The organism is Pseudomonas sp. dw_358, from assembly GCF_018449655.1.
GTDB lineage: Bacteria > Pseudomonadota > Gammaproteobacteria > Pseudomonadales > Pseudomonadaceae > Aquipseudomonas.
The window spans coordinates 1-51,159 of sequence record NZ_JAAVUX010000019.1; the positions used below are offsets into that span (position 1 = coordinate 1).

Consider the following 51,159-nt stretch of genomic DNA (forward strand, 5'->3'; position numbering starts at 1 on the left):
ATGGTTTCGGGTAAGAGCTTCGTTGGCGCATGGAAATCCTTGCGATAAGGGCGATCGCGTCCGCTTAAAATACGCGGACACCATCGCCCTTAATGCTGGAGTTCGGTAGGTGACTTGGCCGGACGCTTACTATCCGAGATCTTGGATAGCGGTATGAACGGTTGTAGCAAAGAAAATCGGCACAAGCGACCGATCTGTGCCCTAAATCTCATGTGCCCTATATGTGCCCTAAATAGCAGGTCAAATCCAAGGCACAAAAAAGCCACTTTCAAGAAGTGGCTTAAGTGTCTGATATTACTCAGGAATAAATGGTCGGGACGGAGTGATTCGAACACTCGACCCCTTGCACCCCATGCGCGCAGGTCACTGTAAAACCTAGCAAAACATGCCTTTTCCATGGCGCTCGCTGCAACCGGATGTTCATGGATTATGATGAGTGCGTGAGAAAGTCACGCAAAAGTCACGCAGTCCCTCCCCCGGCGTCCTGCCGAAATTTTCTCACCCTTATATAATGAAGCAACACTCCTCACCGGACCGCCCTGTGAATCTCGACACCTACCCCATGCCGCCCAACGTCCGAAAGCAGGCCAAGCGGCTGCTCGACCAGATCCAGAACTCGGACAGCATGTTGCATTGCGTGAAGTGCGGCGCCCGGGCCGAAGGGTTCGTGCTGGGCATCCAGACCTTGGAAGCGATTTCGGCCGATACCTTGGAGAACATGGACATCCTGTTCAGCAAGGCAACCGATGCCAGGCTGGTGGAGCTGAGCCGATGACACTTCAAGATTGGGAAACCCGCTGGACACTCGACGCTGATCACCTGCACTGCCAAAGCTGCAAGGTGAGGCAGTGGCCGTTCAATGCCGGCCAGCCCTTCCCCCACGCAAGCGAATGCCTACGCAGCGGGGTGACTGAGTATCCGTGGGGTGAGTTGGCGGGGATATTGCGGGCTGAGCGTGTGCGGCAGTGATCAGGCGGCTTCGGCGTACGGGCGGTAGACGGGCTCGATATCTCGGGTGTAGCCAAGCTCCAGCGGATGGGTTCGATCCGTTCCCAGCGCATCAGCTTTGGGAACCTGCTGCCCGTTAACAAGCGTCGGATCGGCCCACGACGCTGACAGCCCTTTCACCACCGTGAATCCTTGCCGCATGATGGATACCGCCGTCAGCCCGGTAGAGGTGACCAATGCCGGCGTCGGGTCGTTGCCGAAAGAAGCAAGTTCGGTGATGAATGCCTGCCGCAGCGAATCGTTAGCTGCCGTGGTTGCCCCGGTACCCGAAGAACTGTCGTAAATAGCATTGGGCAATGGCTCCGAAATGAAGATGCTCGGCTGGCGAGGCAACGCCGCACAAACGCGCGACAAGGTTGCCAGCCCCCAATAATCCTCCTCCTTGATCGCCGCAGTGAGCCCCGGCGATGTGGCGCTCTTCGTGATGTTATTGATGGTGTACGGGGCGTACCACACCGACGTCGGATTCACCAAGGCGATGCTTTGGGCCATGTTGGCGGCGTAGACGTACGGAGTTTGCGCGTGCTGGGCCGAGTTGAACCATTCGATGGGGTTGTCTGGCGTCGATAGGTTGCAGGCGGCGCGCTGGACCCCGCCGAAGAACCGGGCATTGCCGCCCAGGCCTTCCATGATCGAATCACCGCAGATAAGGAACTGCTTACCCCATTTGGTCGACGTGTACTTGATGCCGACATAGAACGGGTTGGTGGCCCCGCCCTCTGCTGTCACAGCGGTGGTGGTGAAGTTGGCAGGGGTATCCACCCCGGCCACCGCCTGCGAGGCCGACTTCATCATCGGCCAAGACTGGTTGTCTTGGGCCCAGTAGTACGACCCGAGGTTCGGGACAGTGGGCTGCACGCCGGACGGCATCTGTACACGCCAGGCGACAAGCGAGCGAGCCTGTGTCGGGCTATCAGTGCGAACCAAGCTCTTTTTGACGAGGACTGTGCTCAGGGACCAGACGACAATCTCTGAGTTAAGGCCAGCCGAGGTCCCACCGGCGGAAACTGCCACGGCCTGGCCAGTAGCCCAGGCGCCACCGGCTGGCGTCACTGCGACAACGCTGTCGCTGCCCGCCGCGCTGCACACGGAATACGAGATCTGAGCAGTGAAGGCCGGCCCAAGGTTGGGGATCATGATCTGGAACGAGTAGTAGTCGCCCGCTTGCAGTGTGGTGATCCCGCTGAAAGTGGTCACCGCGGTCAGTGCTGCTGCGAGCATGTACCGGCCAGGTCGAACAGCGGTGAAGATGTTCGTCAACGACCGCGGGCGCAGCTTGAGGTCTGAAATGTCTTTCATAGAAGATCTACTCAGTTGTAAGTGACGGTCGAGCCGTTGGAGGTGATTGCTGCACCGTTGTAGGCGGCGGCGTTGGCCGGTGTTCCGACATGCGTCCAGTCGTGCGCCTGTACGATCGGAAGGACAGTGGTGTTGTCCGCGCCGCTGACCGGGCCGATGGATGTGATCGAGGTGAAGCCGTCGCCAGCCGCCCAATACGTGCCGTTGAAGCTGTACTGGTCCATCAGGCTCATCATCGAGTCGAAGTCGGTGCGGTAATTGACGGAACTGGTGCTGGTGTCACTTGGCACGCCGTACTCGCCGAGGAAGACCGTGACGCCCTTGGCTGCTGACCAGGTGCCGACAACCTGCATCTGGCCGGCCAGACGATCCCGGGTGGCTTGCGTCCACTGACCTGTGGTGGCGTCGTAGACACCGCTGTAGTTCGGGTCGAGGTAGTAATGGAGCGACATCTGCGTGCGGTTGAGCGGATCAACCCACGGCACATCAGGGAAATAGCCGTAGTTATCGCCAAACGAGGCCAGGCCGGTAGACCGGTCCCCTTCCCACAGCAGCCAGCCGGTGTAGCCCACGCTGCGCACCGCCGCGATGGCCGCGTTCTGCGCGGTGGTGTTGGTGGCCACCGTCCCGCCATCCGATCCCCAAGGCACGAAGGTCTGAAGCGTCGTCCCTTCGTTGAGGTTCCAGTCGTCGTAACTACCGGTGCCGATCACACCCTGGATGTTCATGTCCCAATAGATCAGGGTCTGGCTGGCCCCGGTGGTGAACTGCACGGATACCCGGGTTGCTGTTGCCTGGTCGGTAATGGACAAGGTCGCCAGTGCCACCGCTCCGCTATCGCCGCTGTTGCCACCGGCGTTGATCGTCAGGGTGTTGGTCCCTTGGGTCGTAGCCTGGGTGACGTAGAAGCTCATTACGTAGGTGGTGTTGGCCTTCACCGCGTACCCGGTGTCGTTGCCGTTGTTCCAATGGCGGATGACCTTGTACTGAGCGGTCGTGGCATTCAGCACCAGGTGCCCGCCGCCGGAGCGTCCGCCCGTGGTACTGATGCTGAACGGCGCCGTGACAAACCAGTTGGCCCCAGTGTCCGGGTTGCGGAACTGCGGATCGCGCATCAGCTGCTTGTAGGCGCGGCTGGTGTAGTTGAACTCGCTCGACTGCACCGCAAGGTTCTGCGGCTCGTTGAAGAAGTCGATCCCCCAGAACGCCGACTTGCCCTTGATGTACTTCGCCACCTGCTGCCAGTCGCTGGCCCAGGCCGCAATCGGGTAGGCCGAAGACCCCAAGGTCTGTGTAGCACCATTGATGTACCGGGATGCGTAGTCGTGGCCATCAAGGACGATGACCAGACCGGTGGCGTTTGCGTAGCCTTGGACCAGGTCCAGGTGAGCCTGTCCAGTGGCATTGAGGGGGCCGCCCGGCGTATCGAACCAGCGCGCCAGGTAGATCGGCAGCCGGACGATGTTCATGCCCTTCCCGGCCCAGTACTGGAAATTCGCCAGCGTCGGGAGGAAGTAGTTCGTGCCCGCAGCGCCAGGGAGCGTGGTCTCCGAGTACTCCATGCCGCTGAGGTTGATACCCCGGCGCGCGGTGGCGTCGGCGGCTGGGTACGGGTCGGTCGATACGACGGTTGCGGTTCCGAGCATCAGCCACTTTCCAAGGTAGCTGTACACCGGGGCCGGCGGCGTGCTGTCCACGCAGAACGCCATGCCGGGGTAATGGTTGCCTGCGAGATATGTCGATCCAAGTTCGGCCACTGACTTCGAGGGGAACGAGGAAAAGACGGTTGCGATGTCCTGTCCCGTGGACTGCGGGCCGACAGACTTCATTAGCCGTGGACCGTCACGCGGTACTGGCCGGTGCTCGGTGCGGTGCCGAAGGTGATCTGCACGGTGTTCACGCCGTTGGCCACGTTGTCGACCAGCACCTGTTCACCGGTAGAGACCAGGCGCACGACGACCAACACGTCTAGGGTGTTCAGGTTGTGGGTCACGGTCAGGGTGGTGGACGTACCGTCGCCGATGGTGGCAGCGGCCTTGCGTGCAACGACGGTCGTATCGACAGCGATGGAGCCGCCGGTCAGCGTGATACCGGTGCCGGCTGTGTACGAACCGGTGCTGCCTGAGGTCTGGGTATAAACCAGCGAGGTGGTGCCGAGAGTGATCGGCGCATCAGTGGTCATGGTCCAGCCGGTGTTGCCTAGGGTCGAGCCCTCGCTTACCAGGCAGGTGGCGAGCAATGCCTCGGAACTGGCGTCCATGTCCGTGGCGCGCGCCCAGGTGCCGGTGGCCACGACATAGATGCCGTTGGCCGATGCAGTCGTCTGGTTCTTCGCCAACACTCGGTCGCCGGCTACCAAACTCACCCCGTCGATGGTTTGGGCACCGGACAGAGTGATGTTGGCCGTGGTCGCGGCGCGCACCGGCTGCTTCCAGCTGTAGCCCTGCACAGCGGAATTCAGTTGGTTCAGCGTTACCGCGTCCTGCAGATTCACGGCGTCTTTTACGTTGGACAGGGCATAGCCGCTCGCATCGAGAGCAATTCCAAGCTTCATGGGTGGACCTCAGTTCAGGTAGGCGAAACCGGCGAATGCCGTGCCGAAGGTGATTTGGATGATGTTGCTGTCGACGTACTTCACGTCGGGCTCAACCTTGTTGCCCAGGGCGTTAACCACGGTCGCCGAGACGAACCGGCCGAGGTTGTGTGGGACCGTCCAGACCAGCAGGGGTATGGACTGGGTCCAGATGAAAGTGGATGGGCCGGTGCCGGGGATCAAAGCCACCTTTTCCAGCGTCATGCTGATCGGCGTGGCCAATGGGGAAATGGTCTGAGTCATAGCCGGGTTACGTCCTGCACGATGGTGAAGGGCACGGTGATGGTGCTCCGGGTGAACCCATCGACGTCGCGAGCGAACTGGATGTCGAAGAAGCCGGGGCCCGGCCGCCAGCGCGAGGTGTCAGCCACGTAGATCTGCATCTGCTGAGTGGTGTCGGGATCAACCCAAGTGCACACCACCTGGCTGTAGAGAGATCCGGACAGGGAGCGGACCTGGCTGGTGGGTGTGTACCCCACCAATTCACCGAGATCGACGCCGTTCAGCGTGACCAGGTACAGGAAGGTGTCGCCTATCTTGAATTGCATGGCGCGCCCTCACTTCAGGCAGACATTGGTCACATAGGCCTGGAGGGCCTTCAGTTTTGCTTGGTCGGAGATGGCGCCGGCTCGGATATCGAGAACGTGCTGTCCAGAAGCTGGATCGAGTTCGATGGAGCTTCCATCGCCCAGGCTGGCGGAGTCGGCGGTTTGGGGCACGTCGCTACCACTGGGATGACTTGTGCAGGTGCCCGCGATCCGCAGCCGGCGAGTGCCAGCAGCAACAGCGGCGCGTAGAGCGTCGTTTTGGGCAAGCGCATCGGCTTTCTCCTTGGATGATTTGGCGTCGAGGTCAGCCAGGGCCTGTTCGGCTTGCTGCTGGTGCTCAACGGCCGTGCGCGCCTGTTCGGCGGCGGCGGCGGCAATTTTTGTGAGATCGGCTTGGAAGTTGGACTTCTGGGTATCGAGCTGGGCGGTGTAGCTGTTGGCCTGCCACTTCCAGGCGATGCCAAAGCCGAGCGCCATGCACAGCAGCGCGGCGAAAGCGATGACTGCCCACTTGATCAGGGTCTCTTTCATGCCAGCACCCGTAGCGCGCGCTGATAGAGGGCAGTCCGGTCGGCGGCACCGACTGGGATGTTGCCGCGGCGCCCGGTATTGATCACGCTGCCGATGTCGCCAAAGTTGCCGGCATCAGCCAGCCCGTTCAGATTGTTGGCGGACCAGAATCGTGCGGCAGACAGCGCCGCGTACACTGGATTTTCCAGCAGTTCCGGGTGATTCAGAAGATCCAGAGTTAAGGCGATCCCCAGAGATCGATAGTTAGCCTTTCCGGTCACCTGAAGCGCGCCACGGCCCCGGTAGGTCCAGCCATCTCCCGAATCCGGCGCCCCGTTGCCCATGCGGTCGGCATAGACGTCGTTGGCTAGGCCCTGAGGGTTACGGGCCAGAGTCAGGGCAAGCGGGTTCGGCTGCGGCGGCGTAGCGTTGGCGTCGATGGCGTACCGGCTCGGCCAAGTCGCGGCAAGCCCCTGAGCGCTGTAGTTCAGGTTCTCGACCAGGCGTGTCAGGTTCGCTGACTCATGCGCCACTTGGGCGATGAAAGCTGCGATCCGCGCCGGGGTGTTGATCTGGTACCGCTCCATCGCCGCATTGAGGGCAGGCGTAAAAACGCCGGCAACTGGGCCGGCGTTCGGGATGATCTGCAGCAACTGCTGCGGCGTGATGGTCATGGCTAAATCGCCTTGTAGAGGTTGATCTTTGTGACGCAGCCTTGCGGGACCTCGTTCGTCCCAGCATCGGCCGGCTCGACCTTGAATCCCATGCGGATGACGAAGGCCCGCGTGGTGCTCCACTGGTGAACCAAGTAGAAGCAGTACCAGTGCCGACCGCCGTTCTCGACCGTGACGAACTGCCAGCCGGCCTCGCCGTCATGATCGCGAACGTGGGCAGCGCCTTTGTAGGTGATCGTGCTGCCTATGATCGGGGCAGCCCACAGGCTGACGAATCGCATATTGTTGGAGGGGTTGCGGATAGCGGCCCACCACCACATGGCGAAAAAGCTGTCGATCGACACGCCGAACGGGACCTCTGTGGCCCACTCCCCCAGTTTGTCGCCCAGCAATCCGTCGTAATCGTTACCCCAGAGCCATGCCCACTTGGGCAGGTTGACGATGGGCCGACCATCGCTTCCGCTCACCGCATTCACGCGAAACGGGATCGCAATGGCGACGATGAACAGGCCTAGGAAATCCATCACGAATCCCGAGACGAACAAAAACAGCCACTGAATAGCGACTTTGAATGGTGTGAGCATGTCTATCTCCGGACACAAAAAAGCCGCTCAAGGCGGCTGGGTTATGCGGGCTGGGTCGGCCAAGTCGGCGAAGCAACTGTGAGGTCGATTCGGTTCACGGCCACTCGATACTGCTTCCACAGCTTGAGCAGCGCTGTTTCGTCGGTGGTGGCGTCGTCGAGATCGACCGCATCCTGCAGCGGAGCGATGGCCAGCGTTGCAGTGCCCAGGAGCGAATCGCGCATATTGGTGTTGGTCGCCAGTATTTCCGCAGCAGTTGGCACGGGGTCAACAGGAGCAGAAAGCACGCCAGTGGTCGCGTCATACGTCCAGCGCTGTTGGACCACACCTATCTGGGCAGTCGTGAGGGCTACAAAGGTCGCAAAACCTGCCGCGAACATATCGGTGATATCGCCGTCCGCCTCGAAAATCTGGATAACGATGTCGTCGCTGATAATTGCGTAAGTAGTCATCAGCTGAACTCCTCAATAATTACGATTCCTGGACTGCCTGCGCCGCCGGTTCGGATGGCCGAGCTTGCCAGGGCCAGGGCTCCGCCGCCGCCCGCGCCATACGAACTGCCAGCGTTACCATTGCTTGATGTGTTGGTGGAGGCACCGCCCGCGCCAAGCGGGCTGTTAGCCCCCTGCCCCGCATAACCCACTGTCAGCGATGCAATAGAGACCATTGGCGGAGTGTTGCTGATGATGCCTACGATATTGGCCCCGATAATGGACGTGGCCGTAGGGTTGGTCAGTGCAGTGAGCGGCGCAGAGGTAGGGCCGAACTGGCCTCCGCCCGTACCCCCCGTAGCAGAGATGATGGTTCCCACCGAAGAAACCCCGCCATTGCCGCCAGCGTTTCCGGAGACTGGAACACCGCCGGCGCCTACGGTAACTGCATAACTGGCAGCCAAAGACGTAAAATACCCTTCGGCATAACTACCCGCACACCCGCCTGCACCTGCTGCGATCTGTGCAGAATTCGTAACGGCCGCACCTCCTCCTGCACCCCCGCCAGCAATCAGACGGATGCGGATCGACTTGGCGCCAGGAGTTGGCGTATAGGTGGCGCTGGCGGTGAATACGCGAAGTCCTATGAGCCTGCCTACCGCCTGGGAAAGCTGCATGGCCTGGCCCGGCAGTATTGCAGGCGCGACGACCAGTATCCCGCCTGCCCCATAGGCTGGAACCTGCCCCTGAGTGGTGCCTACCTGATAAGTTGCAGCGGTGCCCAAGCCAAGATTATCTCGCGCATCTTCGGGATCATTCGCACCGGTGCCACCTTTAGATATGGGCAATACACCTAAAATATTATCTGTGGTTGTTGGCCACTTTCCAGGCTGAATGAAGCTCCAAACCCCATCGTCATTTGCACCTTGGGGGGTGATGCCGGTATTCGTTGATATTGCCTGAAACAAATAGCCCGCATACGTGACGATGGCGGCTACTTGATAGGGAACATCAGACCTCCATGAGAGAAATCCCTGTCGCTCAATCTCTTGTAGGCCAAGGTCAACTCTGGTCTGCCAGTAGTTCTGCATCCTGGCGGTCGGCGGCTCGGCGGTAGCGCTGCCAACCCAACCCACCTCAATGACGTTCTGATCGGCCGTAGCGGTTTCCCCGCCCATCTGGTCGGAGGTAGCATCTTCGCCCCAGACGAGGCCATAACTTGCCGGACGTGTCATCAGCTTCCCCCATTGATAGATGAGATCTGAACGCCCGGTGGCTTGGGGATCAGGTCGTAATTGACTGCCAGGTAATACAGGACGCTGCTATATGTCGTGGTGTTCAGATTGATGCTCATCGTCATGTCCTTGTTATCGATGACCGTGCAAGAAATGCCGAAAATATCGTCTATAGCCTCTTTAACTGCGTCGATAGTGCACAGGACAGAGTTCTTGTAGATCTTGGCCTTGATCACCGACTTGAATGTGTAATCTGGAATCGGGATCGTCTGCGCGGCTGCCTCGGCATCGTAGTAAGGCGCCTGGTTGTAACCCTTGGCCGTCAGGTCGCCCAGGTAGCCGAAATACTCAAGCGCGCTCATCGAGATCCGTGGCCGCTCGGTGATCCCGACAATCCGGCCTACGATGTCCAGCATGGCGCCGGAGATGTTTTGGTAATCGAGGATGTAGTTCAGGATCTGTAGCGGGTTTTCGAGGTTGGCCGCGACGAGCGCCGGGATGGTGTCGATCCAGGATACGAGCTTGGGGCCCTTCTGGAACCAGCCATAGATGCGCGACTCGGCCTTCGACACATAATCGAAATTGGCGTCAGGCATCGGGTTTACTCGTATGTGATGGTGATGTTGTCGGCGTCGAACACAGCAAGCTGGTTATAAGCGAGCGGGATCGTCAGCAGGGTCACTGAGCTAGCAGATGTACCGATGTACAACGAGTTGATGAACCCTGACCCGGCCACCACATAGTTCGCGGGCGTGTACAGCCGGCCCGCCGTGACGCTCTCGCCGATCTGGAAGCCGCGCTTGATGAAGCCTGTGGTCAGCCCGAACCCATTCAGTGAATAGGAGACCGTCTGCGTCTGGATCGTCTGCTTGTCGGTATCGGACAGCGTGCTGCTGGTGATCGACAACGCCTCGTAGATGGTGACCAGTTGCGGTCGGAAGAACGTCAGCGTGACCGGGTTGCCCGCCGGCGTAGCCGTCAGGCCGGTGACCTTGTAAGCGTTCAGGTCTGTGCGGCCTGTGTTGTCGCCGCACCCTGGGGATTTTACCGACGCGTAGGCGGACAAAATGTCAGCATCCGCCCCGCCATCCACGATCAGCATCAGGGAGTTTGCCAGCACGCCGTTCGTGTCGGTTACCTTGGTGTCGTTCTCGTAGATCCTGACCTGCTTGACGCCGGTCACTCCGTAAATTGCTGAGTACAGGGCATCGATGATGTTGTTCGACCGGTTGGCCACCGCCACATTACGGCGGAACCGGTAATCCGGATCGCTCTCCTTATCATTACCTACCGAGGCTGCCGTGACGTTTGTCACGCCTGTCACGCCAGCCGGGATCGAGCCGTAGATCGCCGAGATCTCGCCGACGTTCGCCGTCTGCGCCCCAGCCGTCGTACATGTCGCGCTGACAGCTCCGGTACCGTCGCTACCTAGGGTGATCGCCGCATCGCTGGCCCACAGCGTATCTGTCAGGCTGTTGCGCGCTGTCGTGCCGGCGGGAACTGCAGCATTCGCGTTTCCGCTGAAGACCAGCGGTGCAGTGGAATAAGTCGCCAAAGCGCGGGGTATATTGTTGATCGCGCCGATACGATCGATCTGCAGGCCGACTGCGCTGTTCGGGTCCAGGGTGTTGTAAACCGCCGTGATCGCCTCATCGAGGTTGCCCATCGTCTCTGACCATACCTGCAAGGCCATACCGTCGGGTGTCGACGAATCAAGCTTCCACCCCGAGTCAATGTCCAGGTATGAAGCCTTCAGAGAAGCCAGGTATTCCTGAGTAGTGGTCAGCGTCACGCCGCTACTGGTTACTGCCGCCATGGGTTGCTCCTAGGCTGTGTAGGTGACGGTGGCAGTGGTGCCAGTCTGGTTGGTGATGGTCATGCTCACGGAGTACGTGCGCGTGGCCCGGTCCTGGGTGATATCGAAATCGGTGATGTCGGTGACGTCCGCGCACTGGAGGACGGCCTGTTTCAGCAGGATCTCGATAACCCCGGCATCAGTCTTGCCGAGGATGCCGTTGAACCACGGCGTGCCCTTGGACTGGTCGAGGAAGTCTTCGGTGAGCAGCTGCCGGAGGATGTAGACGACCTGCGCCCCCAGCTCTTCTTCGGCGCTCAGGAACACGTTCGCCCCGCTCGTTACCAGATCGGTGCCGTCGAAGTTTCTGATCATGGGTTATCTCAATGAGGTACGAGGGTGTCTGCCTCGGTGTTACCGCCCGAGTCTTTCGGTTGCGAGTGGACATGCGTCGATCCCACGTTGACACCGTTGTGGTGCAGGCCTGTTGCATCGAGCACCAGCACCTGGCCACCGGCGGTCAGCGTGATCGAATTTGACGTGGAAGCGATGGTGGTGCTGCCGATCTTCAGGTCGATCAAGCTGTCTGTGGCTGTGATAGAGACATTACCCGACTTATTCGTCAGGCCTGCCCCAACGCTGGGCATCGGTGCAAAGGCCGTCTTGGCCGACCGGGTGCCAGGCTTGAAGCAGGCGTCTGTCTTGTCGAACATCCGCAAGCTGCCGGGCTGCACCGAGCCGCCAGCGTTGAGCCACTCGTCGATGCAGCGCTGTGAGAAGTGCGCCCAACCCTCGTCGCCGTTGCTCAACTCATGGAAGAACGCCCAGTTTTTCGAGCCGGGGAAGTCCACCGGGACATCCGTCAGGACCGAAAGGTCACTCCACACCCCCTTCTGCCGGCGCTTGATGCCCAATTGGATTTGGGCGCGCTGGGTATTCGGGTTGTAGGTGATAAGGGTGGCCGGGAGGCTGGTGTAAATCTTGGCCATACCACTCTTGAACGACATGTCGAGCATGTTGCTCATGTCGAGGTGCCGATCACCCATAGTCATCCCCTTTTGTGATCGGGTTCCAATCTACCCCGCGCGAGTAGCCTTGAATCGACGTAGACCAGGTGTCCCCGTAGAAGTCGCCGACGTGGAAGATCGAACTGGCGAAGTACTTTCCGTCGCGGGTTTGGGTGAACTGCGTCTGATCGACGAAGTTGGCACCTTGCGCCGAGACGATGTTGTACCTGCTTCGCACCACGATCTCGTCGCCTGGCAGGATCTTGGTGTTCATCCGCATCACGACGTTGACCGTCGGACCGGAAGTGAAGACCGGAGAACCTTCCATGCCAGTATTGACCGACACTTCGTGGCTGGTTCCGCTTCCGACCTCTGAACCAGGAATGATCAGGATCTTGTCGACCAGGCGGTAAACGATGAAGTCGAACGACCGGCCCAGTTCATCCAGCGCGCCATAGGCGGTATCCGAAACCGAGAGCGTTCGGACACGGCCAAGGTCGGGCCAGAACGTATTGTCGGGTGTGTCGATGGCCGGCAGGAAGGTCACAGGGATACCGATGCTGCTCGCGATTTCCTTCACGATGTCGCACACCCGGGTGCCCTGACCCCACGTAGTGTTGATCCTGACAGCTGTTTCATCCTTACCCATGGTCGAGCAGAACAGGAGCAGGTATTGCTCTGCCCCGGCTTTGCCCTTGCTAGGGGTGAATACCGTACCGTCGAAGATGGTGTCGTAGCCGGTGAGATATCCTGCGATCAGCTTCACTCGGTCGTATTTGCTGATGATCTGGTCCAGCGAAGCCATGTTGAGGCCGTAGATGGTTATCTCGGCTGTACCCTTGATTGAGCCTCGGCCGGGGTAATACGCCACGCGAAACTGCACCTGGGTCGGTGATTTAATCGTGAGGTACTCACTGCTACTGGACGAATACAGGGTCAGTTCGTAGTAGCGCCCGTAGAGCACTGCCATATCAGTATTCCCAGGTCAGTGTGTTGTCGACGCCAAGGTTTGCGACCGTAGCTTGCGTGCCGTCCAGATACAGCTTGCCGATGCCCAGTTGCAGGCCATCCAGAAGATCCATGTTTGGGTGCAGGCCGCGCCCTTGGAACACTGCGGTTCCGGTGCCGTCGTACATGCTGACGGCGTAATAGGAAAATCGCGTCAGCCAGTTGAAGCTGAACAGATACGTGGTGTTGCTCAGCGAGGCCTGGAACGTGAAGTAGGCCAGGCCGCTGGGCATGGAAAGGGTTTTCGTTGTCATGACGGGACCACCGTACCGGCATTGACCGATGTCTGGCCTTGAGTGGACTCGGTGCCGCTGCCAAGGGTTGCACTCACCGTTCCGGTACCGGTGTTGGAGATGATCGTGGGCTGGACGAAGTCGAGCTGAAAGATCCCTCCAAGCTCAGATCCCTTGTCCACAACACTCCGAACCCCGACGAGCACCACGTTCTTGTACGTCTCCTTGGTTCCCACGAAATTCATGAGCGCGCCGGCGTACTTCAAATAGTGGAGCGTATTCTTCACGGTGGTGGACCGTGTGGCGAACGTGCTCGATAGGCTTGCACCCATGCCCAGTCCTAGCAGGGATAGGGCTGGCTGGCCGATCTTGGAGACCACAGCACCCGCCGCGGCGCCGATCAGGGCCGAGCCAGCCGCTCCAGCGATGCTGGAGGCGGACGCCAGAAGAACCTTGAACGGGTTGTCGCTCACCCCGACCGTAACCGTCAGCACAGTCGGCAGTTGAATGGCATGGTCGGAGGCGATCGCGCCGCTTTCCAGCGGGTACTGAGACAGTCTGGATGATGCGTACTGCATCTCGGACAACACCGCATCAAACAGTACAGGCGAGATGCCTTGTCCGGACAGCGTGGGCGTGCTGCTGAGGAAAAGGGCTGCAATGCTCATTGGTCAAGATCCGTGCTCAGATGGGACATCGTCACTGCCATGTGTCCTTGCAGCTGCTGGTTCAGCGCCCGCATGGCCTCATTGGTAACGTGATGCGGATCAGTCGAGCCGCGCGCATCAATGTGCACCGTGGTGCCCGCTGGAGTGTCCGAAGACATTCCCATGGCGTTTACCGTCGGAGGTGCCGGTGAGTTGGCCACCATATTGTAGGTAGATGGCGCAGCAGCCTGATTCGCGTACAGGATGCGGCGAGCTTCGATTTCCCTATCTGCATCCGTATTTGCTGAAGTGTCTTTAGCGGCCACCGCATTTGGTGCGACAGCGGCTTGATTGGCATAAAGGATGCGGCGCGCTTCATCTTCCTGGCTTTCGCCTGGGCGCTCGTACATGTTCCGGAACACCGAAGCCGCATCGGCGGCGGTGCTGGTCTTCAGCAGAGCGCTGTTGGCCGACTTCTCTTTATTCTGGAGCTCGTACAGGATGAAGTTCAGCTGATCGGTCTCGGAAGATCCCTTGAGGTCACCCCCGAAGAATTCCTTGAAGTCCTTCTGCCGAGATCCGCGCCACTGGGCGAGGCCGATCGCGCCGCCATCAGGGCTGACCGCACTGGCATTCAGCGAACTCTCGCTCATCAGGTTCCCGACGATGCCAGCGGCCTGGGTCTGGCTATACCCGTTGTCGGTGAAAAACTTGAGGTACTGGTCGCGCTTTGCCGTAAGGCGGGTGTCGTGAGCTCCGAGCCATCCTTGAGCCCCACTTGAGGCTGAATTAAAACCCTGCGATGCCATGTCTTTCACGCCACCCGGAAGCATGCCACCTATGGCGCCGAGTCCGCCGCCCAGCCCCCCGGTATACGCGCCGAGGATTCCGTTCTTGTGGTACCCGTCGACGGCACCATGGTAAAGACCTGACGCGATAGCAGGGATCGGGTTTTTGCCAATAGTGCCCCCGGCCGCATCGGTGATCGATTTGCTTTGCAAGGTCTGCAATGCGCCGCTGAAGTTACCGGCCTTCAACTGGCTGATGGTCTGGGTGACCTTATCTACCAGCCCATCCTGCGCAAACATGCTGTCCACGCGCTTCACGAAGCTGTCCAATGACGGCAGGAACTCTGAGCCCAGCTTGTTGCGCAGGCGGTCGAAGTCGGCGGTCAGGTCAACCAACGAATCCTCGAACGCCCGGGCATCAGCCACGTCCTTGTCCGTGAAAGTAGACCCGGGCTTGTTTGCCGCCTGAATGCCAGCCCGGAAATCGCCATTGACGGTCATGATCCCGGCCTGGCTCAGGCCCAAGGCGTTGCCGATGTTCTGACGGGATACATCGTCCCGCGCGTTGCGGATCTGCTTCTGGATCAGGTCGACCACTTCCATGGTCGGGCGCTTGTATGCGTCCGCGAAATCGGAAGGAGAACCGCCAAAGCGAGCGATATCCACCGGCACGATGCCGGCCGCCGACGACTGCCGCAACCGCTGCGCCGCTGCCAGGACCTGCTTGCCGACATCATCTTCGCCGGTGATCTTCTTCCCGTAGCGATCAAAGTTCTGCAGGTCTGATTTCGAAACTCCGTAGCTGCTCGAGGTGACCTCAGCATTCAAGGCGCCGTTGGCGAAAGAATAGGAGTTGGCCGCCAGGCCGCCAAAGGCTGTCGCCGCGAGAGCCAACGGGCCGCCGCCGGCCAACATGGAAAACATGCTGCCGGAAAGCGGGCCCAGTCCTGTAGCGGACGCTCCACGGGACAGGAGCGCTACAACCGCCTGGGTTTCCTTTCTGAAGCTGGTCATCTGCACCGTCGCAGATCCAAGGCGGCTCTGGAGGACGTTGACCGAGCGCGGGACCTTGGCCACTGTCTTGTCGAACTTGTCGACGGTCTGTTCGAGCTCCTTGGCGCTCCCGCCGGCGTGCGACATGTCCTTGCCGATCTGGTCGATACCGGTCTTGCCACGCTCGCGGGCGGCCTTGTTGATGGCCTTGTCCAGGCTGTTTACGGCATTCGTGCTCTCGGTGAAGCTCGCCTGGTCTACCGTTACGCCCAGCTTGACCAGCAGCGCGTCGATCTCTTCTTCAGGCATCTGAAGACTCCTGGTCGATGGGGGTTTTGCTATTCTGCGCACCTCAAGGAATGCCGGAGCGCAGCATGGCTTTAATCAAATGCAGTGAATGTGGTGGGAAGCTGTCAACTAAAGCCAACAGTTGCCCTCACTGTGGAGCGGTTCGTATTGGCGAAAGCCTGGAAGATCAGAGTGTTCGCGAGGCGAAGGAGCGCATATCACACAAACGGAAAGTCCTGTTTGTCATCGTTGTGTGCGTTGCCTTCGTGGTTTTTGTTTCGACTCACCCAGCGAAAGAACCAACTGACCTTGAAAAGGCACAGGACGCCATCGCTGCTGACGTAGCCATGGAAAGGCAGAAAGCTGATGACGCAGCGTGCGCAAAAGACCTGCAGTGTTGGGCAAAGAAAGTGGAGCCTGACGCCAGCTACCCGTGCAAAAAAGCCATCGAGAAATCTACCGAGTTTGCGTTCAGATGGACTGGCGGCCTTGTCGATATTGGGTTTCAGCAGATTCGATGGCTTGACCAGTCGTCAGGAAAGATCACGTTCATTGGCGACACCATTGAAGTTCAGAACATGTACGGCGCGTACGAGCCTCGCACTTACGAGTGCGATTACGACCCGGCCACGAAATCGGTGATCAAAACTACGCTCTACCATGGCCGGATATAGGCATCACCGGACCTGCGCCGCCTTCACCGCCCGCTCGTAGTTGCTCTCGAGCTCGTCCAGCACGGTATGCATCTCGATCACGTCGCCCAGGTCAAGGCTGCCATCCAGCATCTGGTCATACCGTGCCAGCGGCGCCGGGCAGGCCGCCGAAGCCACGCAGGGTCGCCACAGGAACCAGTTGACCGTGCTTACGCTGCTTCGCCCGGCGCTGGCTCGTCGCTTTCTTGAGGGAGCAGCTTGAAAAAACCCTTCAGGTTCTCCCGCAGGACCTGGACCACTAGCAGGTAGTAAAACTGGATGTTGTCCTGAAACAGATTCGGGCCGATGGGCAGGATGATGTTGCCCGTGCCGTCATCGCGCTTGATCAGGTCGGCCTTGTCATGGCGCAGCGCCAGAGCGGTCAGGCGCTGTACGCTCTCGAATGGGGAGCGCAGCAGGGCCATCACCAGCTCTGCGTCACTGGCCGGCGTAGCATCCCCCAGATAGGAGATAATCCCGGTGTTGACCGCCAGGTGCAGCATCTCTTCCTGAGCCTTTGCCGGTGCCGTGGTACCGCCGTACTCGACGCCGGCGATGAACAGGGAAATAGAGCGAGCCATGGTATTCCTCAGGGCCTGGCCGCCGGAGCGGCCGGTGGGTGATTACGTCTCTTCGGAGTCGTTGAATTCGAAAATGAACTGTTCGTCGGACACGTTGGTACGTCCGCCACGGCCCAACTGGCCGCGGTTGACCAGAATCCCGGCATAGAACACAACGTTTTCCGCCGTGCCTGACTGGTTGAACATGCCGAAGAAGTCCACCCGGCTCTTGTCCAGGGCGATGATCTGGCGCGCTTCATCCGAGCCTGGTAGCAGGTGGATGGTGAGTCGCTTCGCCCGGGTGACGTTGTCCATGCGAATGGACTTGCCCCCGGTCCCGCGCTTGAGCGCCGACCGCGGCTCGATGTCCTCGATCACGATGGGTGGATCAACGTCACCATATGAACTGATCGTGATGCCGTTGATCGAGAGGTTGGAGCCGGCGGCGCCATAGTCAATCATTGCCATGAACCGTTACTCCACATAGAGGCTGACAGGGATGAAGTGCGCAGCGCCATCGCGTAGCACGTAGATGTTCAACACCGGGTAGGTCCGCGCCTGCCGCTGGGCGGTAGTGAGCGATTCCACGTCGGTTGGATCGTTGTCGATGTAGTAGCCGTTCGACAGGTAGCGGTCGTTGCCGGTATCCGGGTCGGTGATGTAGCCAGCACCCAGGAATCCGTTGTCGAAGTAGGACTTGCACACCGCCCCGGCCGCCGCAATGGCGCCCGCGAAGTTCTTGGCATCCAGGCCGCGTTTGGTCTGGGGTTGGATCAGCCAGTCGAACAGGCCGACCTGCAGTGCATTGGTCAGCATGTCCACGCCGATCACGTCGTCAATCCACTCACCGTTGGGCGATGGTGAGGTGGTGTTCATCGACATACAGCCGGTGGTGGCACCGCTGGACACGACCTTGGAGAAGTAGACGCACTTCTTGGTCTTCAGGATGCCGATGGCGGTAGGCGACAGCGAGTCGGCCGTGACGTTGGTCAAGGTCTGGTACTCACCAGTGATCGCGGTATTCAAGCCGGCAGGGTTCCACTTGGTGAACTTGGCGGCCAGGCCGTTCATTGGGTAGCCCTGAGTCGCATCAGCGGCCAGCGTGGCCGGGGCGCGGAAACCCTGGAAGATGTGGCGAGGGTTCAGGCCTGCAATCACCGAAGCCAGGTCAGTGGTCGAGCCCTGCGTTACTACGGCGGCATCACTGATGCTCAGCCACACCGCGCGGTTCTCGCTGTCGGCCCAGGCGGCCAGATTGGAGATGGTGCCGGTGGTGATGTCGGTGTTCTTGAAGAAGTGGTTGTAGCGCCAGATGCCCGAGGCGGCCAGTTGATTGGCGGCCGTGGTGGGATCTTCACCCGACGACGACTTCATGAACACGGTGAACGTGGGCGACCGGGTCTTGTTCGCGAAGTAAGGCGCTGCCAGCTTGTAGAGCTCGGAGGTGGTGCCGAAGTCGCTCACAATATCTGTCAGCGCGGTGTAATCGCGATAGCTGCCCGCCGCGAAGACGACACCTGACGCCAGATCCGAGGAATCGGCGAACGCCACCGAACTGGTGAAGTCAGCATCGGAGAGACCTGCGGCGGAGATCGACACCGAGATAGGCACGATGTTGGAGATATCAACTGCCATTGTATTGTCCTGATTGAAGTTTCTGTTTGGTCAGGGCATCGCTCACTTCGTAAGAGAAGCCGGCGGCGCGCAGGACGGCGTAGGTGGTCTCGACCTCTGCGTACAGGGTCAGGTCGCACTGATAGCGAGGCTGAATCCCGGCGTTCTGCAGAACAGTCAGGTTGCGTGGCGGGCTCGTCTGGAACCACCCGATGCGGTACTGGCGCAGCAGCGCGGCAATGTCGGCCCGGAAGTTCCCGTTCGGAAGCGACATCGCGGCCGTTGCGGCCCCTTCGTTGAAGATGTTCACCGACAGCGTGAAGATCATCGTGCTTTGCATGGTGACGTCGTAGTCGGTCCAGTCGCCCAGGCTGGGATCAGCCGGCTCGAGGTCGACAGCGTCGTCATAGCGCAGGGTTGGCCAGCCATAGGCCTTGATCGGCACCAGAAGGTAGGACGCCGAAAGCGCCGTACCGCCAGGCATCGGCTTGCCCTGATTGGCGAGGATCACTCGGTTGAGGTCCGCACCGGTCAGGAGGGCCACCACTTGCTGGAAGATCGGGTTCAGCTCGTTGATGTCCCTCATGCCTCACCCCGGTATCGCTCGACCATGGCTCGGCAGTAGCTGCGCCACGGCCGGTTGTCGCACTGCCTGACCCGCCACTGACGCATGTCCACCCCATCCGAGAACTCCAACAGGTCTGCGAACTGGCCTGAGTCGTCCGGGTAGAGGTAGGTCACGCCGTCGTTGATGTGGACGATCTTCCAGTCTTGCGGGTTGACTGCCCCCGAAGTGCCGGTCATCACTTCCACGCTCTTGGGCGAGGCCTGTTGAATGTTCACGGCTGTCAACAGGGTGCGAGTGGCGGGAGCAGTGTCCTCCCACGTACCACCCATGCCCGTGTAATCGCCGGCGGCGGCGCGCACCAGGTACACACCACCATCAGGGGTAGACACGAAGTCCGAATCGATATGGCCTTCCATCGTGAGCATGGTCAGCCCTCTACCCGATACGTGATCTTGCTGACGAGAATCCCCTGATCGATCAGCGGTGTGCTCGACCCTTTCTTGCGGATGGTGGACGCGGCGTTGGCCGGCGCGATGCCGTCCTTGATCGCGTCACGGCAGAAGGCCGAGGCCCGGGCGCCGATCTGATGCAGGCCGTTGAGCAACGTCAGCTCGCCCTTGATGACCTTGGGGATGATTGCCCGCCAGGCCTTCTTTATGTCCTCGGTATGTGCCCGCAGCGGGGCACGGAGGAAAGAACGCTCGGGGATGATGATCTGGTGCGGCCCCGTGATGCCCAGGGCCATGACGCCCTTCCCTGTGCTCTGGAATCTCACCTTGCCATCGTGGGCATCGTCCTCGGTGGTGTAGCCGTACTGCGTGCCACCGGGATGATCGATCGTTGCGCCGAACTCATGAATGGCGCCCAATCGGGCAATGGTCATGCCGTCCTGTTCGCCGGAGCCGGCCGGGATGCCGATAAAGACAGCCCGATCGCGCACACGCGCCTGGATTTTCTTCAAGGTCTCGCGAAGCTGAGCCTTGGTTTGCCCGCTCACATCGACCGTGATCCCCATGGCTACACCATGGCCGGGCCGACGATGCGAGAGCGCAGGCGCAGGAATTCCTTCCCGTAGGCAGTCAGGTACAGGTCGCCATCACTGGTGGCCTGATCGTAACTGGGCGTGCTCACGGCGTAGGAGGTCGATTCGTCACCGACCGACTTGCCCGAGATCTGGGCGCCAGGCGTCGGTATGGAGCCAGCAGCCATCTGCTGCGCTTGCATGGCGCGCTTGGCCAGTGCGTGCGCAGCGTAGGCGAACATGCCGCGCTGCTTGAGAGACCGCACCGGGTTGGCGTAGCCGCCCCAGCGCGAGCCGGTTTCGTTGTCAGCGTCCTGCAGTGCTACCAGGATTTGCCCGGCAGACCACTTCGTTTGGTCGCTGAACTCGGGAAACGCTTCGCGAAAGTCATCAATCACGTCAGAGGTGATCTGCATGTCGCAATCCTCGGAAGGGGGGCCGAAGCCCCGTGCATCACAGGTTGTCGAAGTAAGCAGCAGCCTTCGGAACACGCCACTCGACGCCTCCAGTACGGCAGATAGCCGGAACCTTGAAGTTCACGTTGTCGGCGGTGGCCGGCGCCAGAAAGCGCAACGGCATCACGTCGTGACCCTTCAGGATGCGAATGTCCTTCTTGTAGGTCACCAGGCGGGTGGTGCCGCTTTTGCCTGCTTTCTCCAGCAGAATGTCCCAGTCAAACGTCATGTTGGGGAAGTTGGCCTGCAGGAACATCAGGAAGGTGAAGTTACTGGCGTTGCCGGTGTTGATCAGCGTGCGTTGCAGTAGCTGATAGATGCTGGCCGGCATGACGAAGTCGGTCGGCATGTGAACGGTGCTGGTGTTGGTGATGAACACCTGGTTGTAGGCGTTCGAGAAGATGTTCAGCACGGCCTGGGCGTCACCGGCCGCGACGAGCGCGACGATGTTGGTGCCCAGCGAGGACTGCGACACGTTTGCACCGGTGTAAAGGCCTTCGCCTACCGTCTTGGTTTTGCCGTTGGCAGTGGAGATCAGACCGCCTTGCAGGTAGATCTGGTTCATGCCCTTCTCGACACCATCACGCACGGCAATCGCGCGCTCGTTGTCGATGTTGATGCCGTTCAGCTGCGCGTAGCCCAGTTCTTCGATGCTGTACTCGTAGCCGAGCGCACCAGTCTGGATTTCGTGGTAGCCCATGGTGGCCGCGATTTCAACGGTCGGAACGTCGGTGGACTTTGGGCCGAACAGCTTCATCTCGCCGCGGCTGTTAACTGAGCGAAAGCCGACGACCTGAGTCCAATCAGGGGCGCTGTTGTCCAGCGGCACCAACTGGGTGTACTTGTACTGCGGGTACTGCTGACGGTACACCTCGGACTCGATGTACGCCGCCTGCTGAGTCAGGAACGACAGAGCGGCGGTCGGATCGGTGTCGAAAGTGCTCATGCGTGCACGATTTTTCATGTGTTCAGGTCCTTGTTACACGCCGGAGGCGGTGAAGATGCCGTTGAGTTCAATCCAGCCGATGGAGCCGGCGGTCACGTCGTCCTTCCAGCGCAGGAATGGGATTTGCACACCGTCACCGGTGGACAGGCGGCCCAGGTTCGCACCTGCGGTATTGACGATGGAAACGATGTTGCCGGCCAGCGCGCCGTCGACACACATGGCGCGAATGGCGCCATTGGTCATGTAGGAGATGTTCTGGCCAGCCAGGTAACCTGCCGTGGTGATCGGGTACACGCTGCCGTACTGGGGCAGCTGGACGCTGTTGCCGGTCTGCGAACGGACCGAGATGCCCAGCAAGTCCCATGCGGCCGAGCTAGTTGCCCAAGGCAGGATGTTGCCGGTGACTGGGTCACGGACCACAGCGCGGCCGAACGGGATGTCAGCACCGGCCACACCCGAGTCAACCTTGTTGACCTCGATGGTGCCGATCTGGCCTTCGTAGGCATCCAGGCGATAGATGTCGAACTGGTCTTGTGCAATAGCCATTACTTGGCCTCCTGTGCGGCGTAGCGCTTGTCGAGGAACGCCTGGTAGTCGGCGTCGCGAGTCTGCTGGGCAGTGGCGTTGCCCTTGGGTTTGGCGTTGGCCAGGTCGGCAGCAAGACCGGTAATCGAGTCCTTGGTCTTCTGCTTGTCGTCCTCGTCCTTTTGGTCGTCCTCGTCCTTGTTGGCCATCTGGGCGTCGAAGAAGGCTTCGATGTAGGCAGCAGGGGCATCAGCCCACTTTTCAGACTTCAGGCACTTCACTCCGACGGCTTCAAGCGCGGCGGCCTTGATGGCGACCGGATCGACGCTGTCGGTGGTGAAAGCCTTGCCAGCCAGGCGGTTGGCAGAACTGCGTGCGTCCAGCACCAGCAACACGCGCTCGGACAGAGCTGAATCGCTGGCCTTGGCTTTCAGGGCGGTCAGTTCGCCGGTCAGGGAGTCGCGGATGGCTTCAGCGCCATCAGCGCGGGCCTGCTCGGTGGCCAGAGTGCCCGCCAGCGAGTCAATCGCCCGCTGGATGATCGTTTGGGTGTTTTCGTCAGCAACCTCAACCGTGGCGCCGTCGAAGAGTTTTACCTTCGGCATTTCGTGTTCCTTCTGTGAGTCAAAAATGCGGGCGCCATGGCCTGCGCGGGCTTTGTCGCAGATAGCGACGTGGTTCACGCCGATGCCCGACTGGATGAAGTCGTAGGCCTCGCCGAATGGGGTTCTTCCGGGCTGGTAGTCGTAGTCGGCCTCGTAGCCGGCGCTGAGCTCGGCTTTGCCAGAGTCAACGGACTTGATGGCCATCCCGTCCTTGATCAGCAGGTCGACCTCGACGAAGTCACCGTCTTGGCGGCCGGCGCTGATGCAGTGGCCGACCGAATGGCTCGAGTAGTTCTCGGCCCCTACGAAGTCGCCGGGGTGCTCCAGGGTGATGTCCGCGTTGTCATAGCTGGCCAGCGACACTGGGTCGAATACCGACTCGGGCGGCCTGTACACGCGCATCACGTCAGTGGCCTTGAGTGTCAGGCCGAACTGTTTGTTGATGGCCGCGAAGTCGAACTCCATGGCCAGGTAGTTCTGCACGCCGACCCGCGCCACGCGCCCCGGCACCTTCAAATAACCGTTGTCGGTGAACTCGCGGCGACTGCCCAGCGTGGCCGTCTTGTCTTGAACCTTGAGTTTCATGCTTGGATTCCAGGCAGAAAAAACCCCGCTTCAGCGGGGCTCAGTAATCGAATCCCTCTATCTGAGGGGTAAAGGTGCATCGACACTTGACGTGCGCGCGGCCAGGGAACAGTTCGCTTTCGCCATCCCATTTCGCGCCATCCTTGAGGGAGTACACGCCCGGACCCATGCCGGTGTCCTGCAAGGCGATCTTGAAGCACTTCACCTTGGCGTTCGGGTACAGGCCGGATGGGTTGCCGCTGACCCGTTCGTCCTTGGACGTGGACCACTTGAAGCGCGTGATGCCAATGTTCAGCATCCGGCGGCGCTCGACATCGCTGTTGACCTTGTTCATCTGGTCTACAGCGATGACTTTGGCCCGCCTGGCACTGACGCCGACCTTCTCCTGCAACTGCTCCAGTACTGGCTTGAGCGCCAGGCCCTGGGAGTAGGCATTCAGCACCGTCTGCTCAACGTCGCTGAAGAACTCCTGCGGGATGGTCTTGATCAGCGCCACGTTACTGCTGACCATGGCGTCGATGTAGCCGTTGACGCCTTCACTGGTCATCAGCGCCTGGGCATCAATGCGCACCGTGCGGCGCAGTTCCTTGACCACATGATCGTCGGCCTCGTCAGCGGCCATCTCGACCGCGTGCAGGGCGATCTCTTCGGCAGGCGATGGTGGCGCAACCCGCGGCCCTCGGCGGCGCTTACTGGGCGCCGGCTTGGCCTTGGGCTGGTATGCGCTACCTCGCATGTCGATGTTGAGGAACATGTTGGCCGTCGAGGCGATCAGTTCAACCAGCAGGTCGGCATAGCCCGCATCGCGCGTCATGGCCTTGGGGGCCAAGCTTTCGATGTCCCAGCGAGCCTGGAGCGTCGGTACGATGCGGTCACGCACGGCCATAGCCATGGCATCTACGAGATCAAGCAGGTTTCTTCGGTACGCCGCTTCCGCCTTTCGGGTCGGCCTTATCACCGCCCGTGATTGATACGGGCTCTCGGTCGGCAGCTTCGCCTTGGGCCTGAGCATTGTGGTTCGCCTCCATCTGCTTGATCAGGTCTTCGGGAACGTCGAACTCGCCGGCGGCGTTCAGCTTCTGCATGACAAGGTAAGCAGGCACCCCCTGCTGGATGCGCAGGTCATCCGCCTGGGCATTGGCCATGCGCGTCTGCGCCAGTTCCAGCCCATCGGGTTGATCCAACGGCTTCCACTGAAACTCGTAGTCGTCCGGAAAGCTGCCCAGCGCCGAGCGGATGAACACCTGGTCCAGCTTCTCGAGCACCTGCCGGTACGGGCCCTCCTGCTTGCCGCGCAGGGAGTTGTAGTAGTTGTTCATGTCGCCTTCGCCGCCGTTGCCCAGGCCCTTGGCCTGAATACCGAACAGGCGGGTCATCGGGATGTGCGCGGCGCCGGAGATCCATGTCATCAGCACGCTGAGAATGTCGCCCAGGCCGCCAAAGCTGACACCCTTACGGTCGAATTCTTCTTTGCTGTCCAGTAGGGCCAGCGAGTGCGCCGACTTCATCAGGTTGAAAACCCTGAATCGGTCAATGGTGGCTTTCTCGGTATCGCCTGATGCCAGGGCCGATTTCAGCCCCTCGACCGTGACCGTATCGACGTTGGCAGTCTGAATCAGCTTGGCGATGCCGCCTTTCGACTCCACCACGTCCTTGAGGTCTTCAAGGCAGCGACGCATCTCGCTGTCATCCCACATGCCGTTGAGCTGACGCAGGCGCATGGGCAGCATCGCGCCTGGCATACGCACCAAGTGCGAGAAGTGAATGCGCTGCGCCCCGCCGTACAGCAGGTAATAGCTGGGCAACATGTAGTTTTCAGCGAGGATGTCGGTGTAGTTCCAGTCCTGGCCGGTGATGTACATGCGGTCAATGACGCGGATCGCCTTGAGCGACCCTTTCTTGATCTTGTTGACGTCCAGTGGCTTATCAAGCGCTTGGTCGGTGAGCATCACCATGACCGCGCCGCCGTACAGCCGCGCCCACTTCACACCCTCTTGAAAGCGCTGCTGGATACCCAGACGCTTTTCCTCGGCCATGATCTGGTCGGCTTGGGCATGCTGGAACTCTCGCCACTCGCGGGTAGCGTCATCCACCGGGATATCAATGATATCGCGGGCAATCCAGTTCTCGGAGTAGGCAGCCTCGTACTGCACGTAATCCTGATAGGTGCCGAACTCGAAGGTGCCACCGGTGCGGCTGTCGCGCCCCGTTCCAAGACCGGTGTAGAGGTTCACCAGACCATCGCGCGTGGCCATGCTGAAGCCGCCGTTGCCGTCAGGCCGCAGTCTTGGTTTGTTCGATTTCATGGGGTGCCTACTGGTTACGAGGTGACGCCAGAGGCGGCCAGGAACTCGTCGTAGGTGCCATTCCAGACACCGGAGGCGACGAATATCGTAGTGATGTCGGAGACCATCGTGGGTTGTTGCTGCTCGACAAGGACCTTGAAGCCCGTACCGTACATGTTGAACCCGTTGTAGGACGCGATTGCGGCGTCCAGAGTGGTGGCCACGGCCGACAACCGGCGGCGGCGACCATCCAGTAATGCTTCAGTGGGCGCCCAGTAGATGTACCAGTTGTCCTGACCTTTCCAGTCCCAACCGTCTGCCATGCTGCCTCCGGGCGTAAAAAAAGCCCTTTCGGGCTTATGAATCTGGTTTCCAGTCCGGCTTTAGCCGTCGGTTGAAATCGTCGAGGTGGCCGCCTAGGAAGCATTCCTGCTTGAACTCGATCATCGTGTCTGCCGCCATCTTGCGCGGGAAGTCGTCTGCGCCGAAAAGGCCGTGGCAGGGGTACTTCCACACCTTGGTATGCAGGGCCACGTCCGGTTCAGCGTCTTCGAACAGCTCGATGGTGATCCTGAAGCTCTTGGGTTTCACAGCCATGATTGATAGTCCAGATTTCCGCCTTCAATGAGGTTATCACTGATGGCGTCCATCCACGTATCGACGATATCGTCATTGTCGTGGCTGTCGTCGGCGCTGAATGCTGCGAACTCGGCCAGAGCTGTAGGGACCCAATGTGTAGACCCGGCCACCGAGCCGTCGGCGTACAGAGAGTGCTCCAGGCGTTCGCCCTGCTCGTCGTAGGTGGCCGGGAGGAAGACCTTGCCTGTCTTGATCTGCGGGACCACGTTAAGCGCTCGGACCAGCTTGTTCTGGCCTTCTCCGCGCGGAATCTCCTTGATGGGGATCTCTTTGCGCTTCTTCAGGGTGGTGATCAAGCCTTGTCCGGCCTGCTTGTCCTCGATGCCCATGTCGCGGATCGGCATCGGGCGGCGCCGGTCGTAGGGTTTCCACTTGTCCCACAGCTCGATGGCCTTGGTCAGCAGGTCTTCAGGGTCCCACTTGCCGCGCTCCACATCGAGGATATAGAGGTTGCCGTCGACGCCCGTGCCCACCAGCGTGAATACGGTGTAGTCGTTGTAATCCGTGACCTTGCCGCTGTTGGTGTCCACGTAGATGGCGCGGTAGACCAGGTGCGGCGCCCGAGTGTAGGTGCCGAACCAGTCGGTGTTGAAGATTCCACCGGTGAGCAGCGCGGGCTTCTGCTGGTACTGCGAGGTGAACGTGTAGTTGTCACGCTCCCACAAAGCTACCAGGTCGCCGACATACTCCATCTCCGGCCAGTAGGACCAATAACGTACGCCGCCGACCTCGACCGAGTCGGTGTCCTTGATTGTGTCCCAGCACTTGGTGCGCCAGGGTTCGGGCAGGCTGTCCAGATAGTGCTGATCGATCAGGGCCGGTATCCAGATGTGTTTGAACTCGAGGCCCATACCGCCGGACATCATGAAGCCCGTGGCATCTGCGGTGTGCAGACGTTGCTGGATGCTCACGACAGGTGTGGCGTTGTCCTTGGACTTGTCACCACGACGTGACCGGATAGTGTTGGTCAGCATGAGGTTGGCGCTGTTGCGCTTGGTCTCGCTGAACATGTCCACCGGCTTGTTGAAGTCATCCAGCAGGATGCAGCCCGAGAACAGGTCGCCGAAGTAGCCACCCCGGCCACCGGTGATCTGGCCGCCGGCCGACTTTGACACGGTTTGGCCAATCGAACGGCCGCGTTCGTCAACGATCTCCCACTCTTCTGCCTGATTGACCCCGAACGAACACGGCCACAGGGCCTGATAAGGCTCGCTGGCGATGATGTCGCGGGTTCGGCGCGAGTTGCGTTTGACCAGTGTGTCAGCGTACGAGACGTTCAAGTTGCGAAAGCGCTTGAGCTTGCCGTCTCGCACCAGGGTGTTCACGTAAACCGGGAGGTGGACCGAGAAGAACTCGGTCTTGGTGCCGCCCGGCGGGATGTTGATGATCAGGTTGCGTGGCTGCAGCGTACCGGCGATCAGGTCATCAATGGCCTGGGCCATGTATTCGTGGTGCCAGTTGACCAACAGCCGGTCGCCTTGGATCAGCTCGAACCAGATGCGGGTGAACGAGAGGAACGAATCCAGCGACATATCCGCCACTGCGACACGGTCGGGGAAGCTCAAGTCCTCCCATTCGAGTATCGCGCTCATCGTCAAACCTTTTTATTCAGGCGCTCCTGCAACGCTCTGCGGGCGGCAGCGTAGTCGGCTGCAGTGTGGGTTACCTGAATCGGCGCCCCGTCCTTGCCGGTGTGCTCCACGCGATCCTTGAACATGCCAAGGTGACGACCGATGTCAACCAGAGCACCTTTCTTGTCATGCAGCTTGACCTTCAAGCCCTCGCGACCTTCGGAGATCTCCGAGATGGCCGCAGCGGTGTGGTCATCAATGTCGTCAGCGCCGACGAGGCAAAGCCCGTGGTGGACTTCAATGGTCGGCTCGCCCTCGTCATCAACACCCGTGACGATCTCGGTGTTCCCCCAGCGCACGACCTTGCGGATATCGCTGAAACCGATCTTGGCCAGCTCGCGAAGCACCATGTCCTGGGTGATCTCGGTACGCCCAGCACGCATCTTCATGCATCTCTCAATGGCGGCCTGAATGTCAACATTTGTCAACATACGGTTGCCGATCTGGCGACCCGTCTTAGCGCTGTAGCCCGCACGGATAGCAGCCTGCGTCGCGTTCAGGTCAACCAGGTATTCATCGACGAAGCGCTGCTGCTTTGCTGTCAGCGCCATAGGTTGAACCTCTTATACGATCCCCTCGACGATCTGCCGGCGGATCTCATTGATTTTGTCCAGGTGGTAGTGCTCACGGACGTGCTCGGCAAGCTGCTGGCCACGCTCCAGGCGGTAGACCTTGTCGTTGACCAGCCTGTCCGTGCATTCCCGCCAGTCGGTGCCGTCCGAGGCGTAGTCCACCGCGTCATAGTCGGTGGCGTTCAGGTACGGGTGAACGTCCGACGTGATGATGGGCAGCCCCTTGGCCCCGGCTTCCAGCACCTTCAGGTTTGACTTGCAGCGGTTGAACTCGGTGTCCACCAGCGGTGCGAGCGCGACGGCGTGGCCGTCGTACAGGCTCATGTAGTCGTCGATGCCGACCTCTGGCTTGTACTTCACGCCCGGGCCAAACATGCGCTCGATCTTGCGCCACTCCTCCCGCTCGGGGTTGTGCCCGGCGATGGTCAGGTGCTGTTCGTCCACATGGCCTGCGAACTGGCTCATGTCGTGCCGGTGGGTGGTGCCAGCCACATACACAATGGGTCGATCACTCTCGGTGTCCTGGGACAGGGTGAACTGGCCCTGATCGAACGGCAGCGCGTTTGGCAGGATCTCGATGCGCTTGGCATACGGGGCCACGGCCTTGGCCAGCTCGGTGTTGGTCACGGTTACCAGATCGGCCAGCATCATCGATTGCTTGATGATCTCGGCGATGTTGTTCTTCTTGAACAGCTCATACATCACATGGTGCGGACCCACATCGAAGTGGTCGTCTACGTCACAGATGATCTTGATCCCTGCCTGCTTCATCGCCATGAGCGAGTGGATGCCATGGGAGGGCTGGCGGTTGAACACGAACACCGGCGCCTTCGGGTCAGCGTTGAGGCGGCCGTAGGGCATGATGATTCGATGGAAATCGCAGGAGGTGTACGGCCTGATATCCAGCATCAGGTTGCCACGGCGCGCCACCGGGTTGATCGAGGCGTTCATTCGGCGTCCTGGGCAAAGGGGTAGTAAATTTGATCGCCGTTCAGTTCGGCGTAGAGGATGGCGCGATTGGCTTCGATGTAGGCGCCCTTCTCTTCCCCGGTCAGGTTGTGCACTTGGGTCTGGCCGTACACGTCTTCTGAGTGAATGTAACCGAGGGTTCGGATCGGTGACGGGAAGCCCGTCTTGTTGCCAGCCAGCCCAGAGCGCAGAGCCCTGAACGTGTAGCCGCTGTCTTCGTGGCCGTAGCGGTCATACCGGGTGTTGTAGAAGCCGACCTCTTCCAGCAGCTTGCGGGTGTACATGGCGAACTGGACCAGCATGCCGTTCCAGTAGATCACCTCACCTTCCGCACCGGTCATGCCCGCGTGGAAGACATCGGGCAGGCCGAACAGGTGGATGCCGGTCTTCTGGTGCTGGTCGAGGAAGTAGGCCTCCCAGCCTGGCACCGTCGGGTAGCAGTCGTCGTCGAATACAAAAAATACGTCACAACCCTCCTCGCACAGGTACTTGAGGACCTGATTGCGCGCGCGGGCTGGGCCTTTGCGTTCGGTGTCGGTGTAGACGTAGAGATGGGAGCCTGGGGCCAGCTTGTAGTCACGGATGGGCCGCAGGCCCATGGTGATGACGCCTACGCCAACCTTCATTGCGAGCTTCCATCAGTGCAGAAAAGAAAGCCCGGCGCGAACCGGGCGATGGATCAGACCAGCGCTTTCAGGAAGGCGATACCGGCCTTGATTTCCTTCAGCGTTTCCAGCTCCAGCTTCTCGATCAGCTCTTCGAGCTTTTCCAGTTCGGTCTTCTGGGCCACGACTGGGGTATCCGCGGTGGCAGACAGAGCCGAGGCGGTTACGGTGAAGTTGATGGTGCTGGTCTGGGTGGTATCGGCGACCGAGGTAGCAACAACGGAACCAGAGCCATCGGCCACGCCAGTCACCAGGCCGGTCGAATCGACAGTCAGGATGGCATCGTTGGACGAGGCGAAGGTTGCCGCTTCGGAAGCGGTGATCAGGGTAGTGCCACCGATGATCAGGGTGGTGAGCGGTACGGAAACGTTCATAGTTTTGCCCTTTGTGTAGCGCCCGAAGAGCCGGGCGAGGATTGATTTAATGGTCATGAGGGCCATCCTGCAGTTCGGTTTGCTGAACCACGCGCGCGATGGCGACAGCGATCCCCAGCCCCATGTTCACCGAGGCAAACACCAGAGGATTTACGGCGCCTTGAAAGAGCGTCCAGCCGACGGCTGCTGCATTGAGCACCGCTCCAGCCAGCGCCAAGCGCACAGACCACATCTTGTGCCACTGGCTTGCGTTGTCGATAAGCTGAAGACTCATGGCGTCACCTTGTCCACAGCCTTGGCGGCGCTGTCGGCAGCCTCACTGGCTTTGGCGGCCGCAGTGGACGCGTCTTTGGCGGCCTGCTGAACCACAGGCTGGACTGAGGTGTTGAGGTGGTCGATCTGGTCATGCAGTTCGCGGATACGCTGGCGGTAGCTGTCCGTTTCCTTGTCCTGCGAGTTCACCAGAATCTGGATGGTGCTGCCCATCGTCGAGGCGCTGTATTGGCTGCCGGCCATCCAGCAACTGATGCCCACAATGAGCAACAGCAGCCAGCTACCGTGGCCGTCCCAGAATCGACGGGTTCTTGAATGTGTCCGTGGCTCGGTCATGACTGACGCGCTCCTTGGATGGTTTGTTGCAGGTGTGCGACCTGCTTGCGCAATTCGTCGTTTTGCTCGGCGAGGTGCTTCATTTGCTCCTCAAGCCGGGCGTTTGTTGCATTCTGGTCGGAGAACTTCTGGACTAGGTCGTTGATTCGGTCGCTCAGGACGCGGTTTTCAGCGTCGGCTTCCTTACGAAGCGTGCGCTCTTCGGCCAAGGCCTTTTCCAGTCGGTCGATCTCGCGGTTATCACCGCGCCGCTCCGACAGGTACTTGCTGATATAGATCGTGCCGCCAAACAGCGCGCAGATACCCCAGCTGACCCAGCCTGCGAGGGTAGTGGGCAGCTTGGTTACAAGTTCGCTCGGGTCCATCAGAAATTCTCGATAGGGCACCGATAATCGGTGAAATAAAGCACCACAAACTTGTTGTGTTACCACAAATATGATGTATACTGAACACATCAGCAAGACACACAGGAGGGCTGATGAGCGGTAACGAGTTCAAGCGGTGGTTAATTGCCCAAGGGGTAGAGTTTTCAAAGAAGCGCCAAAAGCACTTCAAGATCTACTACCAAGGCAAGCAAACGATCTTCCCAGATCACGGAGCCAAGGAAATCGGCGAAGGACTTAGGAAGGCAATCATCAAACAACTGGGCCTCAAGGATTGAGGCTCTACCCGCTTGAGCACAGCGTCATCAGCCACACACAGACGAGGTAGGAAAAATGTATAGCTACGCAATTCGGGCTCACGCAGAAGCGGGGTCGTTCTGGTCTTCGTGCAGGGATATCCCAGAGGCACACAGCGCCGGCGATACCGTGGAAGAGTTAATCGAGAACGCGGTCGAGGGCCTGGTGTTGGCCTTGACCATCTATGTCGATCAACTGCGCCCCATCCCTCTACCCTCGGTACCTGCTGAGGGCGAGCGCGTTATTCATTTGTCAGCACTGGTGGCCGCCAAGGTTTCGCTCTGGAACGCCATGCGCGAGAAGAATATGCGAAAGGCCGACCTGATCCGGCTGCTGGGCTCTGCCCAGACCAAGGTTGACCGCCTCCTGGACTTCGAACATGGCTCGAAGATCGAGCACGTGGAAGCTGCGCTGGCCGCTCTGGGCAAGCGCCTGGCCGTATCGGTGGAAGCGGCGTAAGGAATAAAACGCCCGTAGGGATGCGGGCAAAGGTGCAGCGGAGGAAACCGGGGCCGAATGAGGCCCTAATTTGGTTGGCTTGATCTGCGTTTGATCGGCGATTGCTCGGGGCTCTCGGCCCTCACATGATTCAACGTCCTACAGCGGGAACATTTGATCTGGAGCTCGGTAAACTCACCCACGCGGGCGAGAAGCCGGTTGCAACGTCCACAGCGGCAATCTTTCAACATCTGCAAAGCCCTTTGTTTTTCTGCTAGGCTCCGTCCCGCTCGCGCGAGCAGTGGGGGCCTTGGCCGGCTTGCAGCGTATACCTGCGATCTGGTGGCTCCTGATGGTGTTACAGCACCTTCTTGAGCCGCCCTCTCTTTTCCGTGATCCTGAAACGCGAAAGCCCCGCGCTTGGCGGGGCTTTTTGTTGTGTGGCGCAGATGGCCGGCACTGATTTCCGGCTTGGGGGTTTCTCGGTTTGCGGGTCCCGGACTTGTGCGATTCGCTGCCCACCGCTTCTCAGGGCATCAGCCTGCGCATTCATCTGCATCGAAATGCAATCTGCGGTGGGATTCGAACCCACGGGGGGCCGGAGTAGTGGCTTGCATCGCCTCCGAACCCTTTAGATGCGTCAACCATAGGCCACTCAGTCACGCAGATTGCATATCGATGAAGACGAAAAAGCCCGACGCAATGGCCGGGCTTAGTCGGGTTTTTGCCAGAGGCAAAACTCTAAAGTAACGAAATGATGCCTTCAGCCGGACATTTGGTCAATAGCCAAGCAAGAGTATTACTCGGGATCATTTTCAAACCGAATTCTGTAATCATAATCCCGATCTGTCCCACCAGCAGCAACGATACGCACACCGTTGAAGGTCTGGCCTTCATCAGATGTACCGAGAATCTGGCTTGCGCCTGGCTCTGTCATGAGCGCTACCCATGTTGCAGACCTGCCCACGACAATCTCGATCGGAGCATCCGGAAATCTCTTTTGGCGCTCTTCAGCTAACTGGTCCAGTAAATCGCCTACTTTGCTCATGCAGCCTCCTTCATGATGGAAATGCTTCGCGCTACAGGCACCAATGCCTGCTTATCCAGATCATTGCATGCTGCAAAGCATAGGTCGACGAAACCAGACCATTCACGCCCCCACTGCTCCGACGATAGCTTCAGCCCATGCTCTTCCAGAATCCATGTCCGAAAAGCCTCTGGAGTCGGCAGAGGGTCATTCCCCTCGCTCTGCCCGCCCTGATGCATACGTCGATACCGGAACAGCACAGCTATGGCCACATACCGGGCGCGTGCGAACTTCTTGGCCATCATCTTCGGGCCCATGGCATAGGCGGTGTACAGGACGATCTCTTCGGCAATCTCTTTGTCGTCAATGCTGGCCAGCGGGCTGTACATGAAGTTGCCGAACGCCTTGAGCCGCGGCGACAGGGTGGCAATAGCGTGCTGGATGCGCGCCGACAGTGCCTGGTGCACCGCATGGCGCGCATTCACCATCTTCTCGGTCTTCTGCACCGAGCAGCCCAGCAGGCCGATCTGCTCGACGTGGGCGCCTTGGCTGTCCCATGGGGTGTAGTAAGCGTCGTGCCAGCAGGCCCGGGCCGAATTCAGTTGCATCATGCTGCTTCCCCTTTCACTGATTCGATACGAACGCGCACAGCGCCGCCCTTGGTGGTTTCATCACTCACTCGAACCTGAGTAGCGAAAATGTTGTCATCGATCCCCAGCGCATCAGCCAAGCCGTCGCGGCCGGACTTGAACATGGCGATCAGGTTGTCGTCGTCGCGGCGGCGCCGGTCGGGCGGCACGAACTCCAAGCAGAGCAGGGCCGGGCCCGCCGGGCGCACGATCTTTGCCGCGAGAGTCATCATCCGGCACTGGGCGCGGTAGACCTTGGCGGCCTTGCTCTTCTTGCTCCAGTGGCCACGGGCGTTCGGGCTGCACGCAGCTGGCGGCCATGGCAGGGTCAAAATGGTCATGCTGCCACCCCTTGCACCTTCATCAAGCCCTTGGAGATCCAGAACGCCTGGGTCTCTGCCACAGCACGGATCACATCCCGGAAATCAACCTCTACCCGCTTGCGGCCGTCCAGGGCGTCGTGGCAGTCCGAGCAGGCGAAGCAAGACATCTGGTCCGGGCCCTTCATGCCCATGCCTTTCTGCCCGCAGGGCACATGCGCGAGCACGGTGGTTTCTGGGTTGCGGTTGCAGATGCCGTAGAACCGCAGGGTGCATTCCTGATCCCGCGCCGAGTCGCGCAGCTTTTGGGAAACCACTCGCATCAGGCAGCCCTCCGCCGGCGCTCGCCGTAGATGGCCATCATCAGATCGTCCGGATGAGGCAGCAGAAGCTGCAGGTGCTCGGCGCAGTAGGCGTCCAGCAGCTCCAGGTACGTGGTCATCTGCACGGTGGTGAACTTGCGGGTCTTGGCCCGGCCGACGCGGTATCGGGTGCCGTCCGGCAGTTCTACCGGGTGAACCTCGGCGGGCCAGAGCTTGGCCACCAGGATCTCGTGCCACTCTTCGGAGCTGGCCAGCTGGCCGAACGACTCGCGCAGGTGGGTCTGAATCAGGCCGTTCCACTGCCACAACAGACGGTTCTGCGCATCGCTGCGCTTGTTGCGGGTTTCGCTGATCGACACCTTGCGGGGCTTGGAGAGGTCCAGGCCTTGCAGGTAGCCCATCAGGCGGTTGCGGTCCGACTCGGTGCGCAGCATGTGATCAGCCATGAGCAACCCCCACACCTGTGCACGAATCAGCCCGGCGCTCGGCATCGCCCAACGAAATCCCGAAGTAGCCGACCCATAGGGCCAGCAGGATCCACCAGAAGGACTTCATGGCTGCACCTCCGAACCCGAATTGCGCAGCATCCAGGCGGTGCTCACGATGAAGAACCACGGCAGCAGCGAAAGGCCCAAAAGAGCCCAGCCGTCGAAGCTCGCGTTCTCGATCATCGATGCGAAGACGATGAAGGGGAATACGAAGCCAATGATCAGGCCGGGGTGGTTGGATAGGGACTGGCGGAAGAGCTGGTAGTTGGAAGTGGTCATTGGGCATAGTCCTCTGCCATTGCCGCATCGATAGCCATTGCCGCATCGATAGCCGTGTCTGCCTCGGAATGTTGGAGCCAGAAACTGTGGCCATCAGAGATTCCCACGGCTCGCGTGATGTTGGCCCACGGGTAGTCGCGCATGTAGCGATACCGCTCGGCATCCTTGCTCAGCGCCTCGACCTCGGCCTTGAGCTGGTCACGCTCATTAACGATCAGCAGGGTATCGGTGGCTGCGCGGCCCACTGCCTGATGCACTGTCATCTCAGCAGAGATACCTGCGAGACGGACCTGAGCAGTTAACTTCTCCACCTCGGCCTGCAACCGATCCCGCTCGACCAGCAGGGCCTGGGCAGTGGGGCTCAGTTCCGCGGTGGCGATCAGCGCCAATAGTTTCGGCAATGCGTTCACGGCCTTTACTGCCAGCCAGGAGTCGCGCTTATAGCTAAAGTTTGCCCACGGCTCTTCCTTCGCCCAAGGCTTACCAATTTGGAATGACTCTCCAGGCAAGCAGATGCCGCCCATACTTTGCGCGGTCTCGGCCCATTGGCCAGGCTTGTGCTCAGCCTGCTCGATAGCGCGCCCAAGGGTCTCAGCCAGGCGCTTCAGTTCAGTGTCATCGGCCATCAGAAGCCCCCAGCAGGATTGAAGTTATTGAGCAGAGATTTGGAGTTGCGGCGGCTCGGCGGCGGAGCGGCGGCGGCCTGCTGTTGCTCGCGATTCCCGGCGTAGCTGACGAAGCGAGCGAACTCACCCTGGTGCTGGAGCAGGCAATGGCCGACCGAGGCGTGGCGGTGCTTCACCACATCAATCTCGGTCACGCCACTGCGGCCCAGGTCCGAGTCGGCATCGCGGTGGGCGATCATGATCACGTCGGCATCCTGCTCAATCTCGCCGGAGTCGCGTAGGTCGGACATCTGGGGCTTCTTGGCTGCCCGCGTCTCGATGCTGCGGTTGAGCTGGGCCAGGACGATGATCGGAACGTTCAGTTCCTTGGCCATGCCCTTGATACCCCGGCTGATAGCACCCAGTTCCAAGTTGCGATTTTGCTGACGGCTGCCAGCCTCTGGCGCAATCAGGCCGATGTAGTCGATGACAATCAGGTCGAGCGGTTTAGCCTTGTGCTGGAAGCGGGCGATGTTGCGGATACGGCTCAACGGAAGGCCGCCCTTCTGGCAAATCCGCAGATCGGCTGATCTCATCTTGCCGACAGCGCCGGTTATGCGCGCGATCTGCTCATCGCTGGCCATGGCTTTGCCGGTGTCGATGTTCCCCAGGGTGACTGCCGAGGACGATGCCAGGCTACGCTTGGAAAGCTCCTTGGCCGACATCTCGAGCGAGAACACCAGCGCGGACTTGCCTTCCTTGATGGTCAGGTTCTCGGCAATGCCCAGGCCCAAGGTAGTTTTCCCGGTGCCTGGGCGGCCGGCGATGATCAGCACATGCGAGCCGCGAAGGCCCTGGACGATTTCGTCGAGATCTTTCAGGCCCGTGGCGTGGCCATTGATACCTTCGCCATTGAACCGGGCGTCCATCTCGTCCACCACCGGGCCCAGCGCCTCGCGCAGGGTGATCACGTCCGGCTCGTCGTCTTCGCTGTTCAGGGCCAGCACAGACTCCTGAGCATCAGCGATGATCCCTGGCAGGGGTCGGTTCTGGCAGGCCATATCGATGATCGCCTGGCCGATAGCGGTGATCTTACGGGCCTTGGAACGCTCCACCACGATACGGGCGTATTCGTGGGCGTTTGCAACGCTGGGGACCTTGCGCATGATCTCCGAGGCCCGAACGATGGTCAGTTCGCCTGTCGAGAGCTCGGTGCGGATGTCGGACAGCGAAACGGAGTCCACCGGCCGGCCAGCAGAGCGCGCGGCCAGGATCATGGTGTACAGCTCGGATGCATCGGTGTCAGTGAAGTCTTCGTGCGATACCAGCGCACCGATGGTCTCGACCAGCTCCGGCTTGTGCATCATGGCACCGACAACGCCGAATTCGGCTTCGAGGGCAATCAGGGGGCGGTCTTCGATCATTGCAGAGCCTCCAGCACCTTCAGGACCTTGTCCTGGCGGGTCAGGAACTCAAGGTCTGCAGTCCAGCCCCTATCGTTCTCACCGATCCAGTGTTTGTTGGTCAGGCAGTCGGTGAAGTACGCGGTCCAGAACTCGCCTTTGCGGAATGGGTACTTGCCGCTGATCTCCAGGTTCCAGCAGCCCTTGATCAGGGTACGGCGCTTAGGGGTGACCTTCAGGCACTTGGGCAGGCGATCACCGCAGATCGTGTTGTAGATTTCCACGATCTTGCCGTAAGGGATTTTGTCGGCCTTGAGGGCCTCGGGTTGATTAGGGCGGGCGGCGACTTGCTGTTCTGCGTCTTGATCCGAATCCGTGGTGGTCGTTGCGGAAGCGGCGACAACCAATGCGTTAGCATTGGTATTTGTGTTTCTGTCTTTTATGTGTGTAATTTTCAACACAGTGGCAGGTATGTTTTCTACACAGTGTGTAGTTTTCAACACGGTGTTTTTAGGGTCGATTTTCCACTCTTTCGGAGGCAGAAAAGCGATTGGGTCACGACTGCCACCATCACGGAATAGAACCCGCTGGCGGATCAGGGAGTTGATGCAGCGAGATACGTTGGCACGTTCCGCATCTGCCCTGCCCTCATCCCTGTACATCATCTTGGCGATGTACAGGGCCGCTACCTTGACCGATTCCTTATTGAACCCAGCGGTCAGCCTGTGAATAGCCAGGGCGACACGTAGCTCCCGCCCCGACAGGTCAGCCCCTATGAGGGCTTCGTAGAGATCGTTGTCCATCCGGGTAAATCCCCCGGTATTGCGAAGTGGAGTTACGTTGGTCATACTCGGGCCTCGGGTTCATTCCTGGGAACATCACCATCGGGTGCAACCGATGGGCACAGCGAAAGCCGCAGGTACTGCATGCACAGTCCTGCGGCTTTTTCTTTTCTAGTTCGGGTGAAGCTGTTGCCGACCATCGACGCTGCTGCTCCAGCAAGCTGCTGGTATTCCTCACGGGAAGCGACAGGCACGCCAGACTCACCACCCATTCCGGCGATTACACGGTCGAGGATTCGGTTGATGTGTTCTGCTGGCAGAGGCCGGTACATGGCTACTCTTCCTGCAACTGGTCAACACCGTGGATGTGCTCCATCCAGCGCTTCGAGGCATGGATCAGCATCTCGATATCGCGCTCGTTGAAGCAGCGCATCTCAGCCGGAACGATCTTCAGGTCCAGTACTGCAAGGATCTGTGCGAACTGCTCGAACTTCTCCGGCTTCATCCGGCTGATCGTCGCCTCATCGCAACCCACTGCAACCGCTACTGGCGCATTGCCCACCGATGCAAGCTTCTGCACGATGAAGTGATAATTCTTGCGAGCCCTTACCACCTGTTCTTGGCTTAATTGATTCGTGGACATGGTCAGGCCGCCGACGCAAGTTCAGGCCAGATCACAGCCCAGTCGTCAGGGCGAAGGGATTGCCGAGTCAAGAGACCCTGCAATTCCCGCTCAAGAGACGAGGCAACGCTGGCGGACGCTTGTTTATTGCCATAGGCAATTTGTTTCAGGTAGCCGCGAGTGGTCCCGGTTCTGTCTACGGCCTCGTCTGAGGCTGTCTTGAGCCACTCCAATAGCTGGGTGTGTTTGGTTCGCATCACGAATCTCCTCTGTGATGCGCCAATTATTACCGCTCGGTAACCATTAAATCAATACCAAATGGTCATTTACCAAAAAGTAATGACGGTTGAGAATCGCGGAATGGACTTACGAGAAGTGCGCAGGCACAACCTGCAAAGATTGATGGACCGCGAATACGGTGTCGGCGTGCGCGGCGCGCAGTCTCGCCTGGCTGAAAAGCTGGGAAAGCCACAGAATTTCATTTCTCGGTGTCTTTCGGAGCCAAGTGCTTCAGGCTCCAAAACGATTGGCGAGGATTTTGCGCGCGAAATCGAATCTTCATTTGGCATTGAGCGCTATAGCCTTGATGCTCCCTTGGCCGTTGAGACCATCGATGTAGAGGGCTTGCCCACTCCGCTCGCACAGAAAATCAAAAGCTATAAGCCACTCGTAGCTATCGAGCGCTTTGACATAGCGGGGTCCATGGGCCCAGGTACGGAAGCGCCTGAAATGAATATGGTTGTTGAGCACATGAGCCTGGATGCGGCCTGGGTGCGTCAGAACCTGGTGTACACGTCCACGGACAACCTGAAGCTGATCTCAGGCAAGGGCGACAGCATGGCCCCTACGATCCGCAACGGCGACGCCCTGTTGGTCGACTCAGGGATCAAAAGCGTGGAATCGGATGCGATCTACTTCTTCGAGATGGGTGGCCGCCTCCATGTGAAGCGCATCCAGCGCAACCTGGACGGGCTGACGATCATTTCCGACAACGATCAGTACCGTGAGATCGATGTGCCGGCCGCCCGTGAGGGTGACATTCACATCCTGGCGCAGATCATTTACTGGTGGACTGGGCGTAGCTTCTAAATTTAGACAGGAAACGATCGACCCCCTTCCGCCCCGAATTTTCAAGGATGAGAAAATGGTTGAATTTTTAGATAGTAATGCGTTCCTCGGACCTCTCAGGGATGCTCCGATGCATGGTGAAAATGCCATATTTCGAGGGAGGATCGATGTAGGAAGTCGAAGCGTCCGCTGCTACATTAAGCCATTTGTTGCAACTCTTCGATCGTCTAGCGGGAGCTCATCGACGAATAACTCCGTGATCAGTGAGGCTCTCGGCTATACGCTTGCAAAGGCCAGCGGCCTGACAGTCGCTGACACCGCCGGAGTAATTATTCTTCGCTCAGATCAGATTCCTGAAAATGTTCTTCGTAAGCTGCTGAGCCAACCTAGCGGTAGTGCACCCGCTACTGAGTACGTGGCATGGTTCTCAGAAGATATGAAGTATCCTGCATTGCTAGCTGAATGCCCTTCTGACGCTCCGGATCTTATGCAGATTCGAAATCGATCCAGGGTCGCTGCTGATCTAGCAGCCAATGGGTCTGCTCCTGCTGTGTTGTCGTTCGATGAATGGACTGAGAACAGTGATCGGCACCTGGGAAATTTGTTGGGAGGCCCAAGCGGTGGCCTGGTCCTCATAGACCACGGGCGCTTGTTTCGCACCCCAGCATGGACCCCCGCATCACTAGGCTTGGATCCTGCTTTAGCAAGGAACGCGCTTAGGGAACTGATTGATGGCGTCATACCAGGCTGGAGCAATCGGACCCGCATCCGATCAGCCAGACAGTTAGCGTACAAAGCATTTTCAGTGGCGTGGAAAGCTGATGGAAGGGATAAGGCAGAAAGCATTTTGACCGAATTCTTGCCCCCCTCAGAAGTCACACAGGTGCTAGAATTTTTGGCAGCAAGACTGGAGCCAAGCCACTACACGTCAACAGTAGGTTTAATGCTATGACCATCCTCGCCAGGCTGAAAGAGCGGACTGCAAAAGCGGAATCGCGGCCCCGTGTGGAGGGCCATTGGCAGGCAGTACAAATGTGCCTCGACCAGGACACCGGCGAATACCTAAACGTCGGGGTGCTTTTTTCGCATCAGGATCAGCTCGAGGTCCGGATGCTAGATGTCTTTGATCGCGTCAAATGCCTGTATGGAAAACGGGTGAGTGTTAAGGATTTGAATTATTACCTGAACGACGTTGAGGAATACATTTTCGCGAGTCGAAAAAATCTTCCAGATCAGATAAGCAGCAACGTCCGGCTCAGCCCGAAGTTATACGCTGCGGGTGAAAGCCCAGAGTCAGTCGTGAGCGATTTTTTTGACGATATTGTGACACTTGGGAAAGACAAAGGTGCACCAAAGAATGATGCATTTCGATACACCTCGACACCCAAACTTCGCGATAGCCTTTTCCAGATCATGCGTCAGAAGATGGATCTGAGCGCGTCAGCAATCATCAAGGAGGAGCGTTACCGGCTCCGGCTGAAGAACGGCACGATTGACGTGGACGCGCCTCTCTTGAGCTCCACTGCCGTTGGGTCTGTAATATCGGTGTGGTACAAAAGCCCGGTAGTGGCAGAGAAAAACATCCTGCAGGCCTCGTCCGATCTAGGGCTTGTTACCAGCAATACCGATCGCGCAGGGTCACTTTCCATCCTCGTCCCCACAGAAAAAAGCGGTATGGACCATCTCGAATTTCGACGAGTATCTGAAGTTATAGAAAAGCAGCTTGATCGTCTCGAGCGGTCCGGTATCGAGGTTATCAGAGCGCCTTCAACTGATGAGCTTGCCGCAAAAACTATAGACTGGTGGCAGCATCGGGTAGCTTGATCGCCGAGAAATATGCCTAGAATATGAGCCCGGCCCAGCGCCGGGCTTTCTATTTCCGCCCTCCGCCACCGCACTGGAGGCCGCCCTACAGACCCCGTAGGCCATGGCTTTCAGCCCGAAATCCCCCCTCTTCATGGCCACCCATACCGTAAGCGCAGGGCCACGGTGACCACCACCATGAATCCCTCCTATTCCGGGCCTCTCCCCCCTAAAACTCACAATTTGAGCATCACCGTAGGCCCAGGGCTACGATCGAGAATTTTTTTGACGCGAGAAATTATTACCAAACGGTATTGACTTGTATTATTACCGTGCGGTAACTTTAATTCATCGAATCGCAGCAGCGGATCGACAGGGACTCAAACGGCCCCGCCGCTCTTTAACAACCCGCGCAACACGAACAAAGACGGCACCGCCTCTACGGCGACCGGAGATCAGATAGGCCCGAAAGCCTACCAACGCGAGGCGCACCTCGACGGCTGACTAGAGCGAAACGCTCGAACCGAGTGAATGACCCGCTATGCGGTGCCAGCGGGAAACCAGTGATTTTCACGTCAGCGCCTGGAGACGGGCGCTTTCGGAAGACAACCGGAGAAACACCATGAACGCCAAGAAATGCAAACAAGTTCGCGCCGCCCTTCGACATATTGGCGTTGATCCTCGCCAAGTTGAGTACACCGGCGGCTATCGCCGCCAGCCTGTTGTGCTGAAGAGGTCGTGCGGTCGTGCTCGCTACCTGGTTGGCAAGCACGAGGCCTGACCCACCCTATGGCATTCGCAAGAGTGCCCATCGGGGAGCATCGATAGACGCCTGAGCGGTTGTGGGTCGCTACCCGGCTGCAATAGCGAGACAGGTCCACGAGAAGGATTTCGATGCTCCACCAATGCGGAAGACTTCTGCACCGCGCAACGCGGCCCCCTGCATCACACCGTTTCATGCAGATGAATGCGCAGGCTGATGCGCGCAGAGCTGGAGCGTTACCAGTCGTGCCGGAGATCAGCACCGGCCATCTGCACCCCTACCCCACACACGAAACCGCATCAGCAGATGCCAGGCCACCATTCACGGTGGGTTTGGTCACCCGCGCCTGGCATCTGGCTAATGCGGTTTGAGGAATCACCCATGAACGCACTCGCACGATTGCAGCAGCGCTGGGACAACCTGACCCCAGCTGACACTTCACCCCAAGACGAAGCAGCCAGCGAATGGCTGTACAACGCGACCGAGCAACTGGTGGTGTTCGGGAGCGACGTTGTGGTCCAGCGCCGCCTCCGGGCAGTCCAGTCAGTCACGCAGGGCCAGTTCGCGCTGGCGGTGGACGAGCATGTGAACAACCAGCTGGCCGGCTGCCAGGTCGATTCCTCGGCGCTGGGCTCGCTGATCATCTCAGTGCTCTACGGAAACCCCGACAAGATCGCGGCCAAGACCCTGCTGGGCAGCAGCGATCACCCGATGGGCGCCCTTGGCGATATCGCCGAGAGGCTGCTGAAGCCACTGGTTGAGGACGGCTTGGCTGCTGACGCAGAGGACGCCGAACTGTGAGCATCCATGCCCGCCTGTCCCGAGACCTCGACGCCCTGAATCACCCGGCCACCCCGCGATTCCACGAACGGCGGGTTGAAAATCGGATCATCCAGGCCCTGCAAGAAAACGAAATCGACACCGAAGATTTCCACTACTACAGCGCACGTCTTCGCAGGGTATGCGAGCAGCGCAAGGAGGCGGCATGAGCATTGATTGGAGCAAGGCGCCGGAAGACGCTGAAGCAGGGTATCTCGGAACATCGCAGACCTACGATGCATGGTATCGGCGTGACGGTGGTGGTCAGGTTCAGCAGATGTGTCCGGCTGCTGGTTATCCGGACTGGACTTGGATGGGGGGGCAAAAGGATTTCCCGGTTGGAGCCGAGTTGAGACCCGTCACAGAAAGCCAATGGAACGGCGAAGGCCTGCCGCCCGTTGGGACGTGGGCAGTTCTTTCCGGCCCGAGTAAATATCTTCAGCCGATCCACCCAGAGTGGGCCGGCACCGAGGTCAAGATCTACGCGCACTTCACCACCGACGAAGGCCGCAAACTGGCAGCCTACGTCAGCGCTGACCACCAGAGGGGCGGCGTCGGAATAGAACACCTGTTCTGCCCCATCCGCACCGCCGAGCAGATCGCAGCGGAAGAGCGTGCTGCTGCCATCGAAGATATGTGGATCACCTACTGGAAACCTGAGCCGCAGACCGCCAAAGAGGCACTTGGTCTGCTGTGGGACGCAGGCTACCGCAAGCAGGTGCAGCCATGACCCAGCCCATCGTAAAGACGCTGATCGACGAGCAGATCGCCGAGCTTCCCGATCACATGGCTGTGCCCGATGACCGGGTGCTGATGGTATTCAAGGGGCTGACGATGTGGGATGCCCTGCGTCAGGCCGAGATCGCGAGCATCGAGAACCCTGAGGCCTGGAGTCGCCGGGCGTGCTTGTGCGGGGAGTGGACGCTGACTTATGAGGTGCGAGCGTGAGCGACTGGATCAGTTGCAACGAGCGACTTCCCGACGATGGTCGTGGCGATTACCTGATCGTCTGTGAATCTGGCGAGGTCGCTCTTTCCTAATGGGTCTTCGACAGTGATATCGGCTGGTGCTTCTGGTATGACTCGGACGCAACGCACTGGATGCCCTTGCCAGCCCCGCCGCCCCAGCAATAACCCCTTCCCCTTCCAATCGCAGCGCCCCGGCAACGGCATGGCGCGTGGAGAGACTCATGTCCGCAGTAATGAAACAGGCCGAGCATCTGCCGGCCGTGAGCGAAGACGCGCTCGTCCAGGTGCTGAGCGGCAGCTTGTACCCAGGCGCCGCGCACAACTCGGTGGTAATGGTGCTGGCCTACTGCAAGGCGGCCCAGCTCGACCCGATGCTCAAGCCGGTTCACATCGTCCCGATCTACCAGAAAGGCCGTGGCATGGTCGATGTCGTCATGCCTGGCATTGGCCTGTATCGGATTCAGGCAGCGCGCACCGGGCAGTACGCGGGTATCAGCGACCCTGAATATGGCCCGACCATCACTGCAAAACTGGGCGGTGTTGAGGTTTCGTACCCGGAGTGGTGCCGCGTGACCGTGAGACGCCAGATGTCGAACGGGCATGTCGCGGAGTTCACCGCCAGCGAGCGGTGGCTGGAGAACTATGCGACGTCCAGCAAAGACACCATCGCGCCAAACTCGATGTGGAAGCGCCGAGCATTTGCCCAGCTTGCCAAGTGCGCTGAGGCCCAGGCACTGCGTAAAGCATTCCCCGAAGTCGGGTCAGTGCCAACTGCCGATGAGATGGAAGGCAAGACGTTCGACGAGGGGCCGCGTGAAGTTTCCACGCAGCGGGTAACGGAATCGGAGCCCGAGCCACTGCCCGATTACCCGGACGAAAAGCTCGAAGAGAACCTGCCGAAATGGCGCAGCGCCGTTGAAGCTGGCCGCTCTTCGCCAGAGCACCTCATCGCCACCGTCCGCAGCAAATACACCCTCACCCAGGCGCAGATCGACGCCATCAACCAACTGAAGCCCATCGAAGGGGACGCCGCATGAAGATCCATAACGTAGCCCAGGGCTCAGCTGAATGGCATGCCCTCCGCGCTCAATACCGCACCGCCTCCGAAGCCCCTGTGATGATGGGTGATTCGAAGCAGATGAAGCGCACCGAGTTGCTTCATGCCAAGAAGACCGGTCTGGACCGCGATATCTCCTGGTGGGTACAGAAGTACCTGTTCGACAAGGGCCACGAGGCTGAAGCCATGGCGCGCCCAATCCTTGAAGCACGGATCGGCGAAGATCTGTTTCCCGTGGTGGGGACCGAAGGCGACCTGCTCGCCTCGCTAGACGGCTGCACGATGCTCGGCGAGACCCTGTTCGAGCACAAGATGTGGAACGAGCAGCTGGCCGCCGATGTGCGCGCCGGCACGCTAGACGGCCACTACTACTGGCAGCTTGAGCAACAGTTGCTGGTGAGCGACGCCGAGAAAGTCATTTTCGTGTGCTCAGATGGCACTGAGCAGAACTTCGTGTCGATGGAATACACCCCAGTCGCTGGGCGCGCCGCCAAGCTCGTCGCCGGCTGGAAGCAGTTCGAGGAAGACCTCGCTGCGTACGAGCCGGTGGAAGCAGCTGTCGAGGCTGTCGGAAAGACACCGGAAACGCTGCCAGCGCTGCGTATCGAAGTCACTGGCATGGTCACTGCGAGCAACCTGGAACAGTTCAAGGCGCACTCGCTGGCCGTAATTGGTGCAATCAACACCGACCTGCAGACCGACCAGCACTTTGCTGATGCTGAGAAAACGGTGAAGTGGTGCACAGAAGTAGAAGGCAGTCTTGCAGCAGCGAAGCAGCACGCACTGAGCCAGACCGAAAGCATCGACATCCTCTTCCGCACGATTGAAGACATTTCTGAGGAGGTACGCCGCAAGCGCTTGGAATTGAACAAGCTGGTGACGGCTCGCAAGGTCGCCATCCGTGACGAGATCGTCCTGAAGGCAGCTGCAGCATTTCGCGAGCACATCGACAAGATCAACGAGTCGTTCGGCGGCAAGGTTCGCCTACCGGCCGTTGCCGCGGACTTCGCCGGAGCCATCAAGGGCAAGAAGACGATCTCCAGTCTGCGCGATGCTGCTGACTCCGAACTGGCCCGCGCCAAGATCGAAGCCAGCCAGGTCGGCGACGGCATCCGCGTCAACCTCGAAAGCCTGCGCAGCCTGGCCAGCGACCACAAGTTTCTGTTCAGCGACACCCAACAGTTGGTGCTCAAGGACAACGAAGACTTGGTATCGGTCATCAAGGTGCGGATCAACGAGCACGAAGCCGCAGAGACCAAAAAGCTGGAGGCTCAACGCGAAGAAATTCGGCAGCAGGAATTGCAGCGGATCGCGGCAGAGAAGGCAGTGGCAGAGAAAGCGGCCGAGGTGAAGCCGGCCCCGGTCGCCGAGCCAGTCAAGCCGCAGCCGGCAGTGCGTCAGGTAGCGCCTTCTCCGAAGGTCGCACCGAAGCCAATGAAGATGGAGGCGCGGGTGACCGATCTGGAAGCCCTGGTGCACGCGGTGGCAGCCGGCCAAGTCCCTATTTCGGTCCTCACCGTGAACTGGGACGCGCTGGACGCGATTGTCGAAGCCAAAGGCGAAACCTTCAGCATGCCGGGGATCACCCTGGAGCAGGTGGCAGCATGATCAGCCTCGAAACCAGCTCTATTCGCGAAAAGGACGCTGACCGAATCTGGCTTGCCATGGCCATGGCCGCCTTCGAGGGGCGCTCAGGAGTTATCCAAGTAGTGGAGGCAGCTGTCGACTTCAAGGTGAAGCCGGAGATCGAATGCGAAGTAACCACCATCCCAGAAGCTCCTGACCGGCGTGAAGTAATGAGGGCGGAATCATTTGCCAAGCGCCTGGCAGAGCTTGCTGAAAGAAAGGCCCTGGAGGACCGCATCCGAGCCCTCGCCGAAACCATGACCTACCTGGAGGCCGTCGAAGCTACCGGGTATTCGAGGGCGGCCCTTTACCGGATATCGCGCGCCGGCGGCTTCAACTTCCGCCGCAAATCTCACGATATCAAGAAGCACAGGGCCTATATCGACCCCACCGTCGATGCGCGGATGTGCGAACGAATGATCGCTCTGCGCGACGTGGGGCTCAGCCGGTACCAGGCGGCGAAACAAATGGAGGTGGCTGGCACCGTGATCCTTCGCCTGATGCGCGACTACGGCATCGACTTCCCTTCTCAGAAGCCGCGTCGATGCGCCGGATAGCCACGAAGGTCCGCCAGCGCCGGCGGCAAGAACATATCAACTTACCACCGAGCGGACTATCTCATGACGTGCTCAGTGATCCACACGATTGGCCCGAACGGCGGCCACACAATGCCCAAGGGCACCCGGCCATCAAAGCCGGTGCGCTGGGATGTCAGCCTCTGGTTTCTGATGCCTGACGGCGAAAAAACGATTCGCAGCATGACCGTGCCGAACTCGATGATGTTCGACCTGGTGCCGCTGGTGAATGAGCAGGTCGATGCGATGATCGCCGAGATGGGCAACGAGATTCGCGGCGCCGGCTGGACGGCTCACGGCCGGGGGCCGGCGAAGAAAAAGAGGAAGCGTTGATGGCCAAAACACAGGAGCAGCGGAACGACGAGCTTGCCGAGAGGCGAGCGAAATTCGCAGAGAAGGAATTGCGGCACCGGGTAAGGCCGGGCATTGAACAGGCCATGGCCCGTGTGAAGTTCCGCAGTAAAGGCATGAGCATCAGCGAAATATTGCAAGTCAACATCATGAAAATGGATATGATGGACGATGCTGAGCTGACCGAACACTTACGTTATCCGCGCCACAAAATCATGGTTAGTGAAAGTGTGGCGCAGGCAATTTATGACGGTGGACTGCGTAGCATACTGAGCACCTCAGACCGGGAAGATGATGATGAAATATTACCTCCCAAGCTCTAAATTTGGCTCCTCTTCAAAGTAAGGACTAAGACGGCTGGCTCATCCCCGAGCAACGTTTCGTCAGGATCTGATTTGATCACTGCCCCCTCGATAAACTCATTATTTATATATACTTCAAAGGTCCCAAGCCCCGCAGTATCGAGGGTCCATGCGTACTGGCCTTTGCGGAGCGAAACGATGTATTCCCCATCATTTGGGGTAGACTCAAGGAACAGATCTCCATCATTTTCGCCTCTTCTATAGGAGATCTGCCTGCCGTCATCCAAGACAGTCAGTGTTTCTATCAATCGCTTTTCCATATCGCCCGCCCATTCGGCCCCATGCCGGCCAACACCTATAGCCCATCCAAGGCCGGGCCGCCACCGCCGAGATCAGCTTGAACCCGGTGGAATCCCGTCCTTATTGAAGTCCTTGAGTCTCTCCCGCTCCTCCTCAGTCGAGTGAGCTGGGGTTTCGTCTTCTGGCTTCTCTTTTTTCTCGTCACTCATTGCTGCATTCCTCTTGGTGATGCCTGTTTGGGCACTCCCTGGAATGGGCAGTTCAAATTAGCCACATTGCCACCATCCGCACGATCGGAGGGATGGCGCCTGCTTGGAGATTGCCATGAAGGTCGAGACCTCGACTGTGACCAAGCTGTACATCACGGGTGCCGTGAATCTGGACCCTATCACGGTGTTCCTCGAAGACTTCGAGCCCAAGCGCGGCAAGATCACTGTCAGCTGCTGGGGCAAAAGCTGGACAGCCTCCTGGGGTGGGATGTGGGACGGCGTGACCGTCGGCCAGTTCTTCCGCAAGCTCAATGCGAGCTACATCATCGGCTATTTCGATTCGCAGATGCGCTCGCGGCAATTCAGTGGCGAGGCCCTTGCCGCAAAGGCGCGGCGCCAGGTGCTGAAGGAGCGCAGGACGTTCTGCTATGGCCGGGACGAAGCGCGTGAGCTGTACGACGAGGTCGAGGACCTGCGGGATTATTCATCCATCGACCACCTCCACGGCGCGCACAGCGAGCTGATGCACAAGCTCTTCGGTGATGAGTGGTGGCACCTGGCATCGGACAACGATGCGACGGAGCCAAACCCCGAATACGACTATCTCGAACGCATCATTGCGGCGGTACAGCAGGCTCTGGCTGAACCAGTCACAGCGGCAGCCTAACCCCACCCTCACCTATTTCACGCTGAACGCCTCGGCAGGCGGGCGGCTGTCTGGAGATCCTATGGAAGACGACCTGATGGTCCCTGTGCCTATGGCTGTGATCAAGCGCATTCAGAACGAGCTCCGGCTTCCCTGCGGAATCTGGGATTCGCTGGCCAAGTGCGTCGAGCAGGCGAGTAACTCGGCGGTGCTGGCCTGTGATGTACGACTACCACCGGCGACTACGTTCCCCGCTGGCACCAAGGTCAGCACCATGCTGATGGGCGTGCAGATGCGGGCTGGGCGGCCGGATCGTGAGCGGAAATTCAAGGAGCCCGCATGACCCCGCGCCGAACCTGTCCCAAACCAGTCCCCTGCCTATCGGTCGAGAACCGCTGCGATATCTGTGGAAATTATCGCGCCCAGGGCAACCACCAACGCTGCAGCAAACTGCGCCAGGCCAAGCATGCCGGGCAGAAGGAGAAGTGATGGACCTCAAGACCTTGGCCGCGAAGGCCGTCGAAGAATGGAACCTGCGCTATCTGCGCGGGGAGATATCCCTGCTGCAGTGCCTGGAAGGGATTCAGCGGATTGTTGATGCGGGGGATGTGTGATGAGCGTTGAGCGCTTCTGGTGCCACGAAGCCCGCAATATTCGCTGCGTGCGCGAATCCTACTACGACGCCCTCGCCCAGCAACTGGCCGCCAGTCAGGCAGAAGTCGTAAAACTTAATGAAGCGGCGGCGTTCATGGACAACGTGAATCAAGGCATAGAAGACGGTCTTCGCGCCAAACTGGCCGCCCGCGACAAGCGGCTTGAGGATGCGGTGGCGGTAATTGCAAACACCCGCCGCTCGCTGGAAAAGGCGAACGAAAGCGGCGCTGTCATCGACACTATTTGGCTCGACTCGCCTTGTTCGGAAACACTCTTCGATTACCTGGACGCCTTCCTTTCACCGGCAGAGGACAAAGAAAATGGCAGCCGCTGATTACTATCTCTGCGACGTTTGCGGGAATAAGTGCTTTTACGACGCAAACTTGAATTGGGAATTCGACGAGCGTGACCACAAGATTCCGGCGGATGAAAAAGTTCGCGGGGCAGATGGGAAGCTCGACTATTGCGGAGATATGGCCTGCATCTGCACTGACTGTGCAAAAACGCACCAATGCGTGGTGGTTAAGATAGATGATGCCCACCCCGCCAGCGAGTCGAAACCTGTCGCGTGGCGAGACCCCAGCGAGCCTGGGCGTATGTGTACTGACCAACACAAAACTTATGCGATTGCGAAAGGCGGCGCACCTGCTTCGGCGTTGGCCACGCTGACAACCCCGCTATTCGCCCACCCAGCGCCTGCAGGGGTTGTACTGCCTGAGCGTAAATCTTCGCTCGATGTGTTCACCACCTACGGCCTCGGAGAGTGTGCGGGCTATAACGCCTGCCTCGACGAAGTGGCCAAGCTCAACGCGGTGAAGCCATGCTGAAGCTCACCCTGCTCTACGCCATCCTCTCCATCGCCGGAACCCTCTGGGCGCTGAGCCTGATCCAAGCCGGCAAGGCCCGCGACAACCACGCCTGATCGAATCCCACACACATTTTGACGGCCTGCCGGGTGCAGGGCTGTGAGGTAAAGCTATGTCTGAAGATCGAGAATTGATCGAACTGGCCGCCAAGGCTATTGGAGCAAAACCTTGGGCACCCTCATTCAAGGGTGACTTCGTTAAGTTCACCGCTGATGGTTTCAGTGGATGGTTCAGCCCGCTCGAATTCAAGGATCACGCCTTGATACTAGCGATGAAATTAGACATCGACATCGAGTTCAGACCTGAAACCGAAACTGTTGCGGCGAAGTGGGTTGATCGCCGGGGGAATCCCGGCAGGCTTCAGGACGTGCTTGCCATATGCTACCGAGGCGGCGACAAGCTCAAATCTACGTGCCGAGCTATCACCCGGGCCGCCGCAGAGATCGGGCGGGCCATGCCATGACCAGCCGAGCCCAATTCGAACAGGCCTACGCCGAGGACAACAACTGCACGCTGTCGTGGGTAGAAGGCCAGCGCATGGCCAGCGGCAGATATCTGGACCTGTATCTGGACCGGGCCTGGCACTGGTGGCAGCGCGGA

At 59.5% G+C, this 51,159-nt stretch carries 77 protein-coding genes (1 of these 77 only partly in view); 23 read left to right on the forward strand and 54 right to left on the reverse strand.

What is annotated here, in order from left to right:
• The first annotated feature begins 541 nt into the window (after nt 1–541).
• Nucleotides 542–775, forward strand: coding sequence for a hypothetical protein (locus HB675_RS21585; protein WP_213881180.1), 234 nt, complete (start codon nt 542–544; stop codon nt 773–775).
• 194 nt (nt 776–969) lie between these two features.
• Here the strand turns inward: HB675_RS21585 and HB675_RS21590 are convergent, their stop codons facing one another.
• From HB675_RS21590 to HB675_RS21675, 18 genes are all read right to left on the reverse strand, one after another.
• Nucleotides 970–2,307 carry a hypothetical protein gene (locus HB675_RS21590; RefSeq protein ID WP_213881181.1) on the reverse strand — a complete coding sequence of 446 codons (1,338 nt, stop codon included), beginning with the start codon at nt 2,305–2,307 and terminating at the stop codon, nt 970–972.
• Between the two features lie 11 nt (nt 2,308–2,318).
• Nucleotides 2,319–3,953 (reverse strand): cellulase family glycosylhydrolase, encoded by a 1,635-nt coding sequence (locus HB675_RS21595; protein WP_213881182.1) that lies wholly within the window; start codon nt 3,951–3,953, stop codon nt 2,319–2,321.
• 182 nt (nt 3,954–4,135) lie between these two features.
• The gene (locus tag HB675_RS21600; RefSeq protein WP_213881183.1) at nt 4,136–4,861 is read right to left on the reverse strand and encodes a head decoration protein; all 726 of its coding nucleotides are present in this window, start codon (nt 4,859–4,861) and stop codon (nt 4,136–4,138) included.
• Between the two features lie 9 nt (nt 4,862–4,870).
• Nucleotides 4,871–5,143, reverse strand: coding sequence for a hypothetical protein (locus HB675_RS21605; RefSeq protein WP_213881184.1), 273 nt, complete (start codon nt 5,141–5,143; stop codon nt 4,871–4,873).
• Entirely contained in the window at nt 5,140–5,448 is a 309-nt protein-coding gene (locus tag HB675_RS21610; protein ID WP_213881185.1) for a hypothetical protein, read from the reverse strand. The genes HB675_RS21605 and HB675_RS21610 overlap by 4 nt, the downstream gene beginning before the upstream one ends.
• 9 nt (nt 5,449–5,457) lie before the next feature.
• Nucleotides 5,458–5,979, reverse strand: a complete 522-nt coding sequence (locus HB675_RS21615; RefSeq protein ID WP_213881186.1) for a lysis protein — start codon at nt 5,977–5,979, stop codon at nt 5,458–5,460.
• Nucleotides 5,976–6,632 (reverse strand): glycoside hydrolase family 19 protein, encoded by a 657-nt coding sequence (locus tag HB675_RS21620; RefSeq protein ID WP_213881187.1) that lies wholly within the window; start codon nt 6,630–6,632, stop codon nt 5,976–5,978. Before HB675_RS21620 ends, HB675_RS21615 begins: the two co-directional genes overlap by 4 nt.
• Nucleotides 6,633–6,634: 2 nt before the next feature.
• Nucleotides 6,635–7,216 carry a hypothetical protein gene (locus tag HB675_RS21625; protein ID WP_213881188.1) on the reverse strand — a complete coding sequence of 194 codons (582 nt, stop codon included), beginning with the start codon at nt 7,214–7,216 and terminating at the stop codon, nt 6,635–6,637.
• Between the two features lie 41 nt (nt 7,217–7,257).
• A complete protein-coding gene (locus tag HB675_RS21630; RefSeq protein ID WP_213881189.1) occupies nt 7,258–7,668 on the reverse strand; it encodes a tail fiber assembly protein in 411 nt (136 codons plus the stop codon).
• The gene (locus HB675_RS21635; protein WP_213881190.1) at nt 7,668–8,882 is read right to left on the reverse strand and encodes a hypothetical protein; all 1,215 of its coding nucleotides are present in this window, start codon (nt 8,880–8,882) and stop codon (nt 7,668–7,670) included. The genes HB675_RS21630 and HB675_RS21635 overlap by 1 nt, the downstream gene beginning before the upstream one ends.
• On the reverse strand, nt 8,882–9,478 hold the full coding sequence (locus tag HB675_RS21640) for a DUF2612 domain-containing protein (protein WP_213881191.1): 597 nt from the start codon (nt 9,476–9,478) through the stop codon (nt 8,882–8,884). Before HB675_RS21640 ends, HB675_RS21635 begins: the two co-directional genes overlap by 1 nt.
• A 5-nt stretch (nt 9,479–9,483) precedes the next feature.
• The gene (locus HB675_RS21645) at nt 9,484–10,698 is read right to left on the reverse strand and encodes a baseplate J/gp47 family protein (RefSeq protein WP_213881192.1); all 1,215 of its coding nucleotides are present in this window, start codon (nt 10,696–10,698) and stop codon (nt 9,484–9,486) included.
• A 9-nt stretch (nt 10,699–10,707) separates the two neighbouring features.
• Nucleotides 10,708–11,052 carry a hypothetical protein gene (locus tag HB675_RS21650; RefSeq protein WP_213881193.1) on the reverse strand — a complete coding sequence of 115 codons (345 nt, stop codon included), beginning with the start codon at nt 11,050–11,052 and terminating at the stop codon, nt 10,708–10,710.
• Nucleotides 11,053–11,060: 8 nt separating this feature from the next.
• Nucleotides 11,061–11,723, reverse strand: coding sequence for a Gp138 family membrane-puncturing spike protein (locus tag HB675_RS21655; RefSeq protein WP_213881194.1), 663 nt, complete (start codon nt 11,721–11,723; stop codon nt 11,061–11,063).
• Nucleotides 11,716–12,654 (reverse strand): hypothetical protein, encoded by a 939-nt coding sequence (locus HB675_RS21660; protein ID WP_213881195.1) that lies wholly within the window; start codon nt 12,652–12,654, stop codon nt 11,716–11,718. Before HB675_RS21660 ends, HB675_RS21655 begins: the two co-directional genes overlap by 8 nt.
• 1 nt (nt 12,655) lies before the next feature.
• On the reverse strand, nt 12,656–12,946 hold the full coding sequence (locus HB675_RS21665) for a hypothetical protein (protein WP_213881196.1): 291 nt from the start codon (nt 12,944–12,946) through the stop codon (nt 12,656–12,658).
• Nucleotides 12,943–13,593, reverse strand: coding sequence for a phage baseplate protein (locus HB675_RS21670; RefSeq protein ID WP_213881197.1), 651 nt, complete (start codon nt 13,591–13,593; stop codon nt 12,943–12,945). Before HB675_RS21670 ends, HB675_RS21665 begins: the two co-directional genes overlap by 4 nt.
• A complete protein-coding gene (locus HB675_RS21675; RefSeq protein WP_213881198.1) occupies nt 13,590–15,662 on the reverse strand; it encodes a phage tail tip lysozyme in 2,073 nt (690 codons plus the stop codon). Before HB675_RS21675 ends, HB675_RS21670 begins: the two co-directional genes overlap by 4 nt.
• Before the next feature lie 65 nt (nt 15,663–15,727).
• Between HB675_RS21675 and HB675_RS21680 the strand changes: the two genes are divergently transcribed.
• Nucleotides 15,728–16,315 carry a hypothetical protein gene (locus tag HB675_RS21680; RefSeq protein ID WP_213881199.1) on the forward strand — a complete coding sequence of 196 codons (588 nt, stop codon included), beginning with the start codon at nt 15,728–15,730 and terminating at the stop codon, nt 16,313–16,315.
• Nucleotides 16,316–16,318: 3 nt separating this feature from the next.
• Here the strand turns inward: HB675_RS21680 and HB675_RS21685 are convergent, their stop codons facing one another.
• From HB675_RS21685 to HB675_RS21795, 23 genes are read right to left on the reverse strand one after another with little or no spacing between them, the layout of a single operon-like run.
• Nucleotides 16,319–16,471 (reverse strand): hypothetical protein, encoded by a 153-nt coding sequence (locus tag HB675_RS21685; protein WP_213881200.1) that lies wholly within the window; start codon nt 16,469–16,471, stop codon nt 16,319–16,321.
• Between the two features lie 32 nt (nt 16,472–16,503).
• Nucleotides 16,504–16,914 carry a hypothetical protein gene (locus HB675_RS21690; protein WP_213881201.1) on the reverse strand — a complete coding sequence of 137 codons (411 nt, stop codon included), beginning with the start codon at nt 16,912–16,914 and terminating at the stop codon, nt 16,504–16,506.
• Between the two features lie 42 nt (nt 16,915–16,956).
• Nucleotides 16,957–17,361 carry a hypothetical protein gene (locus HB675_RS21695; RefSeq protein ID WP_213881202.1) on the reverse strand — a complete coding sequence of 135 codons (405 nt, stop codon included), beginning with the start codon at nt 17,359–17,361 and terminating at the stop codon, nt 16,957–16,959.
• A 6-nt stretch (nt 17,362–17,367) separates the two neighbouring features.
• Nucleotides 17,368–18,528 (reverse strand): DUF3383 family protein, encoded by a 1,161-nt coding sequence (locus HB675_RS21700; protein WP_213881203.1) that lies wholly within the window; start codon nt 18,526–18,528, stop codon nt 17,368–17,370.
• Nucleotides 18,518–19,093 (reverse strand): hypothetical protein, encoded by a 576-nt coding sequence (locus tag HB675_RS21705; protein WP_213881204.1) that lies wholly within the window; start codon nt 19,091–19,093, stop codon nt 18,518–18,520. The genes HB675_RS21700 and HB675_RS21705 overlap by 11 nt, the downstream gene beginning before the upstream one ends.
• Nucleotides 19,090–19,500: a hypothetical protein gene (locus tag HB675_RS21710; protein ID WP_213881205.1), complete on the reverse strand. Its 411-nt coding sequence runs from the start codon at nt 19,498–19,500 to the stop codon at nt 19,090–19,092. Before HB675_RS21710 ends, HB675_RS21705 begins: the two co-directional genes overlap by 4 nt.
• A gap of 2 nt (nt 19,501–19,502) precedes the next feature.
• Nucleotides 19,503–20,090, reverse strand: coding sequence for a hypothetical protein (locus HB675_RS21715; RefSeq protein WP_213881206.1), 588 nt, complete (start codon nt 20,088–20,090; stop codon nt 19,503–19,505).
• A 2-nt stretch (nt 20,091–20,092) separates the two neighbouring features.
• On the reverse strand, nt 20,093–20,512 hold the full coding sequence (locus tag HB675_RS21720; RefSeq protein WP_213881207.1) for a DUF4054 domain-containing protein: 420 nt from the start codon (nt 20,510–20,512) through the stop codon (nt 20,093–20,095).
• A 37-nt stretch (nt 20,513–20,549) separates the two neighbouring features.
• Complete coding sequence (locus HB675_RS21725) at nt 20,550–21,515, reverse strand: major capsid family protein (RefSeq protein WP_213881208.1); 966 nt, start codon at nt 21,513–21,515, stop codon at nt 20,550–20,552.
• Nucleotides 21,516–21,530: 15 nt separating this feature from the next.
• Entirely contained in the window at nt 21,531–22,043 is a 513-nt protein-coding gene (locus tag HB675_RS21730) for a hypothetical protein (RefSeq protein ID WP_213881209.1), read from the reverse strand.
• Entirely contained in the window at nt 22,043–23,212 is a 1,170-nt protein-coding gene (locus HB675_RS21735; protein ID WP_213881210.1) for a DUF2213 domain-containing protein, read from the reverse strand. The genes HB675_RS21730 and HB675_RS21735 overlap by 1 nt, the downstream gene beginning before the upstream one ends.
• A 40-nt stretch (nt 23,213–23,252) precedes the next feature.
• Nucleotides 23,253–24,104, reverse strand: a complete 852-nt coding sequence (locus HB675_RS21740) for a phage head morphogenesis protein (RefSeq protein WP_213881211.1) — start codon at nt 24,102–24,104, stop codon at nt 23,253–23,255.
• A gap of 13 nt (nt 24,105–24,117) precedes the next feature.
• Nucleotides 24,118–25,518, reverse strand: coding sequence for a DUF1073 domain-containing protein (locus HB675_RS21745; RefSeq protein ID WP_256737642.1), 1,401 nt, complete (start codon nt 25,516–25,518; stop codon nt 24,118–24,120).
• A gap of 14 nt (nt 25,519–25,532) precedes the next feature.
• Entirely contained in the window at nt 25,533–25,820 is a 288-nt protein-coding gene (locus HB675_RS21750; RefSeq protein WP_213881212.1) for a hypothetical protein, read from the reverse strand.
• A gap of 34 nt (nt 25,821–25,854) precedes the next feature.
• Entirely contained in the window at nt 25,855–26,094 is a 240-nt protein-coding gene (locus tag HB675_RS21755) for a hypothetical protein (protein WP_213881213.1), read from the reverse strand.
• Nucleotides 26,085–27,728: a phage terminase large subunit gene (gene terL / locus HB675_RS21760; protein WP_213881214.1), complete on the reverse strand. Its 1,644-nt coding sequence runs from the start codon at nt 27,726–27,728 to the stop codon at nt 26,085–26,087. Before terL ends, HB675_RS21755 begins: the two co-directional genes overlap by 10 nt.
• 2 nt (nt 27,729–27,730) lie before the next feature.
• Complete coding sequence (locus tag HB675_RS21765) at nt 27,731–28,318, reverse strand: terminase small subunit (RefSeq protein ID WP_213881215.1); 588 nt, start codon at nt 28,316–28,318, stop codon at nt 27,731–27,733.
• Between the two features lie 12 nt (nt 28,319–28,330).
• Nucleotides 28,331–29,290 carry a glycosyltransferase gene (locus tag HB675_RS21770; RefSeq protein ID WP_213881216.1) on the reverse strand — a complete coding sequence of 320 codons (960 nt, stop codon included), beginning with the start codon at nt 29,288–29,290 and terminating at the stop codon, nt 28,331–28,333.
• Nucleotides 29,287–29,934, reverse strand: a complete 648-nt coding sequence (locus HB675_RS21775; RefSeq protein ID WP_213881217.1) for a hypothetical protein — start codon at nt 29,932–29,934, stop codon at nt 29,287–29,289. The genes HB675_RS21770 and HB675_RS21775 overlap by 4 nt, the downstream gene beginning before the upstream one ends.
• 53 nt (nt 29,935–29,987) lie before the next feature.
• Entirely contained in the window at nt 29,988–30,404 is a 417-nt protein-coding gene (locus HB675_RS21780; protein WP_213881218.1) for an Ig-like domain-containing protein, read from the reverse strand.
• Nucleotides 30,394–30,621, reverse strand: coding sequence for a hypothetical protein (locus HB675_RS21785; protein WP_213881219.1), 228 nt, complete (start codon nt 30,619–30,621; stop codon nt 30,394–30,396). Before HB675_RS21785 ends, HB675_RS21780 begins: the two co-directional genes overlap by 11 nt.
• Entirely contained in the window at nt 30,618–30,956 is a 339-nt protein-coding gene (locus HB675_RS21790; RefSeq protein WP_213881220.1) for a hypothetical protein, read from the reverse strand. The genes HB675_RS21785 and HB675_RS21790 overlap by 4 nt, the downstream gene beginning before the upstream one ends.
• Entirely contained in the window at nt 30,953–31,321 is a 369-nt protein-coding gene (locus tag HB675_RS21795; protein ID WP_213881221.1) for a hypothetical protein, read from the reverse strand. The genes HB675_RS21790 and HB675_RS21795 overlap by 4 nt, the downstream gene beginning before the upstream one ends.
• A gap of 113 nt (nt 31,322–31,434) precedes the next feature.
• Between HB675_RS21795 and HB675_RS21800 the strand changes: the two genes are divergently transcribed.
• Both HB675_RS21800 and HB675_RS21805 read left to right on the forward strand, forming a co-directional pair.
• Nucleotides 31,435–31,617, forward strand: coding sequence for a type II toxin-antitoxin system HicA family toxin (locus HB675_RS21800; RefSeq protein ID WP_213881222.1), 183 nt, complete (start codon nt 31,435–31,437; stop codon nt 31,615–31,617).
• Between the two features lie 148 nt (nt 31,618–31,765).
• Nucleotides 31,766–32,095 carry a type II toxin-antitoxin system HicB family antitoxin gene (locus HB675_RS21805; protein ID WP_345945790.1) on the forward strand — a complete coding sequence of 110 codons (330 nt, stop codon included), beginning with the start codon at nt 31,766–31,768 and terminating at the stop codon, nt 32,093–32,095.
• Between the two features lie 65 nt (nt 32,096–32,160).
• On the opposite strand, the gene HB675_RS21810 is transcribed toward HB675_RS21805, so the two are convergent.
• From HB675_RS21810 to HB675_RS21865, 12 genes are all read right to left on the reverse strand, one after another.
• Nucleotides 32,161–32,325 carry a Com family DNA-binding transcriptional regulator gene (locus HB675_RS21810; RefSeq protein ID WP_213881224.1) on the reverse strand — a complete coding sequence of 55 codons (165 nt, stop codon included), beginning with the start codon at nt 32,323–32,325 and terminating at the stop codon, nt 32,161–32,163.
• A 548-nt stretch (nt 32,326–32,873) separates the two neighbouring features.
• Complete coding sequence (locus tag HB675_RS21815) at nt 32,874–33,122, reverse strand: hypothetical protein (RefSeq protein WP_213881225.1); 249 nt, start codon at nt 33,120–33,122, stop codon at nt 32,874–32,876.
• On the reverse strand, nt 33,119–33,712 hold the full coding sequence (locus tag HB675_RS21820; RefSeq protein ID WP_256737643.1) for a hypothetical protein: 594 nt from the start codon (nt 33,710–33,712) through the stop codon (nt 33,119–33,121). The genes HB675_RS21815 and HB675_RS21820 overlap by 4 nt, the downstream gene beginning before the upstream one ends.
• Complete coding sequence (locus tag HB675_RS21825) at nt 33,709–34,071, reverse strand: endodeoxyribonuclease RusA (protein ID WP_213881226.1); 363 nt, start codon at nt 34,069–34,071, stop codon at nt 33,709–33,711. The genes HB675_RS21820 and HB675_RS21825 overlap by 4 nt, the downstream gene beginning before the upstream one ends.
• Complete coding sequence (locus HB675_RS21830) at nt 34,068–34,373, reverse strand: nuclease domain-containing protein (RefSeq protein WP_213881227.1); 306 nt, start codon at nt 34,371–34,373, stop codon at nt 34,068–34,070. The genes HB675_RS21825 and HB675_RS21830 overlap by 4 nt, the downstream gene beginning before the upstream one ends.
• Entirely contained in the window at nt 34,373–34,819 is a 447-nt protein-coding gene (locus tag HB675_RS21835; RefSeq protein ID WP_213881228.1) for a recombination protein NinB, read from the reverse strand. Before HB675_RS21835 ends, HB675_RS21830 begins: the two co-directional genes overlap by 1 nt.
• Nucleotides 34,820–34,924: 105 nt before the next feature.
• Nucleotides 34,925–35,140: a hypothetical protein gene (locus HB675_RS21840; protein ID WP_213881229.1), complete on the reverse strand. Its 216-nt coding sequence runs from the start codon at nt 35,138–35,140 to the stop codon at nt 34,925–34,927.
• Entirely contained in the window at nt 35,137–35,766 is a 630-nt protein-coding gene (locus HB675_RS21845; RefSeq protein WP_213881230.1) for a hypothetical protein, read from the reverse strand. Before HB675_RS21845 ends, HB675_RS21840 begins: the two co-directional genes overlap by 4 nt.
• Nucleotides 35,766–37,169, reverse strand: coding sequence for a DnaB-like helicase C-terminal domain-containing protein (locus tag HB675_RS21850; protein ID WP_213881231.1), 1,404 nt, complete (start codon nt 37,167–37,169; stop codon nt 35,766–35,768). Before HB675_RS21850 ends, HB675_RS21845 begins: the two co-directional genes overlap by 1 nt.
• Nucleotides 37,166–37,996 carry a replication protein gene (locus HB675_RS21855; protein ID WP_213881232.1) on the reverse strand — a complete coding sequence of 277 codons (831 nt, stop codon included), beginning with the start codon at nt 37,994–37,996 and terminating at the stop codon, nt 37,166–37,168. Before HB675_RS21855 ends, HB675_RS21850 begins: the two co-directional genes overlap by 4 nt.
• Nucleotides 37,993–38,262 carry a hypothetical protein gene (locus HB675_RS21860; RefSeq protein WP_213881233.1) on the reverse strand — a complete coding sequence of 90 codons (270 nt, stop codon included), beginning with the start codon at nt 38,260–38,262 and terminating at the stop codon, nt 37,993–37,995. The genes HB675_RS21855 and HB675_RS21860 overlap by 4 nt, the downstream gene beginning before the upstream one ends.
• Before the next feature lie 2 nt (nt 38,263–38,264).
• Nucleotides 38,265–38,573 carry a CII family transcriptional regulator gene (locus HB675_RS21865; RefSeq protein WP_213881234.1) on the reverse strand — a complete coding sequence of 103 codons (309 nt, stop codon included), beginning with the start codon at nt 38,571–38,573 and terminating at the stop codon, nt 38,265–38,267.
• A gap of 297 nt (nt 38,574–38,870) precedes the next feature.
• Between HB675_RS21865 and HB675_RS21870 the strand changes: the two genes are divergently transcribed.
• The 12 genes from HB675_RS21870 (at nt 38,871) to HB675_RS21935 (ending at nt 47,905) form a co-directional block, all read left to right on the forward strand.
• Nucleotides 38,871–39,641 carry a S24 family peptidase gene (locus tag HB675_RS21870; RefSeq protein ID WP_213881235.1) on the forward strand — a complete coding sequence of 257 codons (771 nt, stop codon included), beginning with the start codon at nt 38,871–38,873 and terminating at the stop codon, nt 39,639–39,641.
• 927 nt (nt 39,642–40,568) lie between these two features.
• Nucleotides 40,569–41,444 carry a DUF3037 domain-containing protein gene (locus tag HB675_RS21875; RefSeq protein WP_213881236.1) on the forward strand — a complete coding sequence of 292 codons (876 nt, stop codon included), beginning with the start codon at nt 40,569–40,571 and terminating at the stop codon, nt 41,442–41,444.
• Between the two features lie 601 nt (nt 41,445–42,045).
• Nucleotides 42,046–42,204: a hypothetical protein gene (locus HB675_RS21880; RefSeq protein WP_213881237.1), complete on the forward strand. Its 159-nt coding sequence runs from the start codon at nt 42,046–42,048 to the stop codon at nt 42,202–42,204.
• 363 nt (nt 42,205–42,567) lie between these two features.
• The gene (locus HB675_RS21885; protein ID WP_213881238.1) at nt 42,568–42,987 is read left to right on the forward strand and encodes a hypothetical protein; all 420 of its coding nucleotides are present in this window, start codon (nt 42,568–42,570) and stop codon (nt 42,985–42,987) included.
• Entirely contained in the window at nt 42,984–43,175 is a 192-nt protein-coding gene (locus tag HB675_RS21890; protein ID WP_213881239.1) for a hypothetical protein, read from the forward strand. The genes HB675_RS21885 and HB675_RS21890 overlap by 4 nt, the downstream gene beginning before the upstream one ends.
• A complete protein-coding gene (locus HB675_RS21895) occupies nt 43,172–43,735 on the forward strand; it encodes a hypothetical protein (protein WP_213881240.1) in 564 nt (187 codons plus the stop codon). Before HB675_RS21890 ends, HB675_RS21895 begins: the two co-directional genes overlap by 4 nt.
• Entirely contained in the window at nt 43,732–43,953 is a 222-nt protein-coding gene (locus HB675_RS21900) for a hypothetical protein (RefSeq protein ID WP_213881241.1), read from the forward strand. Before HB675_RS21895 ends, HB675_RS21900 begins: the two co-directional genes overlap by 4 nt.
• Nucleotides 43,954–44,206: 253 nt before the next feature.
• On the forward strand, nt 44,207–45,010 hold the full coding sequence (bet, locus tag HB675_RS21915) for a phage recombination protein Bet (protein ID WP_213881305.1): 804 nt from the start codon (nt 44,207–44,209) through the stop codon (nt 45,008–45,010).
• Nucleotides 45,007–46,638 (forward strand): YqaJ viral recombinase family protein, encoded by a 1,632-nt coding sequence (locus tag HB675_RS21920; protein ID WP_213881243.1) that lies wholly within the window; start codon nt 45,007–45,009, stop codon nt 46,636–46,638. Before bet ends, HB675_RS21920 begins: the two co-directional genes overlap by 4 nt.
• Nucleotides 46,635–47,213 carry a hypothetical protein gene (locus HB675_RS21925; protein WP_213881244.1) on the forward strand — a complete coding sequence of 193 codons (579 nt, stop codon included), beginning with the start codon at nt 46,635–46,637 and terminating at the stop codon, nt 47,211–47,213. The genes HB675_RS21920 and HB675_RS21925 overlap by 4 nt, the downstream gene beginning before the upstream one ends.
• A 111-nt stretch (nt 47,214–47,324) precedes the next feature.
• Nucleotides 47,325–47,564 (forward strand): hypothetical protein, encoded by a 240-nt coding sequence (locus tag HB675_RS21930; protein WP_213881245.1) that lies wholly within the window; start codon nt 47,325–47,327, stop codon nt 47,562–47,564.
• The gene (locus HB675_RS21935; protein ID WP_213881246.1) at nt 47,564–47,905 is read left to right on the forward strand and encodes a hypothetical protein; all 342 of its coding nucleotides are present in this window, start codon (nt 47,564–47,566) and stop codon (nt 47,903–47,905) included. Before HB675_RS21930 ends, HB675_RS21935 begins: the two co-directional genes overlap by 1 nt.
• Here the strand turns inward: HB675_RS21935 and HB675_RS21940 are convergent.
• A complete protein-coding gene (locus tag HB675_RS21940) occupies nt 47,902–48,204 on the reverse strand; it encodes a hypothetical protein (protein ID WP_213881247.1) in 303 nt (100 codons plus the stop codon). The genes HB675_RS21935 and HB675_RS21940 overlap by 4 nt on opposite strands.
• 304 nt (nt 48,205–48,508) lie before the next feature.
• Between HB675_RS21940 and HB675_RS21945 the strand changes: the two genes are divergently transcribed.
• The 7 genes from HB675_RS21945 to HB675_RS21970 form a co-directional block, all read left to right on the forward strand.
• Nucleotides 48,509–49,060: a hypothetical protein gene (locus tag HB675_RS21945; RefSeq protein WP_213881248.1), complete on the forward strand. Its 552-nt coding sequence runs from the start codon at nt 48,509–48,511 to the stop codon at nt 49,058–49,060.
• Between the two features lie 61 nt (nt 49,061–49,121).
• A complete protein-coding gene (locus HB675_RS21950; RefSeq protein ID WP_213881249.1) occupies nt 49,122–49,382 on the forward strand; it encodes a hypothetical protein in 261 nt (86 codons plus the stop codon).
• Nucleotides 49,383–49,527: 145 nt separating this feature from the next.
• A complete protein-coding gene (locus HB675_RS26020) occupies nt 49,528–49,653 on the forward strand; it encodes a hypothetical protein (protein ID WP_256737644.1) in 126 nt (41 codons plus the stop codon).
• Nucleotides 49,653–50,027, forward strand: coding sequence for a hypothetical protein (locus tag HB675_RS21955; protein ID WP_213881250.1), 375 nt, complete (start codon nt 49,653–49,655; stop codon nt 50,025–50,027). The genes HB675_RS26020 and HB675_RS21955 overlap by 1 nt, the downstream gene beginning before the upstream one ends.
• Entirely contained in the window at nt 50,014–50,520 is a 507-nt protein-coding gene (locus HB675_RS21960; protein WP_213881251.1) for a hypothetical protein, read from the forward strand. Before HB675_RS21955 ends, HB675_RS21960 begins: the two co-directional genes overlap by 14 nt.
• Nucleotides 50,521–50,671: 151 nt before the next feature.
• On the forward strand, nt 50,672–51,022 hold the full coding sequence (locus HB675_RS21965; RefSeq protein ID WP_213881252.1) for a hypothetical protein: 351 nt from the start codon (nt 50,672–50,674) through the stop codon (nt 51,020–51,022).
• On the forward strand, nt 51,019–51,159 hold the 5' portion of the coding sequence (locus tag HB675_RS21970; RefSeq protein ID WP_213881253.1) for a hypothetical protein. It continues 15 nt past the right edge of the window; the window shows 141 of its 156 coding nt (coding positions 1–141); the start codon lies at nt 51,019–51,021; its stop codon lies off the right edge, out of view. Before HB675_RS21965 ends, HB675_RS21970 begins: the two co-directional genes overlap by 4 nt.

Excerpts from the sequence above, each read along its gene's own strand:
- HB675_RS21590 (WP_213881181.1), bottom strand. The coding sequence starts at position 2,307 with ATGAAAGACATTTCAGACCTCAAGCTGCGCCCGCGGTCGTTGACGAAC.
- HB675_RS21595 (WP_213881182.1), bottom strand. The coding sequence starts at position 3,953 with ATGCTCGGAACCGCAACCGTCGTATCGACCGACCCGTACCCAGCCGCC.
- HB675_RS21600 (WP_213881183.1), bottom strand. The coding sequence starts at position 4,861 with ATGAAGCTTGGAATTGCTCTCGATGCGAGCGGCTATGCCCTGTCCAAC.
- HB675_RS21605 (WP_213881184.1), bottom strand. The coding sequence starts at position 5,143 with ATGACTCAGACCATTTCCCCATTGGCCACGCCGATCAGCATGACGCTG.
- HB675_RS21610 (WP_213881185.1), bottom strand. The coding sequence starts at position 5,448 with ATGCAATTCAAGATAGGCGACACCTTCCTGTACCTGGTCACGCTGAAC.
- HB675_RS21615 (WP_213881186.1), bottom strand. The coding sequence starts at position 5,979 with ATGAAAGAGACCCTGATCAAGTGGGCAGTCATCGCTTTCGCCGCGCTG.
- HB675_RS21620 (WP_213881187.1), bottom strand. The coding sequence starts at position 6,632 with ATGACCATCACGCCGCAGCAGTTGCTGCAGATCATCCCGAACGCCGGC.
- HB675_RS21625 (WP_213881188.1), bottom strand. The coding sequence starts at position 7,216 with ATGCTCACACCATTCAAAGTCGCTATTCAGTGGCTGTTTTTGTTCGTC.
- HB675_RS21630 (WP_213881189.1), bottom strand. The coding sequence starts at position 7,668 with ATGACTACTTACGCAATTATCAGCGACGACATCGTTATCCAGATTTTC.
- HB675_RS21635 (WP_213881190.1), bottom strand. The coding sequence starts at position 8,882 with ATGACACGTCCGGCAAGTTATGGCCTCGTCTGGGGCGAAGATGCTACC.
- HB675_RS21640 (WP_213881191.1), bottom strand. The coding sequence starts at position 9,478 with ATGCCTGACGCCAATTTCGATTATGTGTCGAAGGCCGAGTCGCGCATC.
- HB675_RS21645 (WP_213881192.1), bottom strand. The coding sequence starts at position 10,698 with ATGGCGGCAGTAACCAGTAGCGGCGTGACGCTGACCACTACTCAGGAA.
- HB675_RS21650 (WP_213881193.1), bottom strand. The coding sequence starts at position 11,052 with ATGATCAGAAACTTCGACGGCACCGATCTGGTAACGAGCGGGGCGAAC.
- HB675_RS21655 (WP_213881194.1), bottom strand. The coding sequence starts at position 11,723 with ATGGGTGATCGGCACCTCGACATGAGCAACATGCTCGACATGTCGTTC.
- HB675_RS21660 (WP_213881195.1), bottom strand. The coding sequence starts at position 12,654 with ATGGCAGTGCTCTACGGGCGCTACTACGAACTGACCCTGTATTCGTCC.
- HB675_RS21665 (WP_213881196.1), bottom strand. The coding sequence starts at position 12,946 with ATGACAACGAAAACCCTTTCCATGCCCAGCGGCCTGGCCTACTTCACG.
- HB675_RS21670 (WP_213881197.1), bottom strand. The coding sequence starts at position 13,593 with ATGAGCATTGCAGCCCTTTTCCTCAGCAGCACGCCCACGCTGTCCGGA.
- HB675_RS21675 (WP_213881198.1), bottom strand. The coding sequence starts at position 15,662 with ATGCCTGAAGAAGAGATCGACGCGCTGCTGGTCAAGCTGGGCGTAACG.
- HB675_RS21680 (WP_213881199.1), top strand. The coding sequence starts at position 15,728 with ATGGCTTTAATCAAATGCAGTGAATGTGGTGGGAAGCTGTCAACTAAA.
- HB675_RS21690 (WP_213881201.1), bottom strand. The coding sequence starts at position 16,914 with ATGGCTCGCTCTATTTCCCTGTTCATCGCCGGCGTCGAGTACGGCGGT.
- HB675_RS21695 (WP_213881202.1), bottom strand. The coding sequence starts at position 17,361 with ATGGCAATGATTGACTATGGCGCCGCCGGCTCCAACCTCTCGATCAAC.
- HB675_RS21700 (WP_213881203.1), bottom strand. The coding sequence starts at position 18,528 with ATGGCAGTTGATATCTCCAACATCGTGCCTATCTCGGTGTCGATCTCC.
- HB675_RS21705 (WP_213881204.1), bottom strand. The coding sequence starts at position 19,093 with ATGAGGGACATCAACGAGCTGAACCCGATCTTCCAGCAAGTGGTGGCC.
- HB675_RS21710 (WP_213881205.1), bottom strand. The coding sequence starts at position 19,500 with ATGCTCACGATGGAAGGCCATATCGATTCGGACTTCGTGTCTACCCCT.
- HB675_RS21715 (WP_213881206.1), bottom strand. The coding sequence starts at position 20,090 with ATGGGGATCACGGTCGATGTGAGCGGGCAAACCAAGGCTCAGCTTCGC.
- HB675_RS21720 (WP_213881207.1), bottom strand. The coding sequence starts at position 20,512 with ATGCAGATCACCTCTGACGTGATTGATGACTTTCGCGAAGCGTTTCCC.
- HB675_RS21725 (WP_213881208.1), bottom strand. The coding sequence starts at position 21,515 with ATGAAAAATCGTGCACGCATGAGCACTTTCGACACCGATCCGACCGCC.
- HB675_RS21730 (WP_213881209.1), bottom strand. The coding sequence starts at position 22,043 with ATGGCTATTGCACAAGACCAGTTCGACATCTATCGCCTGGATGCCTAC.
- HB675_RS21735 (WP_213881210.1), bottom strand. The coding sequence starts at position 23,212 with ATGAAACTCAAGGTTCAAGACAAGACGGCCACGCTGGGCAGTCGCCGC.
- HB675_RS21740 (WP_213881211.1), bottom strand. The coding sequence starts at position 24,104 with ATGGCTATGGCCGTGCGTGACCGCATCGTACCGACGCTCCAGGCTCGC.
- HB675_RS21745 (WP_256737642.1), bottom strand. The coding sequence starts at position 25,518 with ATGAAATCGAACAAACCAAGACTGCGGCCTGACGGCAACGGCGGCTTC.
- HB675_RS21750 (WP_213881212.1), bottom strand. The coding sequence starts at position 25,820 with ATGGCAGACGGTTGGGACTGGAAAGGTCAGGACAACTGGTACATCTAC.
- HB675_RS21755 (WP_213881213.1), bottom strand. The coding sequence starts at position 26,094 with ATGGCTGTGAAACCCAAGAGCTTCAGGATCACCATCGAGCTGTTCGAA.
- terL (WP_213881214.1), bottom strand. The coding sequence starts at position 27,728 with ATGAGCGCGATACTCGAATGGGAGGACTTGAGCTTCCCCGACCGTGTC.
- HB675_RS21765 (WP_213881215.1), bottom strand. The coding sequence starts at position 28,318 with ATGGCGCTGACAGCAAAGCAGCAGCGCTTCGTCGATGAATACCTGGTT.
- HB675_RS21770 (WP_213881216.1), bottom strand. The coding sequence starts at position 29,290 with ATGAACGCCTCGATCAACCCGGTGGCGCGCCGTGGCAACCTGATGCTG.
- HB675_RS21775 (WP_213881217.1), bottom strand. The coding sequence starts at position 29,934 with ATGAAGGTTGGCGTAGGCGTCATCACCATGGGCCTGCGGCCCATCCGT.
- HB675_RS21780 (WP_213881218.1), bottom strand. The coding sequence starts at position 30,404 with ATGACCATTAAATCAATCCTCGCCCGGCTCTTCGGGCGCTACACAAAG.
- HB675_RS21785 (WP_213881219.1), bottom strand. The coding sequence starts at position 30,621 with ATGAGTCTTCAGCTTATCGACAACGCAAGCCAGTGGCACAAGATGTGG.
- HB675_RS21790 (WP_213881220.1), bottom strand. The coding sequence starts at position 30,956 with ATGACCGAGCCACGGACACATTCAAGAACCCGTCGATTCTGGGACGGC.
- HB675_RS21795 (WP_213881221.1), bottom strand. The coding sequence starts at position 31,321 with ATGGACCCGAGCGAACTTGTAACCAAGCTGCCCACTACCCTCGCAGGC.
- HB675_RS21800 (WP_213881222.1), top strand. The coding sequence starts at position 31,435 with ATGAGCGGTAACGAGTTCAAGCGGTGGTTAATTGCCCAAGGGGTAGAG.
- HB675_RS21810 (WP_213881224.1), bottom strand. The coding sequence starts at position 32,325 with ATGTTGAAAGATTGCCGCTGTGGACGTTGCAACCGGCTTCTCGCCCGC.
- HB675_RS21815 (WP_213881225.1), bottom strand. The coding sequence starts at position 33,122 with ATGAGCAAAGTAGGCGATTTACTGGACCAGTTAGCTGAAGAGCGCCAA.
- HB675_RS21820 (WP_256737643.1), bottom strand. The coding sequence starts at position 33,712 with ATGATGCAACTGAATTCGGCCCGGGCCTGCTGGCACGACGCTTACTAC.
- HB675_RS21825 (WP_213881226.1), bottom strand. The coding sequence starts at position 34,071 with ATGACCATTTTGACCCTGCCATGGCCGCCAGCTGCGTGCAGCCCGAAC.
- HB675_RS21830 (WP_213881227.1), bottom strand. The coding sequence starts at position 34,373 with ATGCGAGTGGTTTCCCAAAAGCTGCGCGACTCGGCGCGGGATCAGGAA.
- HB675_RS21835 (WP_213881228.1), bottom strand. The coding sequence starts at position 34,819 with ATGGCTGATCACATGCTGCGCACCGAGTCGGACCGCAACCGCCTGATG.
- HB675_RS21840 (WP_213881229.1), bottom strand. The coding sequence starts at position 35,140 with ATGACCACTTCCAACTACCAGCTCTTCCGCCAGTCCCTATCCAACCAC.
- HB675_RS21845 (WP_213881230.1), bottom strand. The coding sequence starts at position 35,766 with ATGGCCGATGACACTGAACTGAAGCGCCTGGCTGAGACCCTTGGGCGC.
- HB675_RS21850 (WP_213881231.1), bottom strand. The coding sequence starts at position 37,169 with ATGATCGAAGACCGCCCCCTGATTGCCCTCGAAGCCGAATTCGGCGTT.
- HB675_RS21855 (WP_213881232.1), bottom strand. The coding sequence starts at position 37,996 with ATGACCAACGTAACTCCACTTCGCAATACCGGGGGATTTACCCGGATG.
- HB675_RS21860 (WP_213881233.1), bottom strand. The coding sequence starts at position 38,262 with ATGTACCGGCCTCTGCCAGCAGAACACATCAACCGAATCCTCGACCGT.
- HB675_RS21865 (WP_213881234.1), bottom strand. The coding sequence starts at position 38,573 with ATGTCCACGAATCAATTAAGCCAAGAACAGGTGGTAAGGGCTCGCAAG.
- HB675_RS21870 (WP_213881235.1), top strand. The coding sequence starts at position 38,871 with ATGGTCATTTACCAAAAAGTAATGACGGTTGAGAATCGCGGAATGGAC.
- HB675_RS21875 (WP_213881236.1), top strand. The coding sequence starts at position 40,569 with ATGACCATCCTCGCCAGGCTGAAAGAGCGGACTGCAAAAGCGGAATCG.
- HB675_RS21880 (WP_213881237.1), top strand. The coding sequence starts at position 42,046 with ATGAACGCCAAGAAATGCAAACAAGTTCGCGCCGCCCTTCGACATATT.
- HB675_RS21885 (WP_213881238.1), top strand. The coding sequence starts at position 42,568 with ATGAACGCACTCGCACGATTGCAGCAGCGCTGGGACAACCTGACCCCA.
- HB675_RS21895 (WP_213881240.1), top strand. The coding sequence starts at position 43,172 with ATGAGCATTGATTGGAGCAAGGCGCCGGAAGACGCTGAAGCAGGGTAT.
- HB675_RS21900 (WP_213881241.1), top strand. The coding sequence starts at position 43,732 with ATGACCCAGCCCATCGTAAAGACGCTGATCGACGAGCAGATCGCCGAG.
- bet (WP_213881305.1), top strand. The coding sequence starts at position 44,207 with ATGAAACAGGCCGAGCATCTGCCGGCCGTGAGCGAAGACGCGCTCGTC.
- HB675_RS21920 (WP_213881243.1), top strand. The coding sequence starts at position 45,007 with ATGAAGATCCATAACGTAGCCCAGGGCTCAGCTGAATGGCATGCCCTC.
- HB675_RS21925 (WP_213881244.1), top strand. The coding sequence starts at position 46,635 with ATGATCAGCCTCGAAACCAGCTCTATTCGCGAAAAGGACGCTGACCGA.
- HB675_RS21930 (WP_213881245.1), top strand. The coding sequence starts at position 47,325 with ATGCCCAAGGGCACCCGGCCATCAAAGCCGGTGCGCTGGGATGTCAGC.
- HB675_RS21935 (WP_213881246.1), top strand. The coding sequence starts at position 47,564 with ATGGCCAAAACACAGGAGCAGCGGAACGACGAGCTTGCCGAGAGGCGA.
- HB675_RS21940 (WP_213881247.1), bottom strand. The coding sequence starts at position 48,204 with ATGGAAAAGCGATTGATAGAAACACTGACTGTCTTGGATGACGGCAGG.
- HB675_RS21945 (WP_213881248.1), top strand. The coding sequence starts at position 48,509 with ATGAAGGTCGAGACCTCGACTGTGACCAAGCTGTACATCACGGGTGCC.
- HB675_RS21950 (WP_213881249.1), top strand. The coding sequence starts at position 49,122 with ATGGAAGACGACCTGATGGTCCCTGTGCCTATGGCTGTGATCAAGCGC.
- HB675_RS26020 (WP_256737644.1), top strand. The coding sequence starts at position 49,528 with ATGGACCTCAAGACCTTGGCCGCGAAGGCCGTCGAAGAATGGAACCTG.
- HB675_RS21955 (WP_213881250.1), top strand. The coding sequence starts at position 49,653 with ATGAGCGTTGAGCGCTTCTGGTGCCACGAAGCCCGCAATATTCGCTGC.
- HB675_RS21960 (WP_213881251.1), top strand. The coding sequence starts at position 50,014 with ATGGCAGCCGCTGATTACTATCTCTGCGACGTTTGCGGGAATAAGTGC.
- HB675_RS21965 (WP_213881252.1), top strand. The coding sequence starts at position 50,672 with ATGTCTGAAGATCGAGAATTGATCGAACTGGCCGCCAAGGCTATTGGA.